Source organism: Nocardia sp. NPDC051911 (genome assembly GCF_040681035.1).
Lineage (GTDB): Bacteria > Actinomycetota > Actinomycetes > Mycobacteriales > Mycobacteriaceae > Nocardia > Nocardia sichangensis.
The window spans coordinates 55948-98277 of record NZ_JBFAXY010000031.1 but is presented as its reverse complement, the minus strand read 5'-3'; the positions used below and the strand labels follow the sequence as shown (position 1 = coordinate 98277).

Annotated in this window: 40 protein-coding genes and 1 pseudogene (1 of these 41 only partly in view); 12 read left to right on the top strand and 29 right to left on the bottom strand. The window is 68.7% G+C overall.

Annotation, left to right across the window (positions count from 1 at the left end):
• Positions 1 to 224: 224 nt before the first annotated feature.
• Positions 225 to 797: a YdeI/OmpD-associated family protein gene (locus AB0L97_RS30455; protein WP_364436176.1), complete on the top strand. Its 573-nt coding sequence runs from the start codon at positions 225 to 227 to the stop codon at positions 795 to 797.
• Positions 798 to 886: 89 nt separating this feature from the next.
• Positions 887 to 1738 carry an ATP-grasp domain-containing protein gene (locus AB0L97_RS30450; protein WP_364436173.1) on the top strand — a complete coding sequence of 284 codons (852 nt, stop codon included), beginning with the start codon at positions 887 to 889 and terminating at the stop codon, positions 1736 to 1738.
• Positions 1739 to 2335: 597 nt separating this feature from the next.
• Here the strand turns inward: AB0L97_RS30450 and AB0L97_RS30445 are convergent.
• The 7 genes from AB0L97_RS30445 to AB0L97_RS30415 all read right to left on the bottom strand — a co-directional run bounded on the left by AB0L97_RS30445 (position 2336) and on the right by AB0L97_RS30415 (position 9080).
• A complete protein-coding gene (locus AB0L97_RS30445; protein ID WP_364436170.1) occupies positions 2336 to 3133 on the bottom strand; it encodes a hypothetical protein in 798 nt (265 codons plus the stop codon).
• 14 nt (positions 3134 to 3147) lie between these two features.
• Positions 3148 to 3459, bottom strand: coding sequence for a hypothetical protein (locus AB0L97_RS30440; RefSeq protein WP_364436167.1), 312 nt, complete (start codon positions 3457 to 3459; stop codon positions 3148 to 3150).
• A complete protein-coding gene (locus tag AB0L97_RS30435) occupies positions 3459 to 4178 on the bottom strand; it encodes a hypothetical protein (RefSeq protein ID WP_364436164.1) in 720 nt (239 codons plus the stop codon). The genes AB0L97_RS30440 and AB0L97_RS30435 overlap by 1 nt, the downstream gene beginning before the upstream one ends.
• 520 nt (positions 4179 to 4698) lie before the next feature.
• Entirely contained in the window at positions 4699 to 5736 is a 1038-nt protein-coding gene (dmpG, locus tag AB0L97_RS30430; RefSeq protein WP_039794773.1) for a 4-hydroxy-2-oxovalerate aldolase, read from the bottom strand.
• A 12-nt stretch (positions 5737 to 5748) separates the two neighbouring features.
• Positions 5749 to 6657 carry an acetaldehyde dehydrogenase (acetylating) gene (locus AB0L97_RS30425; protein WP_063022250.1) on the bottom strand — a complete coding sequence of 303 codons (909 nt, stop codon included), beginning with the start codon at positions 6655 to 6657 and terminating at the stop codon, positions 5749 to 5751.
• 10 nt (positions 6658 to 6667) lie between these two features.
• Positions 6668 to 7453 (bottom strand): 2-keto-4-pentenoate hydratase, encoded by a 786-nt coding sequence (locus AB0L97_RS30420; RefSeq protein ID WP_364436159.1) that lies wholly within the window; start codon positions 7451 to 7453, stop codon positions 6668 to 6670.
• Between the two features lies 1 nt (position 7454).
• A complete protein-coding gene (locus tag AB0L97_RS30415; RefSeq protein ID WP_364436156.1) occupies positions 7455 to 9080 on the bottom strand; it encodes an FAD-binding protein in 1626 nt (541 codons plus the stop codon).
• Positions 9081 to 9185: 105 nt separating this feature from the next.
• Here AB0L97_RS30415 and kstD point away from each other — a divergent pair, with 105 nt between their 5' ends.
• Positions 9186 to 10895 (top strand): 3-oxosteroid 1-dehydrogenase, encoded by a 1710-nt coding sequence (kstD, locus tag AB0L97_RS30410; protein ID WP_364436152.1) that lies wholly within the window; start codon positions 9186 to 9188, stop codon positions 10893 to 10895.
• 196 nt (positions 10896 to 11091) lie between these two features.
• Positions 11092 to 11958, top strand: coding sequence for a MaoC/PaaZ C-terminal domain-containing protein (locus tag AB0L97_RS30405; RefSeq protein ID WP_364436149.1), 867 nt, complete (start codon positions 11092 to 11094; stop codon positions 11956 to 11958).
• A 148-nt stretch (positions 11959 to 12106) separates the two neighbouring features.
• Here the strand turns inward: AB0L97_RS30405 and AB0L97_RS30400 are convergent, their stop codons facing one another.
• The 9 genes from AB0L97_RS30400 to zapE all read right to left on the bottom strand — a co-directional run bounded on the left by AB0L97_RS30400 (position 12107) and on the right by zapE (position 20429).
• Positions 12107 to 12562, bottom strand: coding sequence for a hypothetical protein (locus AB0L97_RS30400; RefSeq protein WP_364436146.1), 456 nt, complete (start codon positions 12560 to 12562; stop codon positions 12107 to 12109).
• A gap of 25 nt (positions 12563 to 12587) precedes the next feature.
• On the bottom strand, positions 12588 to 13157 hold the full coding sequence (locus AB0L97_RS30395; protein WP_364436193.1) for a CBS domain-containing protein: 570 nt from the start codon (positions 13155 to 13157) through the stop codon (positions 12588 to 12590).
• A gap of 122 nt (positions 13158 to 13279) precedes the next feature.
• Entirely contained in the window at positions 13280 to 14803 is a 1524-nt protein-coding gene (locus AB0L97_RS30390) for a helix-turn-helix domain-containing protein (protein WP_364436143.1), read from the bottom strand.
• A 274-nt stretch (positions 14804 to 15077) separates the two neighbouring features.
• Complete coding sequence (locus AB0L97_RS30385; protein WP_356963581.1) at positions 15078 to 15539, bottom strand: hypothetical protein; 462 nt, start codon at positions 15537 to 15539, stop codon at positions 15078 to 15080.
• Positions 15536 to 16810 carry a DUF58 domain-containing protein gene (locus tag AB0L97_RS30380; RefSeq protein WP_355076768.1) on the bottom strand — a complete coding sequence of 425 codons (1275 nt, stop codon included), beginning with the start codon at positions 16808 to 16810 and terminating at the stop codon, positions 15536 to 15538. The genes AB0L97_RS30385 and AB0L97_RS30380 overlap by 4 nt, the downstream gene beginning before the upstream one ends.
• The gene (locus AB0L97_RS30375; RefSeq protein ID WP_355076766.1) at positions 16807 to 17769 is read right to left on the bottom strand and encodes a MoxR family ATPase; all 963 of its coding nucleotides are present in this window, start codon (positions 17767 to 17769) and stop codon (positions 16807 to 16809) included. The genes AB0L97_RS30380 and AB0L97_RS30375 overlap by 4 nt, the downstream gene beginning before the upstream one ends.
• Before the next feature lie 29 nt (positions 17770 to 17798).
• The gene (locus AB0L97_RS30370) at positions 17799 to 18287 is read right to left on the bottom strand and encodes a hypothetical protein (protein ID WP_356963885.1); all 489 of its coding nucleotides are present in this window, start codon (positions 18285 to 18287) and stop codon (positions 17799 to 17801) included.
• Between the two features lie 34 nt (positions 18288 to 18321).
• Entirely contained in the window at positions 18322 to 19239 is a 918-nt protein-coding gene (locus tag AB0L97_RS30365; protein WP_355076764.1) for a DUF4129 domain-containing protein, read from the bottom strand.
• A gap of 179 nt (positions 19240 to 19418) precedes the next feature.
• Positions 19419 to 20429 (bottom strand): cell division protein ZapE, encoded by a 1011-nt coding sequence (zapE, locus tag AB0L97_RS30360; RefSeq protein ID WP_364436136.1) that lies wholly within the window; start codon positions 20427 to 20429, stop codon positions 19419 to 19421.
• Between the two features lie 64 nt (positions 20430 to 20493).
• Between zapE and AB0L97_RS30355 the strand changes: the two genes are divergently transcribed.
• Complete coding sequence (locus tag AB0L97_RS30355) at positions 20494 to 21066, top strand: TetR family transcriptional regulator (protein ID WP_364436133.1); 573 nt, start codon at positions 20494 to 20496, stop codon at positions 21064 to 21066.
• Here AB0L97_RS30355 and AB0L97_RS30350 read toward each other — a convergent pair whose 3' ends face one another.
• The 7 genes from AB0L97_RS30350 to AB0L97_RS30320 form a co-directional block, all read right to left on the bottom strand.
• Positions 21067 to 21525: an NUDIX domain-containing protein gene (locus tag AB0L97_RS30350; protein WP_364436130.1), complete on the bottom strand. Its 459-nt coding sequence runs from the start codon at positions 21523 to 21525 to the stop codon at positions 21067 to 21069. It lies immediately after the preceding gene.
• A gap of 95 nt (positions 21526 to 21620) precedes the next feature.
• Positions 21621 to 22799: a lipid-transfer protein gene (locus tag AB0L97_RS30345; protein ID WP_355076758.1), complete on the bottom strand. Its 1179-nt coding sequence runs from the start codon at positions 22797 to 22799 to the stop codon at positions 21621 to 21623.
• Positions 22792 to 23196 (bottom strand): MaoC family dehydratase, encoded by a 405-nt coding sequence (locus tag AB0L97_RS30340; RefSeq protein ID WP_355076756.1) that lies wholly within the window; start codon positions 23194 to 23196, stop codon positions 22792 to 22794. The genes AB0L97_RS30345 and AB0L97_RS30340 overlap by 8 nt, the downstream gene beginning before the upstream one ends.
• Positions 23193 to 24128, bottom strand: coding sequence for an OB-fold domain-containing protein (locus tag AB0L97_RS30335; RefSeq protein ID WP_364436125.1), 936 nt, complete (start codon positions 24126 to 24128; stop codon positions 23193 to 23195). The genes AB0L97_RS30340 and AB0L97_RS30335 overlap by 4 nt, the downstream gene beginning before the upstream one ends.
• An 18-nt stretch (positions 24129 to 24146) precedes the next feature.
• Complete coding sequence (locus AB0L97_RS30330; RefSeq protein WP_364436122.1) at positions 24147 to 25307, bottom strand: acyl-CoA dehydrogenase family protein; 1161 nt, start codon at positions 25305 to 25307, stop codon at positions 24147 to 24149.
• Positions 25292 to 26356 (bottom strand): acyl-CoA dehydrogenase family protein, encoded by a 1065-nt coding sequence (locus AB0L97_RS30325; protein WP_364436120.1) that lies wholly within the window; start codon positions 26354 to 26356, stop codon positions 25292 to 25294. The genes AB0L97_RS30330 and AB0L97_RS30325 overlap by 16 nt, the downstream gene beginning before the upstream one ends.
• A 25-nt stretch (positions 26357 to 26381) precedes the next feature.
• A complete protein-coding gene (locus tag AB0L97_RS30320) occupies positions 26382 to 28535 on the bottom strand; it encodes an acyl-CoA dehydrogenase (RefSeq protein ID WP_364436117.1) in 2154 nt (717 codons plus the stop codon).
• A 139-nt stretch (positions 28536 to 28674) separates the two neighbouring features.
• Here AB0L97_RS30320 and kstR point away from each other — a divergent pair, with 139 nt between their 5' ends.
• The 7 genes and pseudogenes from kstR to AB0L97_RS30285 all read left to right on the top strand — a co-directional run bounded on the left by kstR (position 28675) and on the right by AB0L97_RS30285 (position 37913).
• Positions 28675 to 29325 carry a cholesterol catabolism transcriptional regulator KstR gene (gene kstR / locus AB0L97_RS30315; RefSeq protein WP_039794748.1) on the top strand — a complete coding sequence of 217 codons (651 nt, stop codon included), beginning with the start codon at positions 28675 to 28677 and terminating at the stop codon, positions 29323 to 29325.
• Between the two features lie 256 nt (positions 29326 to 29581).
• Positions 29582 to 32155, top strand: a complete 2574-nt coding sequence (gene otsB, locus AB0L97_RS30310) for a trehalose-phosphatase (protein ID WP_355076747.1) — start codon at positions 29582 to 29584, stop codon at positions 32153 to 32155.
• Positions 32156 to 32312: 157 nt separating this feature from the next.
• The gene (locus AB0L97_RS30305) at positions 32313 to 33194 is read left to right on the top strand and encodes a zinc ABC transporter substrate-binding protein (RefSeq protein ID WP_355076745.1); all 882 of its coding nucleotides are present in this window, start codon (positions 32313 to 32315) and stop codon (positions 33192 to 33194) included.
• A gap of 4 nt (positions 33195 to 33198) precedes the next feature.
• Positions 33199 to 34056 (top strand): annotated as a pseudogene (locus AB0L97_RS30300) (ATP-binding cassette domain-containing protein); the annotation flags it as partial.
• 695 nt (positions 34057 to 34751) lie between these two features.
• On the top strand, positions 34752 to 35621 hold the full coding sequence (locus AB0L97_RS30295) for a metal ABC transporter permease (protein ID WP_355076743.1): 870 nt from the start codon (positions 34752 to 34754) through the stop codon (positions 35619 to 35621).
• A gap of 257 nt (positions 35622 to 35878) precedes the next feature.
• Entirely contained in the window at positions 35879 to 37051 is a 1173-nt protein-coding gene (locus tag AB0L97_RS30290) for an acyl-CoA dehydrogenase family protein (RefSeq protein WP_364436109.1), read from the top strand.
• A gap of 55 nt (positions 37052 to 37106) precedes the next feature.
• A complete protein-coding gene (locus AB0L97_RS30285) occupies positions 37107 to 37913 on the top strand; it encodes an enoyl-CoA hydratase-related protein (RefSeq protein ID WP_355076739.1) in 807 nt (268 codons plus the stop codon).
• Positions 37914 to 38001: 88 nt separating this feature from the next.
• On the opposite strand, the gene AB0L97_RS30280 is transcribed toward AB0L97_RS30285, so the two are convergent.
• The 6 genes from AB0L97_RS30280 to carD form a co-directional block, all read right to left on the bottom strand.
• Positions 38002 to 38280: a DUF4190 domain-containing protein gene (locus AB0L97_RS30280; RefSeq protein ID WP_356963572.1), complete on the bottom strand. Its 279-nt coding sequence runs from the start codon at positions 38278 to 38280 to the stop codon at positions 38002 to 38004.
• Between the two features lie 259 nt (positions 38281 to 38539).
• Positions 38540 to 39517 carry a 23S rRNA (guanosine(2251)-2'-O)-methyltransferase RlmB gene (rlmB, locus tag AB0L97_RS30275; protein ID WP_356963571.1) on the bottom strand — a complete coding sequence of 326 codons (978 nt, stop codon included), beginning with the start codon at positions 39515 to 39517 and terminating at the stop codon, positions 38540 to 38542.
• The gene (gene cysS / locus AB0L97_RS30270; RefSeq protein ID WP_355076734.1) at positions 39517 to 40923 is read right to left on the bottom strand and encodes a cysteine--tRNA ligase; all 1407 of its coding nucleotides are present in this window, start codon (positions 40921 to 40923) and stop codon (positions 39517 to 39519) included. The genes rlmB and cysS overlap by 1 nt, the downstream gene beginning before the upstream one ends.
• 64 nt (positions 40924 to 40987) lie before the next feature.
• Positions 40988 to 41455, bottom strand: coding sequence for a 2-C-methyl-D-erythritol 2,4-cyclodiphosphate synthase (gene ispF, locus AB0L97_RS30265; RefSeq protein WP_062968866.1), 468 nt, complete (start codon positions 41453 to 41455; stop codon positions 40988 to 40990).
• Positions 41456 to 41457: 2 nt separating this feature from the next.
• Positions 41458 to 42183: a 2-C-methyl-D-erythritol 4-phosphate cytidylyltransferase gene (gene ispD, locus AB0L97_RS30260; RefSeq protein ID WP_355076732.1), complete on the bottom strand. Its 726-nt coding sequence runs from the start codon at positions 42181 to 42183 to the stop codon at positions 41458 to 41460.
• Positions 42184 to 42185: 2 nt separating this feature from the next.
• On the bottom strand, positions 42186 to 42330 hold the final stretch of the coding sequence (carD, locus tag AB0L97_RS30255; protein WP_011206964.1) for an RNA polymerase-binding transcription factor CarD. It continues 344 nt past the right edge of the window; 145 of the gene's 489 nt are visible here — the last part of the coding sequence; its start codon lies off the right edge, out of view; the stop codon is at positions 42186 to 42188.

The window sequence follows — 42330 nt, the reverse complement described above, 5'->3', positions numbered from 1 at the left end:
AGGGCGACATCGACCGCAACACCTACAAAACCCAGATCAGCATCCATATCCTGCCCGGTTGACAACCGGGCAGGAACCCAAACTGCGCGGCCTTGACATTAGAGCGGCGAATCCCGGGGACCACCACACGCTCGTGTGCCACCCGAAGGGTGAAGTGCTCAGTTGATGAGCACTTTGGGTCGGAGGATGAGGTGGAAAGACATCACCGCATCTTGGAGGGCACCGTGAGTTGGTTCGATGGAACAAGAATTCTTACTTGTGTCGACGTCGCACAGTGGGAGGAGTGGCTGGCAGCCAATCACGACAGGCACGCCGATGTCTGGCTGAAGATCGCCAAGAAGGGGGCGGCGGACTGGACGATCAGCAACGGGGAGGCGCTCGACGGCGCGCTCTGCTTCGGCTGGATCGACAGTCACCGCCGCGGCCTCGACGCCGAGCACTACCTGCAGCGATACTCGCCGCGCCGTCCGAGGAGTCCGTGGTCGCAGATCAACGTCGCCAAAGCCGAAGCTCTCGTCGCCACAGGTCGCATGCGGGCGGCCGGTTTCGCGGCCATCGCCGCCGCGCAGGCCGATGGGCGCTGGGCGGCCGCCTATGAATCCCAGCGGACCGCCACCTGTCCGGCCGACTTGCTCGAAGCGCTCAGCGCGAATCCACGCGCACGGAAGAGATTCGAACTGCTCGACCGCACCGCGCAGTATGCGCACTTCCTGCGGCTGATGAAGACACGGAGTTCCGCCGAGCGGGCTGGGCAGCTGCGGCGCATGCTCGATGAGTTGAATCAGCCAGCCGCGTAGTCCAAGTCGACTGCGGCATCGATGATCACCGATAGCGGCGAGGCGAAAATCGGTTGGGAATCGTGTGCGCCGACACGAGGATATGTGTTGTGCTGCTTCTTGTTCCGGCCGATGTACTTCGACCCCAACGCGTCGACGAGCATTTCGCCCCGGAGGCGGACGCGGCTCGTGCCGTCGGATTGGAAGTCGCCGTGGTCGATCACGACGCGCTGACCCGCGCTGACGGCGCGGAGGAGGCCGTTCGACGCGTTCGTTCCAGCGGGGTAGCTGTCTACCGCGGCTGGATGTTGCGCAGTGCTGAGTACGCCGCGTTCGAACGGAGCTTGCGGCAGCGGGGCGTCACGCTGCGCACGAGCGCCGAACAATACCGGCGGGCGCACGAGCTGCCGGGGTGGAATTCCGCACTCGCCGAGATGACGCCTCGATCGGTATGGACCAGCGGGAGCGGTCGCGCCGCATTCGATCACGCGTGCAGGGAACTGGGCACGGGCCCCGCCGTCCTGCGCGACTACACCAAGTCGATGAAGCACTACTGGCACGAAGCGGCGTTCATCCCGGATGTGGCGGACCCGGACGCCGCCTGGCACGTGGCGCGCAGATTCGCCGAACTTCGCGGCGACGACCTGACCGGCGGATTCGTTCTGCGCCGCTTCGAACATTTCCGATCGGCCGAAGTGCGCACCTGGTGGGCGGACGGCAGGTGCCGGTTGATCGGCCCGCACCCGGACACCCCGGAGGACATGCCCGACGTCGAGTTCGACCCGACATCCGTCGAAGACGCCATCGCCGCCCTCGGCCTCCTGTTCGTGACAGCCGACTTCGCGTTGCGCGACGACGGGGCCTGGCGCTTGGTCGAACTAGGTGACGGCCAAGTGAGCGACCGCCCCCACACCATTCCGGCCGAGCAGCTGCTCGCCGTCCTTCGCGCTGGTTCACAGTGAGCAGACAAGCGCTCCGGTCGGCCGGGCCGGATGATCCGCAGGCCACCAGGGTCACGCGGCCACATCAACCGTTGGGCGCGTAACCCGTTTACCCCTGTGACCACGGTGGCTCAGAACAACCATCGGCGAGTCACAAGGTCATTCTTCATTCCGATTCGATTCGGTCTTCGTTTCGTGAGGATTTCTGGAATAGATAACGGTGATGATTGAGGCATTGATGGCCGAGTATTGCCGTTGACACCAGTAGGATTGGATAGCAATAGTACACCTGAAAGGTATTCACACCGGCGGCAAGGCTCGCCACGAATAGGCCTATAATCGCCGACCCGGAACAGATGAAAACCGAACTCACGACTATTCGCGACTTACCGGTCGGTGGTTTCCTCCAACTGAGAGTGATTCCAACCAGTTGCGCAGCGATCGCTACCCCGAGCAGCACTGCGGAGGCCACACCTCCAGCGACAGCCGAGCTACTCACACTGGTCACTATCAGCAATAGACCGAAGAATAGCGGCACCATCGCGAGTCCGACCAAACTGCTGGGACGTTTCAGCGCTTCCTGCTCGGGAGGTAACCGCTGCCCGATATACTTTTTGCTCAGTTCAGCCTCCACTTGGATTCGTTATCGCCGCCGACCGACGCGTCGCTGAACGTTGAAGAAATCGGATCCGGCCATCTCCCGCCCGGGAAGCTGCTGTTATCCGATGCTGCCGAGTGGAGGTCACCGAAGCTTCTGGCCTGCTGCCCCACGAAGGCACTCAGGAGACCGACCGCTACCCAGATCTGCGCGGTGGTGATCCCCGAGTCGGCTGCGATATCCGCGAGGCTGATGGGCGCCCCTACTCCGGTGGCCAGGGCAGCGATTGCCGCTGCGAGGCTCGCAAGGAACTGCCAGCAGATACTCAATAGACCTGCATAGAAGGCAAGCCCTGCCACGGCCGACTCGATCAGGACGGTTTTAGTCTTGTCGGCGATGTCGCCGACTTTGCCCGATGCTGCGCTCTGCGCCGTGTTCGACTTCATGTAGGCCAACTGCGCCGCACCTTTCCAGACGCGGTTTACCGCCAAGTTGTTCGGATCAATTTCGCCCTGGATGCTCGATACGGAATCGCGTACATCGGTCCAATCGCGGCTGCGCAGGTACATGTCGTACGGGGCACGAATCCCCTTCATGATTTCGATGACCTTGTCCCATAGCCATTTGCATATTTCGATGAGCTTGTCGGCGCACGTTTTGACTGCGCGCTGAACGGGCGGAATCAGTCTGACGTACGGTAGGTCGAGGGCTTCCTGCTCAGCTTGTGGTATCGCCACCCTGACTTTGCCATCGATGTCGTCAAGGAATTTTTCCAGGCCATCGACGACAGAATTGTACGACGATATATCGAATGACATTATTACCCCTCTATTTACCAGAGACTGTCGATCCGGTGTTTTCCCGCGGCGTCTTCGGCATCGTACGTGTCTGCGCAATGCATGAGCGTGTCTCCGATCTCAGCAAAACGTTTCGACGCCTGGTCGCAGCGTTCCGATATCTTGATAGCCAACTTGTTGTTGGCATCGACGATGGCTTGGAAGATTCCGGCCTCGAGGCGGCCGAATGTCAGGCCGTCGACCGTACTCTTCAAATTCGACATGGTGGCCGATTCGCGATCCCAGACCGCTGCGTCCTTGCGGAGGGTGTCGGTGGCGACCTTGATTTCTTGTGCTGTGGGAGCCACTAGTTCACTCCTTGTGGGCGATTCTGTATCGCGGCGAGAGACTGAATGGCATCGGTAATCAGCATGTCGAAATCGGTTGCACCGCTGCGTGTTCCGGCGGCAAGCAGTCCCTGACGTGCTTCACCGTGCGCCTGCTTGATCGTCCAGGCGATCGCGTTGCCGCTGACGTCGATTCCCCACGGCAGTCGGACTACGCAGTCGGCGATACCACTGCTGTTCAGAGTGATAACTGCGTGTAGCTGATCTTCGGTTTCGGCTTCGCCGACGAATTCCTTCGGCTCGAGCACTGTTCCGACGTTGATGGCCTGGAGGGTCTCGTCGAGCAGTTGCGTAGTTCCGACTGTCGGGTAACGCGGTGGCTTCGGTAGTTCGAGGTGACTGGGTGTCACATCATCGAGGCTCAGTGCTTCGAGCCGATCGATGGTGCCGTTGTCGACTGCGGCGGTCATAGCCGCTTCGAAGCGCCGGCGTTCGACATCTTTGATCGCGCTCACTACCGCCTGCCCGATTTGGTCTCGTTCCAGGTGCCGAGACCAGTTCTCGGCGATGGCGATGTCGATCACTTCTCCGACTGAGGATATGGTGGCCTCGACTGTTCCGGTGCTGTCGCGCCCGGTGGTGCGCTGTGGTCCGGCCTGAGTGACTTCCTGCATCAGTCCGGAGATCGCTTGGGTGTAGGCGTGGAATCGTGCGAGTTCATCGAGGAAGTCTTCGTTCATGGTCGTCCTCATGTGGGATCTATGTTTCGCTATGACTCGAAACAACCGCACCGGACTGTGCTGGATCCGGTGGGCTTCGAAACGTGGGTATCGCGCAAAGGCTGACGAGCCGGTGGTGCTGCATACCGATCAGTGAGAACCCCCTCCGCCCTTGGTATTCGAGACCTTAGCAGTACGCCTCCCCAACCGTTCGCTCCATAGCGGTCCGAGTCCACCACTTCGTGGCACCGCAGCCTGCTATTGATCACACACGGCACGACCGACCACGTCGTCCCCAACGATGGACCGGCGCTACTCGCTCAGTACGTGCTTGGCGGGGCGAGATACGAGTTTCACGGCTCGACACCGATCACGAAGGGATCGTTGCTGCCGCCTGGCCGAATGTACTCGAGTTCCTCGCCGGGTACTCGGAGACGCGTGATGTACCACCCATCGACAAGCAGGGACTTGGTTGATCGTGGTTCCCGCAGACGAACGGGGTCGCGAACGCATGTTCGCGACCCCGCTGTGGTCAGGCCGGTCAGGCGGTGACGGTCGCCTTCTCCCGCTGCAATTCCAGCGCGATGTCGATCAGCTGATCCTCCTGGCCGCCGACCAGTTTGCGCTTGCCCGCTCGTACGAGCATTTCGGCGGCGGAGACGCCGTAGCGCTCGGCTTGCCGCTCGGCGTGCTTGAGGAAGCTGGAGTAGACGCCCGCGTAGCCCATCATCAGGGCCTGGCGATCGAGCAGGCATTCCTGGGGCATGGCGGGGCGGACGACGTCTTCGGCGGCGTCGGCGATGGCGAAGAAATCGATGCCTGTCTTGACGCCGAGCTTGTCGCACACGCCGACCAGCGCCTCGACCGGGGTGTTTCCCGCGCCCGCGCCGAAACGCCGTGCGCTGCCGTCGATCTGCTTCGCGCCGGCGCGGATGGCGTAGATCGAGTTGGCCACGGCCAAGTCGAGGTTCTCGTGACCGTGGAAGCCGACCTGCGCGTCGTCGCCGAGTTCGGCCACCAGCGCCGCGACGCGGTCGGAAACCTGCTCGAGCACCAGCGCACCGGCCGAGTCGACGATATAGACGCACTGGCAGCCGGCGTCGGCCATGATGCGCGCCTGCTTGGCGAGCACCTCCGGCGGCTGGGTGTGCGACATCATCAGGAACCCGACCGTCTCCAGTCCGAGTTCCCGCGCCAGACCGAAGTGCTGGATCGACACGTCGGCTTCGGTGCAGTGTGTGGCGATCCGGCAGATGGACGCGCCGTTGTCCTGGGAGATCTTGATGTCTTCCTTCACCCCGACGCCGGGCAGCATCAGCACGGCGATCTTCGCCCGCTTCGCCGTCTCGGCGGCGATGGTGACCAGTTCCTGCTCCGGCGTCTTGGAGAAGCCGTAGTTGAACGACGAACCGCCGAGACCGTCGCCGTGGGTCACCTCGATCACCGGCACGCCCGCGCCGTCCAGCGCGGCCACGATGTCGCGGACCTCGGTGGCGGTGAACTGGTGGCGCTTGTGGTGGGATCCGTCGCGCAGCGAGGTGTCGGTGACGCGGATGTCGAGTTCTGCTGAGTAGGCCATGTCGAAAGCTCCTTACACCCGGGCCGTGACGATCTGCTCGGCGATGACCTCGCCGACCTGCGTAGCGGCGGCGGTCATGATGTCGAGGTTGCCCGCGTACGGGGGCAGGAAGTCGCCCGCGCCCTCCACCTCGACGAACACCGACACCTTGGCCATGCCGCCGGAGACCACCGAGGGCTCGTCGAACTGCGGCTCGTTGAGCAGCCGGTAGCCGGGCACGTACTGCTGGATGTCGGCGACCATCCGGTGGATCGAGTCGGCGATCGCGTCGGTGTCGGCGTCGTCGGGGATGGCGCAGAAGATGGTGTCGCGCATGATCATCGGCGGCTCGGCCGGATTCAGGATGATGATGGCCTTGCCGCGCTGCGCCCCGCCGATGGTCTCGACGCCGCGACTGGTGGTCTTGGTGAACTCGTCGATGTTCGCGCGGGTGCCGGGGCCCGCGGAGACCGACGACACCGACGCGACGATCTCCGCGTACGGCACCGGGACGACCCGCGACACCGCGGCGACGATCGGGATCGTCGCCTGGCCGCCGCAGGTGATCATGTTGACGTTCGGCGCGTCGATATTCGCGCCCAGGTTCACCGGCGGCACGACGGCGGGGCCGACGGCGGCGGGGGTGAGGTCGACGGCGCGGATGCCCGCTTCGGCGTAGCGCGGCGCGGCGGCGCGGTGCACGTACGCCGAGGTCGCCTCGAAGATCAGGTCGGGCAGTTCGGATTGCCCGAGCAGCCAGTCCACGCCTTCGTGCGAGGTTTCCAGCCCGAGCCCGCGCGCCCGCTTCAGCCCCTCGCTGTCCGGGTCGATCCCGATCATCCAACGCGGCTGGATCTTCTGCGAGCGCAGCAGTTTGTAGAGCAGATCGGTGCTGATGTTGCCGGACCCGACGATCGCGGCGGTGACGGTCCCGTTGGACACGACAGCCTCCCTAGGTGAATTGCAAACGGACAGAGCCGAGTCCGGCGAACTCGGCGTGGAAGTCATCGCCCGGACGGGCGTCGATGGCGCGGGTGCACGAGCCGGGCAGCACGATGTCACCTGCCTTCAACCGGACACCGAAGCTCGCGACCTTGCGCGCCAGCCAGGCCACCGCGATCACCGGATCACCCAGGACCGCGTCGCTGCGGCCCTCGGCGACCACCTCGCCGTTGCGGGTGAGCACCGCGTCGATGACCTTGATGTCGATGTCCTTCGGCGCGACACGCTGCGCGCCGAGTACGAAGCCCGCCGAAGACGCGTTGTCGGAGATGGTGTCGGCCAGGCCGATGTTCCAGTCCTTGATCCGCGAGTCGATCAACTCGATCGCGGGCGCGAAGGCGACCGTGGCGGCGAGCACGTCCTCTTCGGTGCACTCCGCGCCGGGCAGGTCGGCGCCGAGCACGAACCCGACCTCCACCTCGACCCGGGGGAACAGATACCGGCCCGCTTCCACCGGAACGTCCTCGTAGACTTCCATTTCCGCGAGCAGATGCCCGTAGTCGGGCTCGTCCACGCCCATCATCTGCTGCATGGCCTTCGAGGACAGGCCCACCTTGTGCCCGACCACGCGCGCGCCCGCGTCGAGCCTGCGGCGGATGTTGATCAGCTGGATCTCGTAGGCGTCGACCACGTCGATGTCGGGGTGGCGGGCGATCAGCGGATCGATCGCCACCCGGTCGCGCTCGGCGCGCTCGAGTTCGTCGGCCAGTTCGGTTCGTACCGCGTCGGACAGCACGCTAATTTCCTTCCACTGTTGCGTTTTCCAGCGCCGAGACCTGCTCGCCCGCGGCCGACCGCCCCGCCCTGCGGCCGGAGAAGACGCAGTCGGCCAGCGACAGCCCGCTGACATAGGACTTGGAGCAGACGCCGACCGCGGTGCGCCCGGCCGCGAAGAGCCCCGGGATGTCGGCGCCCTCGGTCGTCTTGACCGCGCCGGTGCGCTCGTCCACGACGACGCCGCCGAGGGTGAGCATGGGGCACGGGTTGGTCAGGCTCGGTTTGATGCCCACATCCAACAACCAGAAGGGGCCGGTACGGACCGGTTCGGTGAACTCGGCGGGTTTCCCGACCGGATCGGGGGCGCCGGTCTCGATCGCGGTGTTGTGCGCGTCGACCGTCGCGCGCAACCCGGCCGGGTCGATGCCCGCCTTCGCCGCGGCTTCCTCCAGCGTGGCGCCGCGAATCGCGGTGCGACGCATGGTCTCGAACTGCCCGCGCTGGAACCAGGCTCCTTGCTTGCCGATCTGCCCGATCGCGGTGCGCATGAGTGGGGTGTCGGCCAGCAGCCACCCCTTGCCGCCGTGCTCGGTGATCAGCTTGTTGCCGACCGCGGCGCCGTAGCGCGTCTCATCGATCACCCGCCTGCCATCGGCGTCCACCAGCAGCGCCGCGGTGAACGCGCTGGGCGGGAGCAGGAATCGCCATGCGGAGACGTTGTCCATGTGATCCACGGCCGCGCCGACCTGCTCGGCCATCAGGATGCCGCTGCCGTCGTCGGCGGTGGTGCCGAGGGCGAGACCGCCGTGGAAGGCGGGCGCGTACTGCCGCACCAACTCGCGATTGGCGATGAACCCGCCCGCGCTGAGCACCACTGCGCGCCGCGCGAGGACCCGGATCGTGCTGCCGTACCGGCGTTCCAGCAGGTCCAGCCGCTGTTCCAGTGCCCGTCGCAGCGGCGGGTAGTAGATGCCGGGCTTTGCCGCGACCTTCGCCATGCGGGTGTAACGGTCGCGGACCCGGCCGGGCGCGTCGCGCAGGGTGCGGCACTCGACGCCGATCACCGCGCCCGCGCCGTCGGTGATCAGTCGGGTCACCCGGGTGAGGGTCTCCACGCGCACGCCCGCCCTGGACGCGGCGGCGGCGAGCGGGCCGGTGAGCTTCTTTCCCGAAGTGCCCCTTCCCTTCACCCGATGTCCGCGCTGGGCGGGCGGGATGTCGCGGAACGCGCCGGAGATCTCGCTGCCGGAGTAGTACAGGTAGTAGCGGTCGTTGGGGTAGGAAGTCTTGTACGGGCACAGCGAGGCTTCGAACGGAACGCCGTGCGCCTTCAGCCACTCGATCAGTTCCGGGCTCTCGTCGACGAACCGGCGCAACGTCTCGGGGGCGACCGCGTCGCCGACCTCGCGCTCGAGGTAGGCGTACATGGCCTCCGGGGTGTCCTCCACCCCGGCCTCCCGTTGCACGGAGGTGCCGCCGCCCGCGTAGATGATGCCGCCCGACAGCGCCGACGTCCCGCCTCCGGCGAAGCGTTCGAGCACGAGCACCTGCGCGCCCGCCTCGGTCGCTTCCAGCGCGGCCGCCGCCCCCGCGGCGCCGTATCCGACCACGACAACGTCGGTGGCCAGGTCCCATTCGAGGCCCATGTTCTTAACTCCGGTCTGAAACTGAAACAAGTTTCCTCGACAAACGGAACGTCGAGCAAGTCTTCTGCCACACAACATAGACCAATGGCGCGTCCATTCTATAACGTGTTCTACATGACTGATCGGGAATACGACGTGGTGGTGGTCGGCAGCGGCGCCGCCGGCATGACCGCCGCCCTCACCGCGGCCCACAACGGCCTGAGCGTGGTGGTCATCGAGAAGGCCGCGCACTACGGCGGGTCGACCGCGCGCTCCGGCGGCGGCGTGTGGATCCCGGGCAACAAGGCGCTGCGCGCGTCCGGTCGGCCCGACGACCGCGAGGACGCACGGACCTACCTGCACAGCATCATCGGCGACGTCGTCCCCTCCGAACGGGTCGACACCTTCATCGATCGCGGGGCCGAAGCGCTGGACTTCGTGCTCGATCACTCGCCCCTGAAGATGACGTGGGTGCCCGGCTACTCCGACTACCATCCCGAAGCGCCGGGCGGGCGGCCCGAGGGGCGCTCGTGCGAGCCCAAGCCGTTCGACACGAAGATCCTCGGCGACGAGCGGTTCAACCTGGAGCCGCCGTACGCGAAGGCTCCGCTGAACGTGGTGGTCATGCAGGCCGATTTCGTCCGGCTCAATCTGATTCGGCGGCATCCGAAGGGCATGCTCCGGGCGATGCGCGTCGGCGCGCGCACCTACTGGGCCAAGTTCACCCGCAAACACATCGTCGGCATGGGGCAGGCCATTATCGCGGGCATGCGCAAGGGGCTCATGGACGCGAACGTGCCGCTGTTGCTGAACACCCCGATGACCGACCTCGTGGTGACCGACGGCGTCGTCACCGGCGTCAACGCGCTGCACGAGGGCGAGCCGGTCACCTTCACCGCCCGCTACGGCGTCGTCCTGGGCAGCGGCGGTTTCGAGCACAACGCGGAAATGCGCACCAAATACCAGCGCCAGCCCATCACCACCGAGTGGACCACCGGCGCGGCCGCCAATACCGGCGACGGCATCCAAGCGGGCATGGCGGCGGGCGCGGCCATCGGTTTCATGGAGGACGCCTGGTGGGGGCCGACCATCTTCAAGGGCGGCAAACCGTGGTTCGCGCTGGCCGAACGGAACCTGCCCGGCAGCATCATGGTGAACGCCGACGGCAAGCGATTCGGAAATGAGTCCGCTCCTTACGTCGAGGCGGTGCACACCATGTACGGCGGCGAGTACGGGCAGGGCGAGGGGCCGGGCGAGAACATCCCCGCGTGGCTGGTGTTCGACCAGCGCTACCGGAACCGCTACATCTTCGCCGGGCTACAGCCCGGTCAGCGTTTTCCGTCCCGGTGGATGGAAAACGACTTCATCGTCAAGGCCGACAGCATCGAGGAATTGGCAGGTAAGATCGACGTGCCCGCCGACGAGTTGGCCGCTACCGTCACCCGCTTCAACGGCTTCGCCGAGACCGGGAAGGACGAGGACTTCGGCCGCGGCGACAGCCATTACGACCGGTACTACGGCGATCCGACCGTGCGGCCCAACCCGTGCCTGGCCGCGCTGGTGGAGGGCCCGTACTACGCCGCCAAGATCGTGCCGGGCGATCTGGGCACCAAGGGCGGACTGGTGGCCGACACCGCCGGGCGGGTGCTGCGCGAGGACGGCAGCGTCATCGAGGGGCTGTACGCCTCCGGCAACTGCTCCACACCGGTGATGGGCCACACCTATGCCGGGCCCGGCGCCACCATCGGTCCCGCGATCGCCTTCGGCTACCTCGCGGTGCTGGACATCGTCAAGCGCAAGAAGGAGCAGCCCGCAGTCACCGCGGCAGAGGCCTGACGGTCGCCCTCGGCTACAACTGGGGCGCCGAGCACGAGCCATACCGCGACTCGCCCATCCCACCGACCGGACGGCGCACTGGCGAGCCGCGTTCGCGCCGAGCAGGATCGAACCGAAGGCGCAGCTATTTCCGGCGCGGCCTCGGGCGCGGCGCGGTAGATCCGGATCGATCCACATTCATGCACAAGGAGAACTGATGCCCATCGACCCGAAGATCGCGCTCGGCGCGGAGCTGCCGAGCCGGGAGTTCGCCTGGACCCCGTCGGACGTGCAGCTCTACCAACTGGGCCTCGGCGCCGGCACGCGCTGGACCGAGCCTGCCGAGTTGCGCTACCTCGACGATCGGGAACCCCAGGTGCTGCCGACCTTCGCCACCGTCGCGGCCACCGTGCACGAGACCGAGCCACCCAGGGTGAGCTTCCCCGGCGTCGAGATCGATCTGGCGAAGGTGGTGCACGGTCACCAGGAGGTCGAGGTGCACCGGCCGATCCCGGCCGCGGGCAAGGCGACCAAGGTCAGCCGGATCGCCGAGATCTGGGACAAGGGCTCGGCCGCGGTCATCGTGCAGGAGCACACCGTCACCGGCTCCGACGGAGCGCCGCTGTGGACCGAGCGCTCCTCGATCTTCGCCAAGGGCGAGGGCGGCTTCGGCGGCGAGCGCGGACCGAGCACCAAGACCGAACTGCCCGATCGCGCCCCGGATTTCGACGTCACCACCCCGACGCTGCCGCAGCAGGCGCTGCTCTACCGGATGTCCGGCGACCGCAACCCGCTGCACTCCGACCCCGAATTCGCCCGCGCCGCCGGATTCCCCGCGCCCATCCTGCACGGGTTGTGCACCTACGGCATCGTCTGCAAGACCGCGACCGACATCGTGCTCGACTCCGACACGAGCCGCGTCACCGGTTTCCGCGCCCGGTTCGCCGGGGTGCTCTACCCGGGCGAGACGATCCGCACCCGGATCTGGCGCGAGGACGACCGACTCGTCATCGCCGCAACCGTGGTCGAACGCGACGACGCGCCGGTCCTTGGGGATGTCGAACTGCGATTCCGGCCCGCCTGAGGAATCACTACACAGCTTCACCCGAGCGGCACAGGCAGGTGCGCGTCCGACAGCACTCGCACGAATGGCGGACGTGGCGCCTGAGGGCGCCAGTGCGGACGACTCCCGCCCCGCGCCGGTGCGGATGCCGGACGAAGAGCATCGGCGGTCAACGGCACGCGAGCGTCCCACGTTTCGTCGGCAGGTCGCGTCGCGGCGCTGGGGAGGGTTGGCCCGGCCGCTGTCCGCGTATCACGCGGGATCCGTCGGCGGAAGGGAGATGCCGACGGCACCGCAAGCACCACTGGGTAGTGGGAATGGTGCGCAGCAGGCGAACCGAGATCTCGGCGTCACAGCGGCGGCAGCGGCCGTAACGTCCGGTGGAGATGAGCATGAGAGCTGCCTCGATGTCCGCCAGCGCTTGCCGTGCTGCCGCGGCCAGTTTGCTGTCGACCTCGCGTCTGGCCGCGTCAGCCGGGTCGGCGGGTTCACCTGCGCGGGCGATTACGGCTTCGAGTTCGGCCAGCTGTTGCAGGCGGAAGCGGCGTTGCTGCAACAGGGCGGCGCGCAGCACGGGTAGCTGTTCGCTGAGGCTTGCGCGTGAAACGGGGTGTGCGTGGGTCATCGTCGACTCCAGGGCTGGTTGGTGGTCAATGCTCGGCCGCGGCGGGTGTGAGCGCGATGCTCGCGGTGCGGATGCCGGGCACGGTGCGGGTCAAGGCGACGGCGATGCGTCGTTCGGATTCGTCGGCGAACCGGCCGTAGACGGTGGCGTCGCCGTCGTCGACGGTGACCTGCCAGCGCCGCGCGCCGCGGTATTGATCGAGCAGGCGCTGCGCATCGGCCGCGAGCGCGTCGTCCGGGGTGAGCATGAGCCGCAGCGCGTCGCCGCGGCTGAACATGCCGACCACGCGGTCCTCGGCGTCGACGACCGGCAGACTGCGTAGTCCGTGCGTCACCAGCCTGCTCATACCCTCGGCCAGTGCCGCGGTCTGGGGCAGGGCGACCGCCGGCGTGGTCATCACCGCGCCGACAGCGTCGTCGAGTTCTCCGGACCGCAAGAGGTCACCGCTGGTGAGCATTCCGATGAGGCGGTCGTCCCCGTCGAGCACGGGCAGCGCCGCGTACCGCAGTTCGGCGAGCATCAGCGCCGCATCGCGCGCCGTATCCTCGCGCCGAACGGTGGTGACCGGCCTCCGCATCACCTCACGTACCTGCATGTTCCTCACTCCGATACCTCCTTTCCGGCTCAACCCCATGGTGGCGTGGCGGGGAGGCGATCGATTGCGCTGATCGGACAATCGGAGGGCGGAGAGTTGTGGCGACGGCACAGCGGGCCGGGTCAGTCGGTGTCGGCGACGGCGAGTTCGATCATCATGGCGAGACGTTTGCGCGGATCGTCCAAGCCGAGATCGGTCACCTCCGCCATCTTGCGCAGCCGGTTGCGGACGGTGTTCTCGTGCACGCCGAGCTGCGCGCCCGCCTGGGCCGAGTCGCCCTGCGCCTGCAACCAGGCGCGCAGCGTAGCCACGTACTGGGTGGAGTGCGCGCGGTCGTGGCGCCGTAATTCCGACACCGGTCCCCGCGCCGGGGTGCGTCCGGAAAGTCCTGCGGTGCGCAATCGCTGTAGCAGGATCTCGTCCCACGACTCGTCGTAGGCGGGAGGCTCGGCCGCCGCGGGCCGGGCCTCGTGCAGCGCCAGGCACTCGTCGGCTTCTCGGCGCGCCGACGCCAATTCCGTGGCCCGTGCGAGACCGCTGACGCCGGCCGTCAATGTCATCCCCACGGGCAGCGCGCCCTGTAACTCACCGACCCAGCGGCGTGCCGCCGCAGCGGAATCAGCGGGGAGCACGGTGTAGACGGTGTCGCCGACCAAGGCGCTGCGGGTCGAACGGGACCAGCCGAATCCGGTCGTCGCTCGCTCGAAGATCAACAGCAGCGCGGCGTGCCGCTCGTGCGCGTCTCGATCCCGCAGCGCGATCACCCGCAAGTTCTCCGGCGCCAGCCCCAGTCTGCTGGCCACCGTCGCCGCGTCCGCCGCACCCTCCAGTAGACGAATGACCAGATCGGCTTCCACCTGACGCTCCAGGTCCGCGCTGGCTCGCGACCGCAACAGGTGCAAGGCCACCGTGCGCGCACCATCGGCCAAGGCCGTGCGCCGGGCCCCGCGTAACGGCGCCGGGCACGACACCCATATCGACCCCAGCAGTTGCCTGCCCACCCGCACGGCCACGACCATCCGCCCCGTCACACCGCGTTCGGCGTCCGCGGCGACGAACAACGGCTCATCCGAGGCGGCCAAATGCGCGAAGACACCGCGCGCGTCGAACAGGGCCCGCAACCACGGCGGCATCTCCCTACCGAGGATCGTCTCGACGCGGGCGGGATCGAGGTGCTGCTTCGGCTTCGAATACGCCAGCACCCGAGACCGCCGGTCCTCGATCGTCACCGCGCCCCCGACAGCGTCGGCCACGCTGTCGGCCAAGGCGAACAAATCGGTCGGGCCGCGACCGGCCTCGGTCTCGCGTCCTTCCAGCACCAATCCGTAAACAACCGCGGCAAGCTCGCTCCAGGCCACCGCGGGATCGACCACCAGCACCGCCACGCCATCGATATCCGGCTCGTGCTCGGTCTCCGCACCCTCACGAAAGACTGCGACGACAGCACCCGCCGAGACCGCCCATTCCACCACCTCCGACAGCGAGCGTGCCCCTATCCCCAGCAGCACGTCACCCGCTTCCACGGGCCCCTGATCGGCCGCGTGGATCACCACGCTGCGCAATCGGGTGGACCGGGGCACCGAACCCAACCGCAAGCGGATTCCGTAGCCACTCAGCACGTTCGCCAACCGGTCCAATGTCACCACGAGCCGCTCCGAAGCCGAGCCGACAGCGCTGCGCGCCCAGGCGACCGACGCGGCCCCCACAAGGTCGTGGACGTGGCGGTCATTCGATCGAACTCGGCGAACGTCATAAGACCTCCCGCGGTTGTCCATCTCCCTCGATCACGCCTGCGGAGCCTCAGCGGGGGACCTCGTCCGTCGGGACCGCCCTCGCACCACCGAACGGTACGCGCACGACCGTGTGGCTTTCGCGGTTCATACCGGCACGGTCTCGGCGCCGAGGGCTGTCGCCTCCGCGTCAGGCTTCGCCCGTCGCCGGAAGTTCGCGATCGCCGCGCCCGCGCCGGGCCGCGGCGCCCTGGATCACCAGCGCGTACAAAAGCAGCACGAGCACCGGCGCGGCCAGCGGCGCCCAAGCCAAGCGCAGCGGGACGAGAGCGGCGACGACGGCGACCGCCGTGAAGCCGACCGCACCGGTCACGGACGGGATCGTGGTCGGCACCACGCCGTGCGGCGCGGTCACCGTGGCGGCGTTGAGCAGATAGGTCGTGGCCACCAGACCCGTCGCCGCGGAAGCGAGCACACCCGCGTCGGCGACCGCGAGCACGGCGAGCGCGAGCAGCACCGCGCAGACCGCCAGCGGCCGCAGCCACCAGCCGAGCGCGACGAAGACCAGGGCGGGAATGCCGATCCACGGCTCCAGCAGCGCCACCGACGCCACCAGCAGCACCCCGGAGAGAACGGCGAGGAATCTGGTCATCGGCGCACCCGTACGGTCCTGCGGTGCTCCGGCAGCACCCGCATGATCTGGTCCAGGCGCGCGTCTTCCGGCCACGCGACGATGTCAACGCCGACGGTGCCCATGTCCCGGTACATCGCCGCGCGCTCGAGCTGCCACATCTTGGCCAGGATCGGGTCGAGGTCCTCACGGAACGGCGTGCCGCGCAGGACGTCCACCACGACCACCACGTGCCCGCGCTTGCGCAGATCGATCAGCGCGAGCGCGAACTGTGTGTCCAGCAGGGTGGAGAAGGCCACCACGATCGCGCCGAGCGGCACGGCGGAGTGCGGCGCGAGGGTGCCGGTGGTCGGGATGTGTTCGTCGCCCACGTCGAGCACGGTGTCCACGATGCGGTAGAACTGGCGCCGCCCGATGTCCGGCCGCAGCCAGCGCGGCGCCTGGCCCAAGCAGACCACCGCGGTCCGGTCGCCCGCCTGCAAGGTCGACTGCACCACCTGCGCCGCGCCGCGCACCGACAGCTCCAGCGAATCGGTCGCCGGTCCCGGCGCTTGCTGCGAGGTGTCCACCAGCACAACGACATCCGCGGAACGATTGGTCAGTCGCTCGGTGACGTACAGCCGCCCGCGCCGCGCGCTCACCGGCCAGTTCACGATGCGCAACTGGTCGCCGGGGGCGTAGGCGCGGATGTCCGCGTACTCGACGCCGGGACCGTGCCTGCGGGTCAGGTGGGTGCCGAGCCGCTCGGGAAGTTCGGTGCGCGGCAACCGCATTCGCTGCGGATCGGTGATCGGGTACACGAACAGCTGCCCCGCGGGCAGCACCGCGGTGGCGACGGCGAGCCCGGCGGGGCTCAGCGCCGAGACCCGCACCGACATCGGGTAGCGCCCCCACCTGGCCGCCGAGAGCGCGAGCCGCAACCCGGCGGGCGCGATTCCGGAATCGCCGGCCTCCTCGATCTGGATCTCCAAGCCGGCCGAACGCTCCGGCTTCAAGCGCAGCAGCGCATGCCCTTTCTCCACGAAGGCGGCGACGGTCAGCGTCACCTCCTCGGTCTCGAAACAGCGCAGCGTGCCGCCGCCGTCGACCTGGATCCTGGTCGAGGACTGCTGCCACGGCGCGGTTGCCAGCACGCCGAGCAGCGGCGCGGCGAACACGAGCAGTTGCCACCGGCCGAGGACCACCGCGAGCACCAGGGCCGCGGCGGCGCACCCCGCGAGCATGAAGACCAGCGGTGCGGGTCGCCACCGCAATTCGGCGTCGACCGCGGAACTGGCGTCGCGGTGCCTCATGTCACGGTGGCGCGCGGTACCGGCAGACGGCGCAGCAGTTCGGTGATCACGTCCTCGCCGCGGATGCGGCGCACCCACATCTCCGGCCGCAGCGTGATCCGGTGCGCCATGGCCGGGATCGCCAGCGCCTTGACGTCTTCGGGAATCACGTAGTCGCGGCCGAGCAGCAGAGCCCGCGCCCGGGACATCTGCACCAGGTCCAGTTCCGCGCGAGGGCTGGCGCCGACCTCGACCTGAGGGTGCCCTCGGGTCGCCGACGCCAGCGCGACGACATAGCTCACCACGTCGGGGTGCACGGTCACGTACTCGACGGATTGCCGCATCTCCAGCAAACCGTTGGCGTCGACGACCTGGTTGACCTGCGGCACCTGCGCCCCGCGCTCCAGTCTGCGGCGGATCATCTGCGTCTCGTCGTGCTCGGACAGGTAGCCCAACCGCAGCTGGATGGCGAAGCGGTCGAGCTGCGCTTCCGGCAGCGGGTAGGTGCCCTCGTACTCGATCGGGTTGTCGGTGGCCAGCACGATGAACGGTTGCGGCAGCAGGAACGTCTCGCCGTCGATGCTGACCTGTCCCTCGGCCATCGCCTCCAGCAGCGCGGCCTGTGTCTTCGGCGGTGTGCGGTTCACCTCGTCGGCCAGCAGCACGTTGGTGAACACCGGCCCGCGACGGAAGGTGAACCGGCCCGAGGACATGTCGTAGATCGTCGAACCGAGCAGATCCGCGGGCAGCAGGTCCGGGGTGAACTGCACCCGGGTGAACTGCAACCCGAGCGCGGCCGCGAACGATCTCGCGATGAGCGTCTTGCCGAGACCGGGTAAGTCCTCGATCAGCACATGCCCACCGGACAGCACCGCGATCATGATCAACTGCAACTCGTCCTGCTTGCCGACCACGACCCGGGACAACTCCCGGAGCACGGCCTCGCTGCGCTGGATGGTCATGTCCATCGGCATGGTCATGTGTGTACCCGCACTTGCCTCAACCCATTTCACATTCTCTGCAGGCGGCTCAGGATCTCGTCCAGCGCCGCACGTCCCGGTGCCCTGCCGGCTTGATCACGAAGGGCCGAATTGGCCGGGTCCACCCAGCGCCACAGTTCCGGCCCGAACTGGTGGACACCCGCCGCCTCGACCGCTCTGCGGTTCTTCGCCACCCGCTGGCCGCTGGACAGCTCGAACTCCTTGGCCAGCAGAGGACGCAGGTGCCGGTCCCAATCGGCACGACTGCCGTCCGCCCGGTCGGCGAGCATCTCCGCCCTGGCGTGCCAGCGCTGCAACATCTCGGCCGGGCCGTTCTCCATGTCGTCGAACTCGTCGGCGTCCCCGGCCTCGGCGCGTTCGAGCAGCGACCAGATCAGCCAGCCAAGCGCCACCGCGACCGGGATGCCCGCGACAATCGGCAGCAGCCCGCGGGCGCGCTCGACGGCGACCAACTCGATCACCGCGATGACGATCACCCCGGTGATCACCACCCCCATCCGATTCACGCGATGTCCTTTCCCACCCGGCCGGTCACGCGGGCACCTCCCCTTGCAGATCGGCGAGCACGATGCGCAGCAGTTGCTCGGCTCGCATGCGCTGCCATTCGAGCATGGCGTGCGGGCTGAACCTGGCCTCCTCGAACAAGGCGACCAGTTCGCGGGCGGACGCGTCGTGCAGCGCGCCGCGTTCGAACGCGCGGGCCAGCACTTCCATCGGGGTGTCCGAGGCGAGCGGAGCGGCGGCGCGGTCGGAGGCGAGGCCGCGCTCCATCGCGACGTAGCAGGCGATGATCGCGGTGCGCGGGTCCTGGCCCGGGGCGTTCATCGCGGCCAAGCCCAGCTCGGCCGCGCGGGCCAGCGAGTCGGCCACGGTGGGCGTCGGCGCGACCCCGGGCGCCTGCGCCGGGACGGGCTTGCGCCGGGACGACACCGCGACCACGACCAAACCGCTCATCGCCACCGTCACCAGGCCCGCGGCCGCGATTCCGGCCAGCACCAGCGCCGTTCCGGTCAACTCCGCCGACCTGGGCTCGCGTTCGGCGGGCGGCGGGGTCCCCTGCTCCGGCGCGGCGCCCGTGGTGGTGGCGGGGGTCGCCGGGCGCGCGGGTTCACTCGGCCTGCCCGCGCCGATGAAGTAGATCGCCGTCACAGCCGCGAACAGCACGCCGAGCAGCGCGAGCGCACCGAGCACTGCCAGGCCCACGCGCCCCAACCGCCACTGCTTGCGCTCGTCCGCGCGTTCGGGCTCCGGCATGGCCAGCGGCAACCGGTGCTGGCTGGCGATGACGCCCGCCAGCAGGATGACGATCGATACGGTCAGCAACACGGGCATCAGAGCGACCGACAACGCGGACGGGACTTGCCTGCGCGACTCGCTCTCCGTGATTCCTGGGATGTATCCGTGCAATGCGATGGCGGCAAAAGCCAGCAGCGTGATCAGCACGATCACGCGCGATATCGGCGCTCGCGCCCTGGCCACTGCGTTACCACCAAATCTGAGTACTCCACAAAACAGCCACATAGTTACATGCCGGGCGGTCCGCTCGGGATGGAATGGAATACTTCGCAGTCCTTCCTCCTAAACCGCAACTGTGCGGGGAGGCGGCGGGTCGGCCATCGCGACGGTGACTACCGGACGATTTCGGCCGAGGATTGAGACAATGCACAAAGCCGACTCGTCAAACGTGAGATATCCGGCACTTCCCGCACCTCCCGCACCAGCTCGCCGAGCGCTGCGGACGCGATGACGGTGAGTGCACGATCGGCGTCGTAGAGCACGTCGACGACGTTCACGAAACGCATCGTCCAGTCGGGCGGAACTGTGCGCAGTGGTGGTACATCCCGGATTTCCCAGCGCGGAAAACGTTGTGCCAGCGCAACATAATCCGCCGCGGAAGTTGGGGTCCCGCACAATGCGGCGAAGTCGATGACGAGTGCGCCTCCGTCCGTCGCAATCGCCCGCAAACTTCTGGCACCGAGGGATATCTCGACGATCGATTCGATTTCCCGTTGTGTCGCATCATTATTGCGGGAGGACGAAGCCGACAACGCTTCCACGGTCATGTGCCATCGGGGCGCCACGACGTATCGCCCGGCCGCGAATCCGGTACCGGCGCCCCGGGCACCGAGGGTCCGATAGTCGATCGCGCCGTCGACGGCGACCACGTCCATGTTCGCGAGAATTCGCTCGATCGTCGGCACGAACCGGTCGTGGAACAACGGATTCGGCAGCAGCTCGGCGGGCGGATAGTTCGACGTCACCACCAGCGCGACGCGGCGGGCGAACAGCGCGTCGAGCAGCCGGGCGAACAGCATCGCGTCGCCGATGTCGTGGACGTGGAATTCGTCGAAGCAGACCAGCAGGGCGTCGCCGAGCAGCGCGTCCACCGCGGCATCGATCGAGCCGGACGCGTGCGCCGCGGCGTGCAGGCTCGCGAAGAACTGGTGAAAGTGGTAGCGCCGCTTGCGTTCCGATGCCACCTCGGCGAAGAACCGGTCCATGAGCATGGTCTTGCCGCGCCCGGGCCTGCCGTGGAGGTAGACGCCACGGCTCCGTCGGCTCGGCCTGCCGCGCCGATCGACCAACTCGCGCAACCGCGCCGCCGCCCGCGCCTGCTCGGCATCCCACCGTAGTTCCACGGCACCTCCAAAGTCCTCTACATTTGTAGAGGACGAGGCCGCGCGGCGGCCAGGAAGGGTGATCATGTCCACAGGCGACCGGCGTGCGCTCCTCGTCGACACGGCCATCGAAGTGATCGCGGCACGCGGCCTGCGCGCGCTCACCCACCGCGCGCTGGACACGGAACTGGGCCTGCCCGCCGGTTCGGCTTCCTACTACTTCCGCACCAAACGCGCCCTCATCGAGGCCATCGTGGAGCGGATCACCACCCGCACCCGCGACGATTTCGCCGCTGCCGCGTTGACGCCGACCGCCGACCGGCAACCGGTCGCGGAAGCCATCGCGGCCTGGCTGGACCGGCTACTCGCGCAACGGCGCGGTCACCTGATCGCACGGCACGCTCTGCTGATCGATCTGCTGGACGATCCCGACCTGCATCCCCGGCTGGTGCGCAGCCTGTTCTCCATCGACCGCGCCCGCGACCTGTTCCGCGCCATGGGCGCGCCCGATCCGGATATCCGGGCCGCGGATTTCGTCGCCGTCATCGAGGGAGCCGTCTTCGACCGCTTCGCGGGCAATCGCACCGCCCTGCGCCCGGACACGCCGGAGAGCCTCCAGCAGCTCGCCCGCGTTCTCGCCGCGCACTTGCGCGTGTGATCAGCTGGGCCAGCCCCGCTGGCTGTAGGTCACGCCGGTGAGGTAGCCGTGGATACCGGCGGCCGGATACGGAATGAGGGTTTTCGGAAGGTTCGCGAGCGAGAACCACCGCAGCTCGTAGGACTTGTCCGGCTCGCGGTTGACCGGCTCGCCCGACCAGCGGCGCGTCTCGAAGAACAACCCGACCCGGGCTTCCCGTTCGGACTCGACGACGTGCGCGGAATGGACGTGCCGCAGATCCGCCGGATCGATCACCACGCCGACCTCTTCGTGCGCTTCGCGGACCACCGCGGCGAGCACCGACTCCCCCACCTCGAGCTTTCCGGCGGGCAGGTGCCACAGCCCGTCGAACTCGTCCGCGCTGCGCCGCCTGCTCAGCAATAATTCCGCGCCGCGCAGCAGCAACACATGCACATCCACCAAATGCCTGGCCACCACTTGCCCCAAGCTACGCGCCACCCCCCGCACCGGCGGCGGTTCGCACACCCGTCAGCACTCCGGACCCACCATGACGGGTGCCGGAGTGCTGAAGCAGGCAGGCGCGGCCGACCTGATCAGTCCGCACTGAGGACGAGGCCGGAGGTCGGCACGCCGGTGCCCGCGGTGACCAAGATGTTGGTCAGGTCGGCGACCGGGTTGACCGAGACGCCGCGGATCTGGCGCACCGCCTCGGCGATGCCGTTCATGCCGTGGATGTACGCCTCGCCGAGCTGGCCGCCGTGCGTGTTGAGGGGCAGGCGTCCGCCGACCTCGATGGCGCCGTCGGCGATGAACTCCTTCGCCTCGCCCCGGCCGCAGAACCCGAGTTCCTCCAGTTGCATGAGGACGAACGGGGTGAAGTGGTCGTACAGGATGGCGGCCTGCATGTCCTCCGGACGCAACCCGCTCTGCGCCCACAGCTGCTCACCGACCAGGCCCATCTCCGGCAGGCCGGTCATGGCGTCGCGGTAGTAGCTGGTCATCACGTACTGGTCGGCGCCGGAACCCTGGGCGGCCGCGGCGATGACGGCGGGCCGCTGCGGCAGGTCGCGAGCCCGCTCGACGCTGGTGACCACGATCGCGACGCCGCCGTCGGACTCCTGGCAGCAATCCAGCAGGTGCAGCGGCTCGGCGATCCAGCGGGAATTCTGATGATCCGCCAGCGTGATCGGCTTGCCGTAGAAGAAGGCCGCGGGGTTCACCGCGGCATGCTTGCGGTCGGCGACGGCCACGCGGCCGAAGTCCTCGCTGGTGGCCCCGTAGACGTGCATATAGCGCCGGGCGACCATCGCGACCTGCGCGGCCGGGGTGCCCAGCCCTTGCGGGTAGGACCAGCCCGCGTCGATGCCCGACGAGGTGGGCGCGGTGGCCAGCGCCGTGGAGAACTGCCCGAACCGCGACACCGACCGCTCGTTGAACGCGCGGTAGGCCACCACGACGTCCGCGACGCCGGTGGCCACCGCCATGGCGGCCTGCTGGATGGTGGCGCAGGCCGCGCCGCCGCCGTAGCCGATGTGGCTGAAGAACTTCAGCTGCGGAATGCCGACCGCCCTGGCCACAGCGGCCTGGGTGTTGGTGTCCATGGTGAACGTGGTCAGGCCGTCCACGTCGGCGGGCGTCAGGCCCGCGTCGGCCAGTGCGGCGGTGACCGCCTCGGCGGCCAGGCGCAGTTCGCTGCGTCCGGAGTCCTTGGAGAAATCCGTGGCGCCGATGCCGACGATGGCCGCACGGCCGGAAATCTTCTGCTCAGACATCGGCCCTCCGCAACGCGATGACGGCCGTAGCCGTGATGTGGTCGCCGAGGCTGTCCTTGCCGACCACGTCGATGTGTATGTCGTCGCCCTCCAACGCGGTCACCGTGCCGGTCAGTGTCAGCGTGTCCCCGGCGTACAGCGGCACGCCGAGGCGCAGCGCGATCGACTTGACGACGGCGCGCGGGCCCGCCCAGTCGGTGACGAAACGCTGCACCAAGCCGGTGTCGGTGAGGATGTTGACGAAGATGTCCTTCGAGCCGCGGGCGACGGCCTTGTCCCTGTCGTGGTGCACGTCCTGGAAGTCCCTGGTGGCCAGGGCGGTGCTGATCACGAACGTGGGGTCGGCGCCGATCACCAGCTCGGGCAGCACCGTGCCCACGCGCACGGCGGCGCTCACGAGACCACCTGCCAGACCGGCAGTGTCGCCTCGTCGTCGAGCTTCTCGAAGCCCACCTCGACCGGCAGACCGATCCGCACCTCGGCCGGGTCGATGCCGCGCAGTTCACCGAGCATGCGCACGCCTTCCTCCAGTTCGACCAGCGCCACCACGAACGGCAACTGCCGCCCCGGCACCTTCGGCGCGTGGTGCACGACGTAACTGAACACGGTGCCGCGCCCGGAGGCGACGACGTAATCCGTCGGTTTCGACTTGTCCTGCCAGATGGCGGGAATGGGCGGATGCCGCAGCGAGCCGTCCGGCAGCCGCTGGATGCGCAGCTCGCCCGCTTTCGTTCCTTCCCAGAAGAATTCGGTGTCCCAGGAGACCAGCGGCTTGACCCGCGCGCCCTCCGCGGCTTTCGGCGCGGCGGTGCCGGGAGCGAATTTCAGCAGCCGGAACAGCATCTCGGCGACCACCTCGTCGCCGACCCGCCAGGTGGTCTGGAAGGTGACGAACCATCCCTCACCCAGCGCGGTGCGCTTCGGGCCGCGGATGTCCGACAGCGTACTGGTGACCGAGACCTGTTCGCCGACCGCGAGGTAGCGGTGGTAGGTCTGCTGACAATCCGTGGCGACCACGGAGGTGTAACCCGCGGCGTCGAGCAGTTCCGTAGCCGACCCCATCGGGTCGTCTGCGGGGCGAGAACCGTTGAGCCCGAACATGGTCCACACCTGGGCCATGGCGGGCGGCGCGACGATGCCTGGATGTCCCGCCGCGCGCGCCGCCTCCTCGTCGACATAGATCGGATTGGCGTCGCCGAGCGCCTCGACCCAGTTGTTGATCATCGGCTGGTTCACCGGATCGCGCCCGAAACGGGGCGCGCTCGCACCCGCCGCCTTGATGGCCTCGGCTGCGGCAACGATCGCTTCCGGAGTAGTGGTTTCCGGCACGCGCGGCTCCTTCACTCGTTATCGGGGTACTCGCGGCAACCGCAGACCGGACGAGGCGACCAGTTCGCGCATCACCTCGTTGACGCCACCGCCGAAGGTGACCACGAGGTTCTGCTTGGTCCTGCGGTCCAGCCAGGTCAGCAGCTCGCCGGTGGCCGGGTCGGCCGGGTCGCCGTAGCGGCCGACGATCTCCTCGGCGAGCCTGCCCGCCTCCTGGAGCGATTCGGTGGAGTAGACCTTGGTCGCGGACGCGTCGGCGATCACTTGCGCCTGGTCGCCGTCCACAGTCGCGGCGACCTGCCAGTTCAGCAGTTCGTTCAACCGGACCATGGCGTGGATGCGGCCCAGCGCCCTGCGCACGTCGAGTTCGGCGAGCACGCCGCGCGGTTGCGCCCAGTCGCGCACCCGGTCGTAGAGCTGCTCGATCTTGCCGGACGGCCCCAGGCTCACCCGCTCGTGGTTGAGCTGCGTCGTGATCAGCTTCCAGCCCCGGTTCTCCTCGCCGACCAGCATGTTCGCCGGGACGCGCACGTTGTCGAAATAGGTCGCGTTGGTGTGGTGAGCGCCGTCGCAGGTGATGATCGGCGTCCACGAGTAGCCGGGGTCGGTGGTGTCCACGATCAGGATCGTGATGCCGCGGTGGCGCGACTCGGTCGAGCCGGTGCGGCAGGCCAGCCAGACGAAGTCGGCCTCGTGCGCGCCCGTGGTGAAGATCTTCTGCCCGTTGACGATCCAGTCCCCGGACTCGTCACGCACCGCCGAGGTGCGCAGCGAGGCGAGGTCGGTGCCCGCGTCCGGCTCGGAGTAGCCGATCGCGAAATGGACGTCGCCGGAGAGGATTCCGGGCAAGAACCGCCGCTTCTGTTCCTCGGTGCCGAACTGCTGCAAAGTCGGTCCGACGGTCAGCAGCGTCACCAGCGGGAGCGGGACGTCGGCCCGGACCGCCTCGTTGAAGAAGATCTGCTGCTCGACCGGCCCGAAGCCTTGGCCGCCGTATTCCTTGGGCCAGCCGACGCCGAGCCAGCCGTCGCGGCCCATCCGGCGCACCACGGCGCGATAGGCGTCACCGTGCCGGTTCACCGCCATCTCGGCCTCCTCCTCGGGAGTCACGAGATCGGCGAAGTAGGCACGCAATTCGTCGCGCAGCCGGCGTTGCTCGGTGGTCAGGTCGATGAACATCTCGCCCCCAATCGGTCGAGCCGGAACGACGCGCCGCCGAGCCAGCGAGCGATGTCCTTGGCTTGTGAGTAGTAGCGATGCATCGGGTGGGTCACGTCCACGCCGAGGCCGCCGTGCAGGTGATGGCACTTCTGCATGGCCGCGGGAAGTTCCGCGGCGACGGTGTAGGCGAGGATCTCCAGGTCGTCGTCGGTGCGCTCGCGATGCTCCCGGCTCGCGTCGGGCTGCGCCAGCGCCCAGTTCGCCGAGACCGCGGCCACATGCAGGGTCCGCGAGACGACGTACAGATCCGCGATCTGCTGGGCCACCGCCTGGAACTCGGCCAGCGGCCTGCCGAACTGATGCCGGGTGCGCAGATGCTCGGCGGTGAGCGTGATCGCGCCTTTGAGCAATCCGTCGGCCACCGATCCGATCGAGGCGAGCGCCAGCCGGTGCAGATCGGCGAGACCGACCGGCCACAGCTGGTCGGCCGGAATCTGCACCTGGTCCAGCCCGACCGTGTACTCGGGAATGCCGCCGGAGACCGGCGTCGGCGTGCGGGTCAGGCCGACGGCCTGCGCGTCCACCACGGCGATACCGGCGTCGGTCGGCACCAGCAGCCAACTCGCCTCCTCCGCGTACGGCACCGCCACCTTGTGCCCGGTGATGCGCACCGTGTCGCCGCTGACGACGGCGGTGGTCTCCGGCTCGCGGACGAACGGCGCCCCCGGTTCGCTCAGCGCCGCCGTGAGCACCGCGCCCTCGGCGACCCCCGGCAGCACGAGCGACTGCACGCGCTCCGGCGCGCAGGCCACCAGCGGCAGCACGCCCAACCCCAGCGTCGACAGCGCCGGCACCGCCACCGCGTCGGTGGCCAGTTCGGTGAGCAGCGCCGACACCTCGAGCAGCCCCATCCCATCGCCGCCGAACCGTTCCGGCAACGCGACGACGAGCAGACCGGAGTCGGCCAGCTTCGGCCACAATCGCATGTCGCGCGCCGGTTCGCGCTCCAGCAAGCTCACGACGACCTCGGCCACCGCGTCCTGGCCCTCGTCCCTGGTGAAGTCCACGCTTGTCTCCCGATTGGCTGTAGGGCTAGCTGTCCGCGTCACGAGGCAGCCCCAGAATCCGCTCGGCGGCCACGGTGAGCAGGATCTGCTCGGTCCCGCCCGCGATCGACAGGCAACGCGTGAGCAGGAACTCCTTGGTCACCTCGGAGTCCTGCGCGCCGAGCGGGCCCGCCGCCTCCGCGGCGAATTCCGCTACCGCTTGGCGGTGGCGCACGCCGACCAGCTTGCGCACGCTGCTCTGCGCGCCGGGGTCACCGCCCGCGAGCATCTTCACCGCGGCGCGTTGCTCGAGCAGCAGGCCCGCGATCGCCTCGGCCACGAATCCACCGAGCCGGTCGTTCACCAGCTCCGCGCCGGGGCCGGTGGCGGGCGATTTCGCGATCAGCTCTTCGAGTACCGGACCGATGCCGTTGCCACCCATGGCGACTCGCTCCGTCGACAGCGTGGAACGGGCGATCTTCCATCCGTTGTTCAGCGCGCCGACCACGCAATCGTCCGGCACGAACACGTCGTCGAGGAAAACCTCGCTGAAACGCGCCTCTCCGGTGATCTGCACCAGCGGGCGCACCTCGAGCCCGGCGCTGTGCATATCGACCAAGAAGTACGTGATGCCGCGGTGTTTGGGCGCGTCGGGATCGGTGCGCGCCAGGCAGATCGCCCAGTTCGCCTTGTCGCCCAGCGATGTCCACACCTTTTGCCCGCGCAGCACCCAGCCGCCGTCGGTCTTTTTCGCGGTGGTGCGCAACGCCGCCAGGTCGGAACCCGCCTCTGGTTCGCTGAACAGCTGGCACCAGACCACTTCGCCGCGCAAGGTCGGCCAGGCGAAGCGCTCGATCTGTTCCGGCGTCCCGTGCTGCAACAGTGTGGGGATCGCCCAGCCGCCGATGGCCAGGTCCGGCGCGGTGAGTCCGGCACGGCGCAGCTCCTCGGAGATGACCAGGCCGGTCATCGGGTCCGCGGCGCGTCCGTATGGCCGCGGCCAGTGCGGCATGACCAGGCCCGCGTCCACCAGCGCGGCACGCTGCCGGTCGGCGGGCAGCGCCGCGATCCGCGCGACCTCGGCGGCGAGTTCGTGCGCGCTGTCGCCGTCCACAGCGGCCACGCCTTCCTCGGCGAAGACCCGATCGGCCCCGGTGGTGCGCCGCAGGCCCCTGCGGGTCAGTTCGGTGACCCGCGCCCGCCAGTGCGCCGAACCGCCGAGCAGTTGGCGCAAGGCCGTGGCCCGGCGCAGATACAGGTGGGCGTCGTGCTCCCAGGTGAAGCCGATGCCACCGAGCACCTGAATACAGTCCTTCGCCGTCTCCACCGCGGCGTCCAAGGCGATGGCGGCCGCGATGGCGGCCGCGATCGGCAGTTCGGCTCCGCCGTCGTCCACGGCCGCCGCGACGTCGGCCGCGGCGGCGCGGATGAGTTCGGTGCGGCACAGCATCCAGGCGCAGATGTGCTTGACCGCTTGGAACGAACCGATCTTGCGGCCGAACTGCTCGCGCACCTTCGCGTACTCGACCGCGGTCTCGAGGCACCAGCCCGCGAGGCCGGACAGTTCGGCGGTGACCAGCGCGACGAGCAGGTCCCCTGCCGCGTGCGGCGCGACGAATACGCGTTCGGCGGGCACGCGCAGGTCGGCGCAGTGCACCCGCGCCAGCGGCGTGCTCGGATCCAGCGGCGCGAGCGCTTCCACCCGCAGGCCCTCGGCGTCGGGCGCGACCAGGCACCACCGCTGTCCTTGCGGTTGGTCGATCGGCAGCAGCACGGCGGTGCCTGGGGCGGCGCCGACGACGGAATCCCAGGTACCCGTGAGCAACACGCCGTCGCTCGCGACGGGTACGCTCACCGTCGAACCGACGACGAAGTCGAGCGCCACACCGCACGGCAGGTCCTCGTCGAGCTGTCCGGCGGTGAGCAGATTGGCCAGAGCCGTCGTGAGTACCGGGCCGCCGACGAGATCGTGCGCCGCCTGTTCCACCAGCACGGCCAGATCGGAGACCGACCCGCCCGCACCTCCCGCGTCCTCGGCCACCGCGACCCGGAAGATCCCGATCTCGGCCAGCGCGGGCCAGTAGGCGCGCCAGAAGTCGGCCGCGCCGGCCCGCATTGTTGCAATCGGACGGACCGAAGCGGCCCATCCGCGCATCGACTCCTGAACGGCTTTATGCTCGTCAGTGGTGGCGATGGTCACACTCCATACCGCCTTTCCGGCGTGACTCCCACACCTAGAACATGTTCTAATATCCTAGCCGGGCGGAAGTCAAGAGACCGCCGCGGCCGCACCGCGCACGCAGCCGACGAAACGACGTTTCCGGAAAGGACTTTCATCAATGGCCAGTCCGTCCCGATCGCAGCCAGCCGACCCGAGCGCGGGACGGCCCGCCGCCACGGTCACCACGCTCAGCGAGGACGAGCTGAGCTCGGCGGCGCAGCGCGAGCGGCGCAAGCGGATCCTGGACGCGACCTTGGCGCTCGCGTCCAAGGGCGGTTACGACGCGGTGCAGATGCGCGCGGTGGCCGAGCGCGCCGATGTCGCGGTCGGCACGCTGTACCGCTACTTCCCGTCGAAGGTGCACCTGCTGGTCTCGGCGCTGTCGCGCGAGTTCGAGCAGATCGAGGGCAAACGCAAGCCGCTTGCCGGGCAGTCCCCACAGGAGCGCATGCACCTGCTGCTCACTCAGATCACCCGGATGATGCAGCGCGACCCGCTGCTCACCGAGGCCATGACCCGTGCGTTCATGTTCGCCGACGCCTCGGCCGCCGCCGAGGTGGACCGGGTCGGCAAGGTGATGGACCGCGTCTTCGCCCGCGCGATGAACGACGGCGAGCCCACCGAACGCCAGCTGGCCATCGCGCGGGTGATCAGCGACGTGTGGCTGTCGAATCTGGTCGCGTGGCTGACCCGGCGCGCCTCGGCCACCGACGTGACCGAACGACTGGAACTGACCGTCGACCTCCTCCTGGGCGAACGCAACCAGTAAGCTCTAGCGGGATCTCTCAGCACACAGCGAGCGAATCAGCGCCCGGTCACCCCACCGGGCCCGAATAGCTCGTTGTGCTGCGACGAAGCTCACCCGCTCGGATCCCGTTGCCGTTAGCTGGGCAGATCTACCGGACACCGGTTCAGGTGTGCGTTATCGTGCGCACGCGAACCGGCGCGCTTCTGTGCGGCAAATTCAACACAGTATTGTTTTGCCCGCCCCCTGAAAAAACTCCTCCGATCACTAGGTTGGATGCGTGAGCGCACAGGATCTGCCACTGGAACTTCGCCGTGCACTGTCGACGGTCGCGCGCGTGCCACGGCTGTTGGTCGCATCGGACTACGACGGGACACTCGCGCCCATCGTGTCCGACCCGACCAAAGCCTTTCCCCATCGGGAATCGGTGAGCGCGTTACGAGCCCTCGCCGGCCTGACCGGGACCACTGCCGCCGTGATCTCCGGCCGCGCGCTGCGAGATCTCGCGGCGCTGTCCCGCCTTCCGGTCGAGGTGCAACTGATCGGCAGTCACGGCTCGGAATTCGACGTGGGCTTCGTGCACGCGATCGACAACGACGCCAAGCATCTGCTCCAAGAGGTGCAGACGGCCCTGAATCAGGTCGCCGCGGACAACCCCGGCGTCACCGTCGAGATCAAACCGGCCAGTGTCGCGTTGCACGTGCGCAACGCCAGCCCGGAGATCGGTCATCGCGCGCTGTCGCAGGTCCGGCTCGGTCCGGCGTGCTGGTTCGGCGTGCAGGTCACCGAGGGCAAGGCGGTCATCGAACTGGCCGTGGTGCAGACCGACAAGGGCACCGCACTGGACACCGTTCGGCATCAGGCGGGGGCCTCGGCCGCGGTGTTCTTCGGTGACGACGTCACCGACGAGAAGGCGTTCCGCGTGCTGTCCGGCCCGGACGTCGGCATCAAGGTCGGCGACGGCGAGAGCCTGGCCAAGTTCCGGGTGGACAGCACCGAGGCCGTGGCGTGCGCGCTGGCCTACCTGCTGGAGGAGCGCCGGACCTGGCTGGCCGGCGCGAGCGCGCCGCGCATCGAGCGGCTGACCATGCTGGCCAGCCCGCGCTCGGTCGCGCTGCTCACCCCGGACGCCACGGTGACCTGGTTCTGCCATCCGGAGCCCGATTCGGCCGCGGTGTTCGCCCACCTGCTCGGCGGCCCGCAGGGCGGCCACTTCACCATCGAGCCGGAGCGGCCGGGCCTGCCGCTGTCGCAGCGTTACGTCGACGGCACGATGACCGTCGAAACCCGTTGGGCCAAACTGCAAGTCACGGACTACCTGCCGCACGACGTAGCCCCGACCCGCACCGACCTCACCCGGGTGATCACCGGCGACGCGAAGGCCGTGGTCACCTTCGCCCCGCGCCCGGAGTTCGGCCAGGTGCCGGTGAATCTCGAGGCGCAGGAGGGCGGGCTGCGGGTGTACGGCACCAACGACCCGATCGTGCTGCGTTCACCCGGCGTGCGGTGGGAGATCGTCTCGGACGGTACCCACGAGTCGGCGCGGGCCGTCGTGGATCCGTCCAAGGGGCCGGTCGTGCTCGAACTGCGCTGCGGCACCGCCGATCTCGATCCCGCCCCGGCCAGTGAGGCGGAGCGGCGGCGGGAGGCGCAGCGGTACTGGTCGGATTGGGCGGGGACGCTCACACTGCCGCCGCTCAAGCCCGACCTGATGAAGCGCTCCGCGCTGACCCTGCGCGGCCTGGTGCACGCGCCGTCCGGCTCGATCCTCGCGGCCGCCACCACCTCGCTGCCCGAGGACATCGGCGGCGTGCGCAACTGGGACTACCGCTACTGCTGGCTGCGCGACGCGGCGCTGACCGCGCAGTCGCTGGTCTCGCTCGGCTCGCTCGCCGAGGCGGAGGACTACCTGGGCTGGGTGCACCGCGTGCTGGAGACCTTGCCCGGCCCCGAGCGGCTGCACCCGCTGTACACGCTGTACGGCGAGACGCTGCCGCCGGAGGCCTCGATCGACCAGCTACCCGGCTACGCCGGCTCCCGCCCGGTGCGCGTCGGCAACGCGGCCAACATGCAGGTTCAGCTGGACGTCTTCGGTCCGATCGTGGACCTCATCGCCACCCTGGCGCACGCCAGGGAGCTGCGCGGCGTCACCGATCCGGCGAACGTGCTGCCCGACGCCGACTGGGAGCTGGTGTGCGCCATGGTCTCGGCGGTGCAGCGGCGCTGGCAAGAGCCCGACCACGGCATCTGGGAGATCCGCGGCAACCCCCGCCACCACGTGTACTCGAAGGTGATGGGCTGGCTGACCGTCGACCGGGCGCTCACCCTGGCGCAGAAGTTCGATCGCGAGGCCGATCCGGCCTGGCCGGTGCTGCGCGACACCATCGCCGACGAGGTGAAGGCCAAGGGCTGGAACGACGAGGTGCAGTCCTACACCGCGGCGTACGACGGCACCGACCTGGACGCGGCGACGCTGCACATCGGGCTGAGCGGCCTGATCGACCCGTCCGACCCGCGCTTCGCGGCGACGGTCGTGGCGACCGAGGCCGAGCTGCGCAGCGGCTCGACGGTATACCGCTACCACCACGACGACGGCCTGCCCGGCGGCGAGGGCGGATTCCACCTGTGCGCGGCCTGGCTGGTCGAGGCGTACCTGCTGATCGGCAAGCGCTCCGACGCCGAGGCGCTGTTCGCCCAGCTGGTCGACGTGGCGGGCCCGACCGGGCTGCTCAGCGAGGAATACGACCCGGTGGCCGAACGGTCGCTCGGCAACCATCCGCAGGCGTACAGCCATCTGGGCCTGTTGCGCTGCGCGCAGCTGCTGGGGCAGCCGGTGGAGGCCGCGCTGGTCTGACCACGTAGGAGCCGAGGGCCCGCGAACGAGGAATCGTTCACGGGCCCTTCGCATTCGGTTTCCAGGTGGGCGTCGCATCCGAACGCTTGACGGCCCCTGCTAGAGTTAACGGGAACGATTTCCATTATGATCTAGAGCACGGCCAGGAGTACCCCACGTGAGAACCCGATTCGCCATCAGTTGCGCAGGTATCGCCGTGGGAGTCGTCTCCGCCCTGACGCTGACCGCCTGCGGCGGCTCCAACGACGACGGACGCCCGACCGTCGTCGCCTCCACCGACGTCTGGGGCGATATCGCCGCCGCCGTCGCGGGCCCCGACGCCGCCGTCCGGTCGCTGATCACCGATCCGTCCGCCGACCCGCACTCGCACGAGACCTCCGCGGTCGAGTCGGCGGCGCTCAGCGATGCCGACCTCGTGGTCTACAACGGCGGCGGCTACGACCGGTTCGCCGAGAAGGCGGTGGCGGGCACGAACAAGCGCACCGTGGACGCGTTCGCCCTGCGGGCCGATCAGAGCGACGACAACGAGCACGTCTGGTACGACGTGCGCACCGTCGACGTGGTCGCCGACCGGATCGCCGCCCAACTCGGCGAACTGGACCCGGGCAAGGCCGCGGCCTACGCCGAGCGCGCGACGACGTTCAAGAACCGGCTCGCCGCGGTTACCGCCATCACCGGCGCACTCGCCGCCGAGCATCCGAAAACTCCGGTGCTGCAGACCGAGCCCCTCGCGCACTATCTCCTGGTCGCCACCGGAGCCGACGACCGGACTCCGCACGAGTTCCAGGAAGCCATCGAGCAGGAGACCGACCCGGCCCCGGCGGCCGTCGCGGCGACGCAGGACCTGCTCACCGGCAAGCGGGTCCGCGCCCTGATCTACAACGTGCAGACCGAGGACAAGATCACCAAAGACCTGCGCGCGACCGCGCGGAGCGCGGGCGTCGCCGTCGTCGAGGTGACCGAGACCCTGCCCGACGGCGTGGATTACATTCAGTGGCAGACGAAGAACGCGCAGGCGCTCGCCGCCGCGCTGGGCTGAGCAGATGAACAAGGGAGCCGCGCTGACCGCACACGCCGACGAGGTGGAACGGCGCTCGACCATCGGCGAATCGGCCGCGGTGCGACTGGAGGCCGCCCGCTTGTCGTTCGGAGACCGAACCCTTTGGGAGGGGCTGGATCTCACTGTCGCGCCGGGTGAATTCGTCGCGGTCCTCGGGCCGAACGGTTCGGGCAAGACCTCGCTGCTGAAGGTGCTGTTGGGTCAGGTCGGCCTGAGTTCGGGCGCGGCTCGGATCGCGGGCTCTCCCGCGCGCACCGGCAATCACGACATCGGCTACATACCGCAACAGAAGACGATCGACGCCGGGGTGCAGTTGCGCGGCGTCGATCTCGTCGGCCTCGGCGTCGACGGGCATCGCTGGGGGCTCGGGCTGCGCTCCCGCGCCGAACGCAGGCGGAAGGTGGCCGCGGCCATCGCCGACGTGGGCGCCGAGCGATTCGCCCACGCGCCACTGGAATCCATGTCCGGCGGCGAACAGCAGCGACTGCGGGTGGCGCAGGCGCTGGTCGGCGATCCGAAGGTGCTGCTGTGCGACGAACCGTTGCTCAGCCTCGACCTGGCGAATCAGCGACTGGTCGCCGAGCTCATCGATCGCCGCAGGCGCACTCACGACACCGCGGTGCTCTTCGTGACGCACGAGATCAACCCGATCCTGCCCCTGGTGGACCGGGTGCTGTACCTGGTCGACGGCAGGTTCCGGATCGGGACGCCGGAAGAGGTGATGACCTCGGCGGTGCTGTCGGAGTTGTACCGCACCCAGGTGGACGTACTACGGGTACGCGGGCGTCTGGTGGTCGTCGGCACCGGCGACACCATGGACGCGCTCGGCACCGCGGGCGGCCACTGCCACGGCCCGGCCGGCGACGAGTTCGCCCACGGCGATTCCGCCGGTAGCCCCGCACCGGACGATGACGCCACCTCGACCACGGGATCCGTCGAAGAGCCGGTCCCCTCAGCACCGACCTCAGCGCATGCCGCCGTCGCCGCTACCTCGACCGACACGGAAACCGGCACACGAACCAGCCGCTCGGCAATCAACGGCAGCGCCCCGGCCGAACGAACACCGGCAGTCCCGACGACCGCCGCCCCGACTTCAGGCCGATCGCCGACCACCGACGATGCACGCGTCGCCGCTACCTCGACCGACACGGGAACCGGCACACGAGCCGGCCACGCGGCGACCCGCGGCACCGCTCCGGCCGAACGAACACCGGCGGTCCCGACGACCGCCGTGCGCCCGAACTCGGGCCCACCCTCGACCATCGATGTGACGAGTGGTGGCTCGACGCCGATCGACCCGAAGACCAACGAACCGGCGGTGAGCAGTGCGCCGATGACCGAACCGACATCGAGCAGCCTGGCATCCGCGGTCGACACATCGCCCAGCCCGGCGAACGGCAACGCGGCAACGGGCGACGTGGCGTCCGGACACCCGATCCACGGCAACGGTTCGACGGCGGCCCACGCTTCGGCGGAGCGTATCCAAGGCGACGGCGACCGTCCGACGGCGGATCCCGAGCAGAGCGGAGTGCGTTCGTGACCGACAAGCTCTCCAGCGTCCTCGGCAAGATGCTGGACTTCGGCACCACGGCGAACCTGCTGTCCTACGGTTTCGTCCAGCAGGCGCTGCTCGCGGCGGCCCTGCTGGGGCTGCTGTCCGGCGTGATCGGTCCGCTGATCATCAGCAGGCAGATGTCGTTCGCAGTGCACGGCACCAGCGAGCTTTCGTTGACCGGAGCCGCCGCCGCGCTGCTGGCCGGTGTCGGCGTCGGTTTGGGGGCCATCGCGGGGTCGGTGGTCGCGGCGGTGTTGTTCGGCCTGCTCGGCGCGCGGGCGCGGGAACGCGATTCGGTGATCGCCGTGGTGCTCTCGTTCGGGCTCGGACTCTCGGTGCTGTTCCTGTGGTTGGGCCCCGATCGCGCGGGATCGAAATTCTCCCTGCTGACCGGCCAAGTGGTCAGCGTCGGCAACAACGGGCTCGGCCTGCTCGCCGTCTGCACCGCCGGAGTGATCGCGGTGCTGGCCTTCGTCTACCGGCCGCTACTGTTCGCCAGTTCCGACCCGGAAGTGGCCGTGGCGCGCGGTGTCCCGGTGCGGGCGCTGTCCATCGTGTTCGCCGTCCTGCTGGGCATCACGGCGGCGTTCGGGGTGCAGATCGTCGGCGCGCTGCTGGTCCTCGCCCTGCTGATCACCCCGGCCGCCGCGGCCGCCCAGCTCACCGCGGACCCGGTTCGAGCGACCGTGCTCGCCGTGGTGTTCGCTGAGATCGCCGCCGTTGGCGGCATCCTGCTGTCGCTCGCGCCTGGCGTCCCCGTCTCGACCTTCGTCACCACGATCTCGTTCCTGATCTACCTGGCCTGCCGCCTGCTCGGCACCCGTGACCGCAGACTCGCGCACGCCCGCTGAAGGCGTCGTGCGCCGGTCTACTGACGCCGCACCGGCATGTCGAGAAGTTCTCGCGATCGACGTCCGGGTGATGGCGGTGACCTCATGGCGAGCGCAACGCCGGCCAGCGGTGCCGCGACCGCCAGTCCAGCGGCTATCAGTGCTGATCAGCGCCTAGCTCGCAAACCGGACCGATTTTGATGGCAGCCGCCTTCAGTCATTGGCAAATGCTTTCGTATGCTCGACTCATCGCGCCCCCGAACGAATGGTGACCAACGATGATCGACTTCGCGATTCCCGCCGACCTCGCCGCCGAACGCGACCGAGTGCGCCGCTTCGTCATCGACAAGATCGTCCCCTACGAGCGCGACCCGCGCCTGACCGCGCACGGGCCGACCGACGAGCTGCGGCAGGAACTCGTCGAACTCGCCCGCGCCGAGAAGCTGCTCACCGTGCAGGCGCCCGATTCGCTCGGCGGACGCGGACTGACCCACATCGAGCAGGCGGTGATCTACGAGGCGGCGGGCTGGTCCACGCTCGGCCCGGTCGCGATGAACTGCGCGGCGCCCGACGAGGGCAACATGTTCCTGCTGTCCAAGGTGGCCGATCCCGACCAGGTCCAGCGTTACCTGGCCCCCGTGGTCGCGGGCCACCAGCGTTCGGTCTTCGCCATGACCGAGCCCGACGGGGCCGGCTCCGACCCGGCCCAGCTGGCCACCAGCGCCGCCTTCGACGGCGAGAACTTCACCATCAACGGCCGCAAATGGCTGATCACCGGGGCGAACGGCGCGAAGACCTGGATCATCATGGCCCGCCTCGCCGCCAACCCGCATCTGCCCGAGGGCCCAACGCTGTTCCTGGCCGACGGCGCGGAACCCGGCATCGTCATCGAACGCACGATGAACACGATGGACCGCAACTATGTCGCCGGGCACGGTGTGGTCCGCTTCGACAACCTGACTCTGCCCAGGGAAGCGCTGCTCGGCGAGGCGGGCCAGGCGCTGCGCTACGCCCAGCTCCGGCTCGCCCCCGCCCGCCTGACCCATTGCATGCGGTGGCTCGGCGCGGCCGAACGCGCCCAGAGCATCGCCGTAGAGCACGCGCGCACCCGCACCGCGTTCGGCAAGCCGATCGGCGACCACGAGGGCGTGTCGTTCATGCTCGCCGACAACGAGATCGCCCTGCACCAGTGCAGGCTGACCATCTGGCACGCGTGCTGGCTGATGGACAACGGCGAGAAGGCACGGCACGAGAGTTCGATCGCCAAATCGTTCGTGTCCGAGGAGTTGTTCAAGGTCGCCGACCGCTGCGTGCAGGTGCTCGGCGGCATCGGCATCAGCGACGAGACAGTCGTCGAGATGATCTTCCGGGACATGCGCGCCTTCCGCCTCTACGACGGGCCCACCGAGGTGCACAAGTACGCCATCGGGCGCAAGGTGCTGCGCGGATAGCCGAGGACTTTCGGCCCCGGGTCAGCTGCGCGCGCGTCGGCTAACATCCTGTGGCATGAGTTCGGAACTGCACGTCGACGTCTCCCGGGGCGTCGCCGTGCTCACGCTCAACCGGCCCGCCCAGCAGAATGCCTTCACCCCCACGATGGCCGCCGAGTTGGGCGCCGCGTTGCAGCGCTGCGATTCGGAAGACGCCATCCGTGCCGTGATCATCACCGGCACCCCGCCCGCGTTCTGCGCGGGCGCGGACCTGTCCAATCGGGTGGGCGAGGTCAGCGCCACCATCGATCCGCCGCCGTGGCGGGTGCGCAAACCGGTGATCGCGGCCGTCAACGGCCACGCGGTCGGCATCGGCTTGGCCCTGGCCTTGCAGTGCGATCTTCGGTACATGGCACGCGACGCGGTGTACGGGCTGAATCAGGTCCGCCGCGGCGTGCTGGCCGACGGCTACGCCCACTGGACGCTACCCAGGCTGGTCGGCATGGCCAACGCCGCCGACATCATGCTGACGGGGCGCACCTTCGACGGCGACGAGGCGAAGGCGATGGGCGTGGCCAACAGCTCGCTGCCCGCGGGCGAGGTGCTACCGACGGCGCTGGCCGTCGCGCACGACATCGCGAACGGCTCGGCGCCACTACCGGTGGCACTGTCCAAGCGGCTGCTCTGGGAGGGGCTCGGGATGAACCCGGCCATGGTCGGTCAACTGGAAACCGATCTCAACCAGCACGCGACCAAGAGCATCGACGGCGGCGAGGCCATGGCCGCGTTCCGGGATCGCAGGCAGCCCAGCTGGTCGGGCAGCGTCAGCACGGAATGGCCCGCCTGGGACACCGCCGGGCGCGAACGGCCCAGTCTGGACTAGGCGGCTCGCCCGGCTGAGTGCGATGCCGCGGAATGTCACCGCCGGCGGTAGCGCCCCTCCGCCCCACGCGGGACTCGGTCAGCGCCGCTCAAGCATTACCGCCGAGCACGATGAACAGGAACAGCAGCGCGAAGACGATCATCAGGACGGTGCCGATGACGCCGAGGACGTAGCCGACCAGCACCTGAGCGCGACCACCGTACGCGCCGCCGGATTCCTCGATCTGGTCGAGCGCGCGCCGTCCCAGCGCCCACGCCACCGGCCCCAGCACTCCGCAGCAGAGGACGCTCGCCGCGCCGAGAAACAACACCGCCGTCGCATTCGGATGCTCGACCGGCGCGCCAATGGGCTGATTGGGTATCACCACCAGCCGAATTCTACTGGGCTCCTCGGCGTCTCCGGGTTTTTAGGCCGTATGGATCGGGAGCCGCGAGATTCGGGGGCAGGTCCTGCGTTCAGTGGTACTCGGGTTCTGGGCGTGCCCGGTGAGCTACCCATGTTCTGGCTAGATCAGTTGTTGCGCTGCGTTTTTCGTCGCGAACTACGAGCCGTCCGCAGCTCGGAGCGTGCCAGTACGACGTGGGATACCCGGAGCCGGGCAACGGGAGTCCAGCACGGGAACGTGCTCAGGCGCGGCGTTGGCGGGCGACTTCGGACAGCACCACACCGGCGGCGACCGACGCGTTCAACGATTCCACCGGGCCCGCCATCGGAATCGACAAGATCGAGTCACAGGACTCCCGCACCAGGCGGGACAGTCCTTTGCCCTCCGAGCCGACCACGATCACGGTCGGCTCGCGACCGTCGAAATCGTCCAGCGTGGTATCGCCACCGGCGTCCAAGCCGACGACCTGAATGCCCTGAGCCGCCCAATCCTTCAGCGTGCGAGTGAGATTGGTCGCGCGGGCGACCGGAAGCCGAGCGGCGGCGCCCGCGCTGGTGCGCCAGGCCACCGCGGTGACGCTCGCGCTGCGTCGCTGCGGGATCAGGACGCCGTGGCCACCGAAAGCCGCCACGGAACGCACCACCGCGCCCAGATTGCGCGGATCGGAGATGTTGTCCAGCGCCACCAGCAACGCGGGCTCGGCGGCGTTGCGCACCCGGTCGAGCAGATCGTCCGGGTGGGCGTAGCGATACGGCGGCACTTGGAGCGCGACACCCTGGTGCAAACCGTTGGCGCTCAACCGATCCAAGTCGGTGCGCGGAACCTCCAGGATGGAGATACCGGTGTCGGCGGCCAGCCGCACGCTCTCGGTCAGCCGGTCGTCGTTCTCGGTGCCGACCGCGACGTACAGTGCCGTCGCGGGCACGCCGGCACGCAAGCACTCGACCACCGGGTTGCGCCCGAGCACCAACTCCGGCCCGTCCTCGGTCTTGCGTCCGGCGGGCCGTGCCGCCGCGCCACGAGCGGACGGACGGCCCTGCGCGGCTTTGGTTTTCGCGGCCGCGCGCTTGGCGGCAGGATGCTTGGTGCGCATCTCGGCGGGCGGGGTGGCGCCACGCCCCTCCAGTCCGCGCCTGCGCTTGCCGCCGGAGCCGACCACGGCGCCCTTCTTGCTGCCGCTCTTGCGGACCGCGCCGCGGCGCTGCGAATTGCCTGCCATCACTTGGCCTTTCCGGGTTGCGGCGCACCGAGCGCCCATTCGGGACCGCCGGCCGTGTCGGTGACCTCGATCCCCGCGGACTGCAGACGATCGCGCACGGCGTCGGCGGCCGCCCAGTCCTTCGCGGCCCGCGCCTCCTGACGGCGGTCGAGTTCCGCACGCACCAGCACGTCCAGCGCGCCGAGCGCGGCCGAGGAATCGCTCGGTGTGTACCAGTGCGGATCGAGCGGGTCGACACCGAGAATGGCGAGCATGGCACGCACCTGGCTCGCCAGGTCGCGCGCGGAGTCGATCGCGCCGACCTCCAGCGCCTTGTTGCCCTCGTGCACCGCGCGATGGATCTCCGCCAGCGCCTTCGGCACCGCGAGATCGTCGTCGAGCGCGGCGGCGAACGCGTCGGTCCACTTGCCCACCGGGATCTCACCGGCCCGGTCCACCACCCGGTTCACGAACGCCTCGATGCGCTGATAGGACTGCGCCGCGTCGTGCAGCGCCTTGTCCGAGTACTCCAGCATCGAGCGGTAGTGCGCGCTGCCCAGGTAGAACCGCAGTTCGACGGCCCGCACCTGCTTCAGCACGTTCGGCACGGAGAGCACGTTGCCCAGCGACTTGGACATCTTCTCCCCGCCCATGGTCACCCAGCCGTTGTGCAGCCAGTACCTGGCGAAGCCGTCACCGGCGCCCTTCGACTGGGCGATCTCGTTCTCGTGGTGCGGGAACACCAGATCCATTCCGCCGCAATGGATGTCGAATTCCGCACCGAGATAGAACTCGGCCATCGCGGAGCACTCCAGGTGCCAGCCGGGGCGGCCGGGGCCCCACGGGGACGGCCAGGTCGGCTCGCCCGGCTTGGCCGCCTTCCACAAGGTGAAGTCACGCGGATCGCGTTTGCCTTCGCCCGCGCTCTCGCCTTGATGCACGTCGTCGAGCTTGTGGCCGGACAGCTTGCCGTAATCGGGGTAACTGACCACGTCGAAGTAGACGTTGCCCTCGGAAGCGTAGGCGTGACCGCGATCGATCAGCCGCCGCATCATCTCGACCATCTGCGTGATGTGGCCGGTGGCCCTGGGCTCCGCGGACGGCGGCAGCACACCGAGCCGTTCGTAGGCGCGATCGAAGGCGCGCTCGTGCGTGGCAGCCCACTCCCACCACGGCCTGCCCGCTTCGGCGGCCTTGGTGAGGATCTTGTCCTCGATATCGGTGACGTTGCGGATGAAGAAGACGTCGATGTCATGCGCGAGCAGCCAGCGTCGCAGCACGTCGAACGCGACTCCGCTACGCACATGGCCGATGTGCGGCTCGCCCTGCACGGTAGCGCCACAGAGGTACACCGAAGCACGGCCGGGGACCAAGGGCGCGAAATCGCGCACGGTCCGCGTGTCGGTGTCAAAGAGGCGCAGCGTCACGGCAGTCGATCCTAGCTGGTGTATAAGGTCGTTCACGGACCGGCTCGGGTCCGTCGGAGCTGGATCAACGACAGGCTTGCAGCAAGGCCGTCGCCACGGCGGCGACGCCCTCGCCGCGACCGGTCAGGCCGAGCCCGTCAGTGGTGGTGCCGGACACCGAGACCGGGGCGTCGAGCAGCTCGCCGAGTACCTGTTGCGCCTCGGCGCGCCGAGGCCCGATCTTGGGGCGATTGCCGATCACCTGCACCGCGGCGTTGACCACCTCGAAGCCCGCCTCGTCCAGCAGGCGGCGCACTTCCTTCAGCATGGCCGCGCCGGAGACGCCCGCCCATTCGGGGCGTCCGGTGCCGAATACCGCGCCGACATCGCCGAGGCCCGCCGCGGACAGCAGCGCGTCGCAGAGGGCGTGCGCGGCGACGTCGCCGTCCGAGTGGCCCGCGCAGCCGTCGTCGCCGTCGAACAGGAGACCGGCCATCCAGCAGGGCCTGCCCGCTTCGATCGGATGGACGTCGCTGCCGATGCCGACGCGCATGGTCACGGCGTCACCGCCCGTCCGATGCCCGCGCCGTCGAGTACCGCGTCGGCGAGCCGGAGGTCGAGTGGAGTGGTGATCTTGAAGGCGAGCGGATCGCCGGGAATGGTGTGGACCGCGACGCCCAGCCGCTCGACCAGGCCCGCGTCATCGGTCGCCTGGATGCCCTCGGGCGCGTAGGCGGAGCGCAGCAAGTCGGCCGCGAAACCCTGCGGCGTCTGGATCGCGCGCAACCGGGCGCGGTCGGGCGTGCCGGTCACCGCGCCGACCGCGTCGACGGACTTGATGGTGTCGGCCACCGGGAGCCCGGGGACCACGGCGGGACGGCCAGCCCGCAGTTCCGCCGCGACCCGGGCGATGAGCTCGGGCGGCGTGAGCGCCCGGGCGGCGTCGTGCACCAGAAAGTAGGCGGCGTCGGGCGCCGCGGCGATACCCGCCCGCACCGAGTCGATGCGTTCGGCGCCGCCGACGACCACCTGGACCGAATTCGTGGGCGGCAGCAGGGCAACGGCGCTGTCGACGAGTTCGGCGGGAACCATCACGATGATCCGCTCGACCGCGCCGGAGGCGATCAAGCCTTCGACGGCGAGCCGGACCATGGGTGTGCCGCCGACCGGGACGAACGCCTTGGGTGCGGATTCACCCAGACGCACGCCACGACCGGCGGCAGGCACCAGAGCAACGACGGGTCCGTCGGTGGAACGGACACCGTTGTCAGGTGTGTTCACGGTCAGGAAGCCGCTGCGAGGACCTCATCGAGCAGGGTCTCAGCCTTGCCGTCATCGGTGCCTTCGGCCAGCGCGAGCTCACCGACAAGAATCTGCCGAGCCTTGGCGAGCATGCGCTTCTCACCCGCGGACAGGCCGCGGTCCTGT

What these genes read in the sequence shown, in the direction of transcription:
- AB0L97_RS30380 (WP_355076768.1), bottom strand. Translation starts at nt 16,810, where the DNA reads ATGAGGCACCGCGACGCCAGTTCCGCGGTCGACGCCGAATTGCGGTGG.
- AB0L97_RS30290 (WP_364436109.1), top strand. Translation starts at nt 35,879, where the DNA reads ATGATCGACTTCGCGATTCCCGCCGACCTCGCCGCCGAACGCGACCGA.
- AB0L97_RS30400 (WP_364436146.1), bottom strand. Translation starts at nt 12,562, where the DNA reads ATGACCCACGCACACCCCGTTTCACGCGCAAGCCTCAGCGAACAGCTA.
- rlmB (WP_356963571.1), bottom strand. Translation starts at nt 39,517, where the DNA reads ATGGCAGGCAATTCGCAGCGCCGCGGCGCGGTCCGCAAGAGCGGCAGC.
- AB0L97_RS30415 (WP_364436156.1), bottom strand. Translation starts at nt 9,080, where the DNA reads ATGGGCCTCGAATGGGACCTGGCCACCGACGTTGTCGTGGTCGGATAC.
- dmpG (WP_039794773.1), bottom strand. Translation starts at nt 5,736, where the DNA reads ATGGCCTACTCAGCAGAACTCGACATCCGCGTCACCGACACCTCGCTG.
- ispF (WP_062968866.1), bottom strand. Translation starts at nt 41,455, where the DNA reads ATGCGCGTCGGCATCGGCAGCGACGTCCATCCGATCGAAGCGGGCAGG.
- AB0L97_RS30445 (WP_364436170.1), bottom strand. Translation starts at nt 3,133, where the DNA reads ATGTCATTCGATATATCGTCGTACAATTCTGTCGTCGATGGCCTGGAA.
- AB0L97_RS30330 (WP_364436122.1), bottom strand. Translation starts at nt 25,307, where the DNA reads ATGTTCATCGACCTGACCACCGAGCAACGCCGGCTGCGCGACGAATTG.
- kstR (WP_039794748.1), top strand. Translation starts at nt 28,675, where the DNA reads ATGGCCAGTCCGTCCCGATCGCAGCCAGCCGACCCGAGCGCGGGACGG.
- AB0L97_RS30435 (WP_364436164.1), bottom strand. Translation starts at nt 4,178, where the DNA reads ATGAACGAAGACTTCCTCGATGAACTCGCACGATTCCACGCCTACACC.
- AB0L97_RS30375 (WP_355076766.1), bottom strand. Translation starts at nt 17,769, where the DNA reads ATGACCATGCCGATGGACATGACCATCCAGCGCAGCGAGGCCGTGCTC.
- AB0L97_RS30395 (WP_364436193.1), bottom strand. Translation starts at nt 13,157, where the DNA reads ATGCAGGTACGTGAGGTGATGCGGAGGCCGGTCACCACCGTTCGGCGC.
- AB0L97_RS30405 (WP_364436149.1), top strand. Translation starts at nt 11,092, where the DNA reads ATGCCCATCGACCCGAAGATCGCGCTCGGCGCGGAGCTGCCGAGCCGG.
- AB0L97_RS30345 (WP_355076758.1), bottom strand. Translation starts at nt 22,799, where the DNA reads ATGTCTGAGCAGAAGATTTCCGGCCGTGCGGCCATCGTCGGCATCGGC.
- AB0L97_RS30370 (WP_356963885.1), bottom strand. Translation starts at nt 18,287, where the DNA reads ATGGGGGTGGTGATCACCGGGGTGATCGTCATCGCGGTGATCGAGTTG.
- AB0L97_RS30385 (WP_356963581.1), bottom strand. Translation starts at nt 15,539, where the DNA reads ATGACCAGATTCCTCGCCGTTCTCTCCGGGGTGCTGCTGGTGGCGTCG.
- AB0L97_RS30355 (WP_364436133.1), top strand. Translation starts at nt 20,494, where the DNA reads ATGTCCACAGGCGACCGGCGTGCGCTCCTCGTCGACACGGCCATCGAA.
- AB0L97_RS30285 (WP_355076739.1), top strand. Translation starts at nt 37,107, where the DNA reads ATGAGTTCGGAACTGCACGTCGACGTCTCCCGGGGCGTCGCCGTGCTC.